The sequence below is a fragment of the Streptomyces hiroshimensis genome (assembly GCF_014650335.1).
Classification (GTDB): Bacteria; Actinomycetota; Actinomycetes; order Streptomycetales; family Streptomycetaceae; genus Streptomyces; species Streptomyces hiroshimensis.
This window is the reverse complement of record NZ_BMUT01000005.1, coordinates 159,021-205,561: the sequence shown is the minus strand read 5'-3', so window position 1 is coordinate 205,561 and position 46,541 is coordinate 159,021. Positions and strand designations below refer to the sequence as shown.

39 protein-coding genes and 5 tRNA genes are annotated in these 46,541 nt (G+C 72.0%); 28 read left to right on the top strand and 16 right to left on the bottom strand.

Going from position 1 to position 46,541, the window contains the following annotated elements; translation table 11 throughout:
* The first annotated feature begins 160 nt into the window (after positions 1-160).
* Together serA and IE241_RS13900 are read left to right on the top strand one after the other, a co-directional pair.
* Positions 161-1,765: a phosphoglycerate dehydrogenase gene (serA, locus tag IE241_RS13905; RefSeq protein WP_190022020.1), complete on the top strand. Its 1,605-nt coding sequence runs from the start codon at positions 161-163 to the stop codon at positions 1,763-1,765.
* A 184-nt stretch (positions 1,766-1,949) separates the two neighbouring features.
* Positions 1,950-2,840, top strand: a complete 891-nt coding sequence (locus IE241_RS13900; protein ID WP_190022019.1) for a GntR family transcriptional regulator — start codon at positions 1,950-1,952, stop codon at positions 2,838-2,840.
* Between the two features lie 99 nt (positions 2,841-2,939).
* On the opposite strand, the gene IE241_RS13895 is transcribed toward IE241_RS13900, so the two are convergent.
* Positions 2,940-4,469 carry an MFS transporter gene (locus tag IE241_RS13895; RefSeq protein ID WP_190022018.1) on the bottom strand — a complete coding sequence of 510 codons (1,530 nt, stop codon included), beginning with the start codon at positions 4,467-4,469 and terminating at the stop codon, positions 2,940-2,942.
* 96 nt (positions 4,470-4,565) lie between these two features.
* Here IE241_RS13895 and IE241_RS13890 point away from each other — a divergent pair, with 96 nt between their 5' ends.
* A complete protein-coding gene (locus IE241_RS13890) occupies positions 4,566-5,189 on the top strand; it encodes a TetR/AcrR family transcriptional regulator (protein ID WP_190022017.1) in 624 nt (207 codons plus the stop codon).
* A 34-nt stretch (positions 5,190-5,223) separates the two neighbouring features.
* Here the strand turns inward: IE241_RS13890 and IE241_RS13885 are convergent, their stop codons facing one another.
* Positions 5,224-5,769, bottom strand: coding sequence for a TetR/AcrR family transcriptional regulator (locus IE241_RS13885; protein WP_268254393.1), 546 nt, complete (start codon positions 5,767-5,769; stop codon positions 5,224-5,226).
* Positions 5,770-5,953: 184 nt separating this feature from the next.
* On the opposite strand from IE241_RS13885, the gene IE241_RS13880 reads away from it, so the two are divergent.
* From IE241_RS13880 to IE241_RS13870, 3 genes are all read left to right on the top strand, one after another.
* A complete protein-coding gene (locus tag IE241_RS13880; RefSeq protein ID WP_190022016.1) occupies positions 5,954-6,829 on the top strand; it encodes an NAD(P)-dependent oxidoreductase in 876 nt (291 codons plus the stop codon).
* A 234-nt stretch (positions 6,830-7,063) separates the two neighbouring features.
* Positions 7,064-8,278 (top strand): cytochrome P450, encoded by a 1,215-nt coding sequence (locus IE241_RS13875; RefSeq protein ID WP_190022015.1) that lies wholly within the window; start codon positions 7,064-7,066, stop codon positions 8,276-8,278.
* A 22-nt stretch (positions 8,279-8,300) separates the two neighbouring features.
* Entirely contained in the window at positions 8,301-8,504 is a 204-nt protein-coding gene (locus IE241_RS13870; protein WP_190022014.1) for a ferredoxin, read from the top strand.
* A 25-nt stretch (positions 8,505-8,529) separates the two neighbouring features.
* Here IE241_RS13870 and IE241_RS13865 read toward each other — a convergent pair whose 3' ends face one another.
* Positions 8,530-9,762 (bottom strand): PucR family transcriptional regulator, encoded by a 1,233-nt coding sequence (locus IE241_RS13865; RefSeq protein WP_190022013.1) that lies wholly within the window; start codon positions 9,760-9,762, stop codon positions 8,530-8,532.
* A 266-nt stretch (positions 9,763-10,028) separates the two neighbouring features.
* Here IE241_RS13865 and IE241_RS13860 point away from each other — a divergent pair, with 266 nt between their 5' ends.
* Complete coding sequence (locus IE241_RS13860) at positions 10,029-10,955, top strand: proline dehydrogenase family protein (RefSeq protein WP_190022200.1); 927 nt, start codon at positions 10,029-10,031, stop codon at positions 10,953-10,955.
* 55 nt (positions 10,956-11,010) lie between these two features.
* Positions 11,011-12,642 (top strand): L-glutamate gamma-semialdehyde dehydrogenase, encoded by a 1,632-nt coding sequence (gene pruA / locus IE241_RS13855; protein ID WP_190022012.1) that lies wholly within the window; start codon positions 11,011-11,013, stop codon positions 12,640-12,642.
* Between the two features lie 99 nt (positions 12,643-12,741).
* Here pruA and IE241_RS13850 read toward each other — a convergent pair whose 3' ends face one another.
* Positions 12,742-13,641 (bottom strand): phosphatidate cytidylyltransferase, encoded by a 900-nt coding sequence (locus IE241_RS13850; RefSeq protein WP_190022011.1) that lies wholly within the window; start codon positions 13,639-13,641, stop codon positions 12,742-12,744.
* A 306-nt stretch (positions 13,642-13,947) separates the two neighbouring features.
* Between IE241_RS13850 and IE241_RS13845 the strand changes: the two genes are divergently transcribed.
* On the top strand, positions 13,948-14,097 hold the full coding sequence (locus IE241_RS13845; protein WP_190022010.1) for a hypothetical protein: 150 nt from the start codon (positions 13,948-13,950) through the stop codon (positions 14,095-14,097).
* An 18-nt stretch (positions 14,098-14,115) separates the two neighbouring features.
* Here IE241_RS13845 and IE241_RS13840 read toward each other — a convergent pair whose 3' ends face one another.
* A complete protein-coding gene (locus IE241_RS13840) occupies positions 14,116-15,744 on the bottom strand; it encodes a purple acid phosphatase family protein (protein ID WP_190022009.1) in 1,629 nt (542 codons plus the stop codon).
* A 130-nt stretch (positions 15,745-15,874) separates the two neighbouring features.
* Here IE241_RS13840 and IE241_RS13835 point away from each other — a divergent pair, with 130 nt between their 5' ends.
* The 4 genes from IE241_RS13835 (at position 15,875) to cimA (ending at position 21,611) form a co-directional block, all read left to right on the top strand.
* Positions 15,875-16,918: a 3-isopropylmalate dehydrogenase gene (locus IE241_RS13835; RefSeq protein WP_190022008.1), complete on the top strand. Its 1,044-nt coding sequence runs from the start codon at positions 15,875-15,877 to the stop codon at positions 16,916-16,918.
* A 194-nt stretch (positions 16,919-17,112) separates the two neighbouring features.
* On the top strand, positions 17,113-18,198 hold the full coding sequence (locus IE241_RS13830) for a branched-chain amino acid aminotransferase (protein ID WP_190022007.1): 1,086 nt from the start codon (positions 17,113-17,115) through the stop codon (positions 18,196-18,198).
* A gap of 184 nt (positions 18,199-18,382) precedes the next feature.
* Positions 18,383-19,720, top strand: a complete 1,338-nt coding sequence (locus IE241_RS13825) for an MFS transporter (RefSeq protein ID WP_190022006.1) — start codon at positions 18,383-18,385, stop codon at positions 19,718-19,720.
* A gap of 283 nt (positions 19,721-20,003) precedes the next feature.
* The gene (gene cimA / locus IE241_RS13820) at positions 20,004-21,611 is read left to right on the top strand and encodes a citramalate synthase (protein ID WP_190022005.1); all 1,608 of its coding nucleotides are present in this window, start codon (positions 20,004-20,006) and stop codon (positions 21,609-21,611) included.
* A 75-nt stretch (positions 21,612-21,686) separates the two neighbouring features.
* Here cimA and IE241_RS13815 read toward each other — a convergent pair whose 3' ends face one another.
* Positions 21,687-22,319 carry a TetR/AcrR family transcriptional regulator gene (locus tag IE241_RS13815; protein ID WP_190022004.1) on the bottom strand — a complete coding sequence of 211 codons (633 nt, stop codon included), beginning with the start codon at positions 22,317-22,319 and terminating at the stop codon, positions 21,687-21,689.
* An 84-nt stretch (positions 22,320-22,403) separates the two neighbouring features.
* Here IE241_RS13815 and IE241_RS13810 point away from each other — a divergent pair, with 84 nt between their 5' ends.
* The gene (locus tag IE241_RS13810; protein WP_190022003.1) at positions 22,404-23,915 is read left to right on the top strand and encodes an FAD-dependent monooxygenase; all 1,512 of its coding nucleotides are present in this window, start codon (positions 22,404-22,406) and stop codon (positions 23,913-23,915) included.
* Positions 23,916-23,925: 10 nt separating this feature from the next.
* On the opposite strand, the gene IE241_RS13805 is transcribed toward IE241_RS13810, so the two are convergent.
* Positions 23,926-24,543, bottom strand: coding sequence for a YceI family protein (locus IE241_RS13805; protein ID WP_190022002.1), 618 nt, complete (start codon positions 24,541-24,543; stop codon positions 23,926-23,928).
* 251 nt (positions 24,544-24,794) lie between these two features.
* On the opposite strand from IE241_RS13805, the gene IE241_RS13800 reads away from it, so the two are divergent.
* From IE241_RS13800 to IE241_RS13790, 3 genes are all read left to right on the top strand, one after another.
* A complete protein-coding gene (locus IE241_RS13800; protein ID WP_229899211.1) occupies positions 24,795-27,200 on the top strand; it encodes a polysaccharide lyase 8 family protein in 2,406 nt (801 codons plus the stop codon).
* Between the two features lie 219 nt (positions 27,201-27,419).
* A complete protein-coding gene (locus tag IE241_RS13795) occupies positions 27,420-29,003 on the top strand; it encodes an acyl-CoA carboxylase subunit beta (RefSeq protein ID WP_168094037.1) in 1,584 nt (527 codons plus the stop codon).
* Positions 29,004-29,014: 11 nt separating this feature from the next.
* On the top strand, positions 29,015-29,212 hold the full coding sequence (locus tag IE241_RS13790; protein ID WP_190022001.1) for an acyl-CoA carboxylase subunit epsilon: 198 nt from the start codon (positions 29,015-29,017) through the stop codon (positions 29,210-29,212).
* A gap of 153 nt (positions 29,213-29,365) precedes the next feature.
* Here the strand turns inward: IE241_RS13790 and IE241_RS13785 are convergent, their stop codons facing one another.
* The 8 genes from IE241_RS13785 to IE241_RS13750 all read right to left on the bottom strand — a co-directional run bounded on the left by IE241_RS13785 (position 29,366) and on the right by IE241_RS13750 (position 39,808).
* Positions 29,366-29,947 carry a GTP-binding protein gene (locus IE241_RS13785; RefSeq protein ID WP_171087808.1) on the bottom strand — a complete coding sequence of 194 codons (582 nt, stop codon included), beginning with the start codon at positions 29,945-29,947 and terminating at the stop codon, positions 29,366-29,368.
* Positions 29,928-30,452, bottom strand: coding sequence for a DUF742 domain-containing protein (locus IE241_RS13780; protein WP_190022000.1), 525 nt, complete (start codon positions 30,450-30,452; stop codon positions 29,928-29,930). Before IE241_RS13780 ends, IE241_RS13785 begins: the two co-directional genes overlap by 20 nt.
* Before the next feature lie 83 nt (positions 30,453-30,535).
* Positions 30,536-30,958 carry a roadblock/LC7 domain-containing protein gene (locus IE241_RS13775; protein WP_049717348.1) on the bottom strand — a complete coding sequence of 141 codons (423 nt, stop codon included), beginning with the start codon at positions 30,956-30,958 and terminating at the stop codon, positions 30,536-30,538.
* 1 nt (position 30,959) lies between these two features.
* Positions 30,960-34,181 carry a sensor histidine kinase gene (locus IE241_RS13770; RefSeq protein WP_190021999.1) on the bottom strand — a complete coding sequence of 1,074 codons (3,222 nt, stop codon included), beginning with the start codon at positions 34,179-34,181 and terminating at the stop codon, positions 30,960-30,962.
* 428 nt (positions 34,182-34,609) lie between these two features.
* Positions 34,610-35,206 carry a GTP-binding protein gene (locus IE241_RS13765; protein ID WP_190021998.1) on the bottom strand — a complete coding sequence of 199 codons (597 nt, stop codon included), beginning with the start codon at positions 35,204-35,206 and terminating at the stop codon, positions 34,610-34,612.
* Positions 35,187-35,594, bottom strand: a complete 408-nt coding sequence (locus IE241_RS13760) for a DUF742 domain-containing protein (protein ID WP_058046432.1) — start codon at positions 35,592-35,594, stop codon at positions 35,187-35,189. The genes IE241_RS13765 and IE241_RS13760 overlap by 20 nt, the downstream gene beginning before the upstream one ends.
* A 104-nt stretch (positions 35,595-35,698) precedes the next feature.
* Positions 35,699-36,112: a roadblock/LC7 domain-containing protein gene (locus IE241_RS13755; RefSeq protein WP_190022198.1), complete on the bottom strand. Its 414-nt coding sequence runs from the start codon at positions 36,110-36,112 to the stop codon at positions 35,699-35,701.
* 9 nt (positions 36,113-36,121) lie between these two features.
* The gene (locus tag IE241_RS13750; protein ID WP_190021997.1) at positions 36,122-39,808 is read right to left on the bottom strand and encodes a sensor histidine kinase; all 3,687 of its coding nucleotides are present in this window, start codon (positions 39,806-39,808) and stop codon (positions 36,122-36,124) included.
* Positions 39,809-40,327: 519 nt separating this feature from the next.
* Here IE241_RS13750 and IE241_RS13745 point away from each other — a divergent pair.
* The 10 genes from IE241_RS13745 (at position 40,328) to IE241_RS34625 (ending at position 45,226) form a co-directional block, all read left to right on the top strand.
* The gene (locus IE241_RS13745; protein ID WP_190021996.1) at positions 40,328-40,543 is read left to right on the top strand and encodes a hypothetical protein; all 216 of its coding nucleotides are present in this window, start codon (positions 40,328-40,330) and stop codon (positions 40,541-40,543) included.
* A gap of 131 nt (positions 40,544-40,674) precedes the next feature.
* The gene (locus IE241_RS13740; protein WP_190021995.1) at positions 40,675-41,457 is read left to right on the top strand and encodes a fumarylacetoacetate hydrolase family protein; all 783 of its coding nucleotides are present in this window, start codon (positions 40,675-40,677) and stop codon (positions 41,455-41,457) included.
* Positions 41,450-42,922: a glutamate--tRNA ligase gene (gene gltX, locus IE241_RS13735; protein ID WP_190021994.1), complete on the top strand. Its 1,473-nt coding sequence runs from the start codon at positions 41,450-41,452 to the stop codon at positions 42,920-42,922. The genes IE241_RS13740 and gltX overlap by 8 nt, the downstream gene beginning before the upstream one ends.
* A 196-nt stretch (positions 42,923-43,118) precedes the next feature.
* Positions 43,119-43,190 (top strand) — tRNA-Gln (locus IE241_RS13730).
* An 83-nt stretch (positions 43,191-43,273) separates the two neighbouring features.
* A tRNA-Glu gene (locus IE241_RS13725) sits at positions 43,274-43,346 on the top strand.
* A 40-nt stretch (positions 43,347-43,386) separates the two neighbouring features.
* Positions 43,387-43,459 (top strand) — tRNA-Glu (locus IE241_RS13720).
* An 18-nt stretch (positions 43,460-43,477) separates the two neighbouring features.
* A tRNA-Gln gene (locus IE241_RS13715) sits at positions 43,478-43,549 on the top strand.
* Positions 43,550-43,590: 41 nt separating this feature from the next.
* A tRNA-Glu gene (locus tag IE241_RS13710) sits at positions 43,591-43,666 on the top strand.
* Between the two features lie 83 nt (positions 43,667-43,749).
* Positions 43,750-44,259 carry an STAS domain-containing protein gene (locus IE241_RS13705; RefSeq protein ID WP_190021993.1) on the top strand — a complete coding sequence of 170 codons (510 nt, stop codon included), beginning with the start codon at positions 43,750-43,752 and terminating at the stop codon, positions 44,257-44,259.
* The gene (locus IE241_RS34625) at positions 44,249-45,226 is read left to right on the top strand and encodes an anti-sigma factor RsbA family regulatory protein (RefSeq protein ID WP_190021992.1); all 978 of its coding nucleotides are present in this window, start codon (positions 44,249-44,251) and stop codon (positions 45,224-45,226) included. The genes IE241_RS13705 and IE241_RS34625 overlap by 11 nt, the downstream gene beginning before the upstream one ends.
* 46 nt (positions 45,227-45,272) lie before the next feature.
* Here IE241_RS34625 and IE241_RS13695 read toward each other — a convergent pair whose 3' ends face one another.
* Positions 45,273-45,932 (bottom strand): MerR family transcriptional regulator, encoded by a 660-nt coding sequence (locus tag IE241_RS13695; protein ID WP_190021991.1) that lies wholly within the window; start codon positions 45,930-45,932, stop codon positions 45,273-45,275.
* Positions 45,933-46,024: 92 nt separating this feature from the next.
* Here IE241_RS13695 and IE241_RS13690 point away from each other — a divergent pair, with 92 nt between their 5' ends.
* Positions 46,025-46,510 (top strand): DUF4188 domain-containing protein, encoded by a 486-nt coding sequence (locus tag IE241_RS13690; protein ID WP_190021990.1) that lies wholly within the window; start codon positions 46,025-46,027, stop codon positions 46,508-46,510.
* The last annotated feature ends 31 nt before the right edge of the window (positions 46,511-46,541 follow it).

The following is a 46,541-nucleotide window of genomic DNA, read 5'->3' as shown; positions in this document are numbered from 1 at the left end:
AGCTCGCGCGAGGGCGCGGCAACCGCCGATACACTGCACACCAACAAGCGCGTACCAGGCTCACAGCGTCGTGCGTCTTCCACGCGGCTGCCTGCCCCCTTCACCGCCTGCGGCCGTCGGGACGGCCGTCCGCCATGGACCAGTGAGGACTGAGGACTCCGTGAGCACTGTTTCGCCCCGCAAACCCGTCGTGCTGATCGCCGAGGAGCTCTCCCCGGCCACCGTCGACGCGCTCGGCCCCGACTTCGAGATCCGGCACTGCAACGGCGCCGACCGCGCGGAGCTGCTGCCCGCCATTGCCGACGTCGACGCCGTGCTCGTACGCAGCGCCACCAAGATCGACGCGGAGGCCATCGCCGCCGCGAAGAAGCTGCGGGTCGTCGCCCGCGCCGGCGTCGGCCTGGACAACGTCGACGTCTCCGCCGCCACCAAGGCCGGCGTGATGGTCGTGAACGCCCCGACCTCCAACATCGTCACCGCCGCCGAGCTCGCCTGCGGCCTGCTCATCGCCACCGCGCGCAACATCCCGCAGGCCAACTCCGCGCTGAAGAACGGCGAGTGGAAGCGCTCCAAGTACACCGGCGTCGAGCTGTCCGAGAAGACCCTCGGCGTCGTCGGCCTCGGCCGGATCGGAGTGCTCGTCGCCCAGCGGATGTCCGCCTTCGGGATGAAGGTCGTCGCCTACGACCCGTACGTCCAGCCCGCCCGCGCCGCCCAGATGGGCGTCAAGCTGGTGACGCTCGACGAGCTCCTGGAGGTCGCGGACTTCATCACCGTGCACCTGCCCAAGACGCCGGAGACGCTCGGGCTCATCGGCGACGAGGCCCTGCGCAAGGTCAAGCCCAGCGTCCGGATCGTCAACGCCGCGCGCGGCGGCATCGTGGACGAGGCGGCGCTCGCCGCGGCCCTGAAGGAGGGCCGCGTCGCGGGCGCGGGCCTCGACGTCTACGCCTCGGAGCCGTGCACCGACTCCCCCCTCTTCGAGTTCGACAACGTGGTGGCCACCCCGCACCTCGGCGCCTCCACCGGCGAGGCCCAGGAGAAGGCCGGCATCGCCGTCGCCCGCTCCGTGCGGCTCGCCCTCGCCGGCGAGCTCGTGCCGGACGCGGTCAACGTCCAGGGCGGCGTCATCGCCGAGGACGTCAAGCCCGCCCTGCCGCTGGCCGAGAAGCTCGGCCGGATCTTCACGGCGCTGGCCGGCGAGGTCGCGGTCCGCCTCGACGTCGAGGTCTACGGCGAGCTCACCCAGTACGACGTCAAGGTCCTGGAGCTGTCCGCCCTCAAGGGCGTCTTCGAGGACGTCGTCGACGAGACGGTCTCCTACGTCAACGCCCCGCTGTTCGCGCAGGAGCGCGGCGTCGAGGTGCGGCTGACCACCAGCTCCGAGTCGGCCGAGCACCGCAACGTGGTCACCGTGCGCGGCACGCTCGCCGGTGGCGACGAGGTCTCCATCTCCGGCACCCTGGCCGGCCCGAAGAACCTGCAGAAGATCGTCGCCGTGGGGGACCACGACGTGGACCTCGCCCTCGCCGACCACATGGCCTTCTTCCGCTACGCCGACCGCCCCGGCGTCGTCGGCACGCTGGGCCGCATCCTCGGCGAGGCCGGCATCAACATCGCGGGCATGCAGGTCTCCCGCGCCACGGAGGGCGGCGAGGCGCTCGTCGCCCTCACGGTCGACGAGTCGGTTTCCCCGGCGGTGCTGTCGGAGATCGCCGAGGAGATCGGCGCGGCGTCGGCCCGCGCGGTGAACCTGACGGACTGACGTACGGCAAGCACCCTCGACGGGTCCGTCCGCCTCTCGGGGCGGCCGGGCCCGTCGTCCTTGCGGGGCGGGGGAGTCCGGCTTACAGGACAGGACAGGGCAGTCCGGCCCGGGGCCGCGGCGCGCCCACCGCCGGTGGGACGCGCCTTCCGCAGCGCCCCGCGGCTCTCCTAGCCTTCCCGTCATGGGTGTACTGGAACAGCCCGCCGCCCCGGCGTCCGCACCGTACCGCCGCATCGCCGCCGAACTCCGCGCCCGCATCGCCTCCGGCGAGATCCGCGCGGGGGAGAAGGTGCCCTCCGTACGGCGGATCGCCCAGGAGTGGGGCGTCGCGACGGCGACCGCCGCCAAGGTCCTGACGGTCCTGCGCGAGGAGGGCATGGTGCGGGCGGTGCCCGGCGTCGGCACCGTCGTGGCCGCCCCGTGCGGCGGGGCCGGGCCGGGGGACGGGGCCTGCGCGGGGCCCGGCGGGCGGCCGACCCGCGCGGCGGGCGCGCTGAGGGCGCTCACCCGCGAGCGCATCGTGCGGACGGCCGTCGCACGGGCCGACGCCCACGGCGCCGCGGCCCTGTCCATGCGCGCCCTCGCCGCCGAACTCGGCGTCCCCACCATGGCGTTGTACCGGCACGTGCCCGGCAAGGACGACCTCGTCGCCCTGATGGCGGACGCCGCCTTCGGCGAGCGCGGCCTCTCCGGCAGCACCCCCGGCGACTGGCGCGGCCGTCTGCACGCGGCCGCCCTGCACCAGTGGGCCGTCTACCGCCGCCATCCGTGGCTGGCCAGGGCGATGGTGACCGTCCCCCGCCCACAGCTCCCCGTGTACGTCACCGGCCTCATGGAGTGGGCGATGGCCCCGGCCCTCGGGACCGGCCTGGAGGCCGGTGCGGCGTTACGCATCGGGCTCACGGTCGCGGGGTACGTGCGCGGCGTGGCCGTGACCCTGGAGGACGGGGCGGCCGCCCGGCGGGCACGGGGCGGCGGCGACGCCGACGTCGACGCGCTGTTCGAGTTCGGCCTGGCCAGGCTGCTGGACGGGCTGGGCGTGTACGTCGAACAGCGGCGCGAGGGTTCATGACGGTTCATGACGGTTCATAGGGGCCCGCGCCGGGCGGGCTCACCTCCCGCCGCGAGGACGAGGCACCACGACGGCGAGGCACCGCCCCGCGCCCCCCCGTCAGGCGCCCCGCACCCGCCGCAGCGTGGCCACCGTGACCGCAGCGGACAGCAGCAGTACGGCCGTTCCGCCGGCGGCGGCCACGTTCATGCCGTGGGTGAAGGCCTCGTGCGAGGCGGCGAGAACCGTTTCGCCGGCCCGCCCCGGCAGCCGGGCGGCGACCGCCGCCGCCCCGCCGAGAGTCTCGCGGGCCGCGTCCAGCGCCCCGTGCGGCAGGTCCGCGGGCAGGTCGCCGGTCATGTCGCGGCGGTAGACGGCCACGCCCACGCTGCCGAAGAGCGCCATGCCCAGCGCCCCGCCCAGCTCCTGGCCGGTCTCCAGCAGGGAGGCCGCGCTGCCCGCCTTCTCCGGCGGGGCGCTGCCGAGCGCCATGTCGGAGACCAGGGCCATGACCACGACGATGCCGGAGGCGATGACCGCCGCGCCGGCCAGCGTCAGGGCCAGGGAGTCCGTGCCGGCGCCCGCCAGCAGCCCGTAGCCCGCGGCGGCGAGGACGAAGCCGGCCGCCATGACGTAGGCCTTGGGGGCCCGCTGCCCGGCGACGGTGGCGAGCGGGGCGACGCAGCCGACCGCCACGGAGGGGACGGCGCCCCACAGCGCCGCCTCCAGCGGGCCCTTGCCGAGCACGGACTGCAGGTACTGCGTGGTGAAGTAGGCGGAGCCCATCATGCCGAACGTGGCCAGCGTGTTGATCCCGACGCCCGCCCCGAAGACACGGTGACGGAACAGCTCCCGGCTGATCAGCGCGTCGTCCCGGCCGCGCTGGCGCCGCACGAACGCGGCGCCGATCAGGAGGCCGGCGGCCACGCACGCCGCAGGCACCGGGGCGAGGCCCTCCGCAGCGATTTCCTTGACTCCGTAGATCACCGGGATGACGGCGCCGATCGACAGCGGCACGCTCGGCAGGTCGAACCGGCCCGGGCGCGGGTCCTTGGACTCCGGCACGAGCAGCGGCGCGAGCACCAGCAGCAGCACCATCGCGGGGACGTTGACGAGGAACGCCGAGCCCCACCAGAAGTGCTCCAGCAGCAGCCCGCCGAGCACCGAACCGAGCGCGATGCCGCCCGCCATGGCGCCCGACCAGATGCCGATCGCCTTACTGCGCTGCCGGTCGTCGTGGAACATGTTGCGCACCAGCGCCATGGTCGAGGGCATCAGGGTGGCCCCGCCCAGCCCGAGCACGGCGCGCGCGGCTATCAGCATCTCCGCGCTCTGCGCGTACGCGGCGAAGACCGACGCGACACCGAAGGCGCCCGCCCCGGCCAGCAGCAGCCTGCGGCGGCCGATGCGGTCCCCGAGGGCCCCCATGGTGATCAGCAGTCCGGCGAGGGCGAAGGCGTAGCTGTCGAAGATCCACAGCTGCTGGGTGCCGGTCGGCTCCAGGTCCCGGCCGATGGCCGGCATGGCGAAGAAGAGGACGGAGACGTCCATCGAGACCAGGAGCAGGGGCAGCAGGAGGACGGTGAAGGCCGTCCATTCCTTGCGGCCCGCGAGGGTGCGGGCGGGCGGGGTCGCCAGTGGGGTCGTCATGGACGGCGACTATACGCACGTCTTAAACGCTTGTCTATGACGCTTGTATAGGACGGTCGTCTAGGACGGATGTATGGCTGCGGTTACGCTGCTGACATGGGACATCGCGAAGATCTGCTCGAGGGCGCCAAGCGCTGCCTGCTCGACAAGGGCTGGACGCGCACCACGGCGCGCGACATCGTGGCCGCCTCGGGGGCCAACCTCGCCTCCATCGGCTACCACTACGGTTCGAAGGAAGCGCTGATGATGGAGGCGTTCATCCAGCTGACCGTGGAATGGGCCGACGGGGCGGCACCCGTCATCGCCTCCGCTGTGGATCCGGACGCTCCGCGCGAGGACCGCCTCGCCGCCACGCTGGACCGGGTGACCGCGGGCTTCGCGAACGACCGCGCGTTCTGGTCGGCGCAGCTGGAGATCATCGGCCAGCTGGTGAAGAACCCCGAGCTCAGGGAGAAGTTCGCCGCGGTGCAGCCCGGCGGGCGCGAGGGCATGGTGGCGCTCTTCGAGGGCGTCCACGACAGCGCGGTCGGCCCGGAGGCGACCCGTACGGTGGGCGCCTTCTATCACGCCCTGTTCATAGGGCTGTTGACGCAGTGGCTCATCGATCCCGCGGCGGCGCCCACCGGCAAGGAGATCGTCGAGGGTGCCCGGCGGGCGCTCGCGGGCACGGTGCTGGACGCGCCGGGCGCGCCCGGCGCGCCGGAGGGGGCGGGCGGCTGACGGGGGACGCCGCTGAGCCCGCCCCGCGCCGGGCTCAGCGGTAGGAGTCGATCAGGCGCGCCAGATGGCGCCCCGCGATGAGCAGGGGCTCCTCGCTGCGGGCGATCTGAGCCGTCAGCTCGGCGCCCTCCAGCGTGTTGATCACCGTGTGCGCGAGCTCGCGGGCGTCCTGCGCGGCGAATCCGGCGGCGAGGAGCCGGTCGTGCACCAGGCCCCGCCAGCGCTCGAACGCCTCGGCGGCCGCCAGCCGGATGCCGGGGGCGTTCGCGGCGGTGCCCAGGGACGTGGCCGTGACCGGGCAGCCGTCCAGCCAGTCGGAGGCGCGCAGCTCCGCGGCGACGAGCCCGGCGGCGGCGAGCACCGCCTCGGCCGGGTCCGGCCGGCTCTCCAGCGCCGTGCGCAGCATGCCGGCGAACTCCCGGTCGCCGTGCCGGATCGCCTCGGTGGCCAGCTCCTGCTTGCCGCCGGGGAAGAAGTGGTAGACCGACCCGAGCGTCGCGTTCGCCTCCCGGGAGATCTGTTTGATGCCCGTGCCTTCGTAGCCCTGACGCTGCATCAGCCGGGATGCCGCGCGGACGATCCGCTCGCGCGTGCCGAGGCCGGCGTCCGGCCCCGCGGCGGGTTCGTCGTGGTCCTGCTCCGGGGAGTCGTGCTCCGGGGTCGTCTTCACCCTGCCGAGAATATAGGTAGAGCGTTCGTTCTAGATGCGTGTTACGTTGATCCCGTTGCTGGATAGAGCGTTCGTTCTAGAGGGGTGTGGATTCATGGTTTCCGCGGACAAGCGAGCAGTGACCGTCATCGGCCTCGGCCCGATGGGTCAGGCGATGGCGGGGGCGTACCTGGACGCCGGCTACGAGGTGACGGTCTGGAACCGCACCGCCGCCAAGGCCGACGCCCTGGTCGCACGGGGCGCGCACCGTGCGGCCGGCGCCGAGGAGGCCCTGGCCGCGAACGAGCTGGTGATCCTCAGCCTGACCGACTATGACGCGATGTACGCGATCCTGGAGCCCGCCGCGGCCGCCCTGCCCGGCCGGGTCCTGGTGAACCTCAGCTCGGACACCCCGGAGCGGGCCCGCGAGGCCGCCGCGTGGGCCGCCGGGCGCGGGGCCGAGCACCTCACGGGCGGGGTGCAGGTGCCGCCCTCGGGCATCGGCAAGCCGGAGTCGTCCACCTTCTACAGCGGCCCCAAGGAGGTCTTCCAGGCCCACGAGGCCGCCCTGAAGGTGCTCACCGGAGCGGACTACCGCGGCACGGACCCCGGTAGCGCCGCGCTGTTCTACCAGATCCAGATGGACATGTTCTGGACCGCGATGCTCAGCTACCTGCACGCCACCGCGATCACCGCCGCGAACGGCATCACCGCGCAGGAGTTCCTGCCGTACGCGCAGTCCACGATGGCCTCGATCCCGGGCTTCCTCGCCTTCTACGCCCCGCGCATCGACGCCGGTCACCACGAGGGTGACGTCGACAAGCTCGCCATGGGGGTGGCCAGCGTCGACCACGTCGTCCACACCACCGAGGGCTCGGGGGTCGACGCCGCCCTGCCGGCCGCGGTCCGGGAGGTCTTCCGGCGCGGCGTGGAGCGCGGGTACGGGGGCGACAGCTTCACCCGTCTGCTGGAGGTCTTCAAGGCGAGCTGAGCCGCGGCGGGGTGCGCTGCGCGGGGCGGGCCGGACGGAGGTGGGGGCCGGGTCGGACGGGGGTGGGTCGAACGTGCTGAAGACGGCAAAGGCGTGGTCACGGGCCGAATGCGGGAGCTTGTCGGGCGTTGTGCGCGATATGGCCGGATTGCTCGTAGCCCGAACCCCGGAAGAGGCTTGGACTGGATGAACCGGATGTAGAGGACAACAGTCCGAACGCCTGGAAGGAAGCACATGACCGACACCGGGACCCAGTCCACCACCTCATCGGCTCCCTCCTTCCCCAGCGACCGCACCTGCCCCTATCAGCCACCCGCGGGCCACCAGGACCTGGCCGCCCGCGGCCCGCTGACGCGCGTCACCCTGTACGACGGGCGCGGGGTGTGGCTGGTGACGGGCCACACCGAGGCCCGCGCCCTGCTCACGGACCCCCGCGTCTCGTCCAACCGTCAGAATCCGGCCTTTCCCGTGCTCGCCCCGCGGGCCGAGAACCAGGCGTCGGTGGTGATCCCGCTCCTCGGCGTGGACGACCCCGAACACGCCCGGCAGCGCCGCATGCTGATCCCCCGCTTCAGCCTCAAACGGGCCGCCGCCATGCGGCCCCGCATCCAGGCCCTCGTCGACGGCCTCATCGACACCATGCTCGCCAAGGGCGACAGCGCGGAACTCGTCTCCGCGTACGCCCTGCCCGTGCCGTCCATGGTGATCTGCACCCTGCTCGGCATCCCCTACGACGACCACGACTTCTTCGAGGCCTGCTCCCGGCGGATGCTGGCGGCGCCGACCGCCGCGGAGTCCACCGCCGCGCGCGACGACCTGCGCGACTACCTCCACCGGCTCGTGGACCGCAAGGAGGCCGAGCCCGGCGACGGCCTGCTCGACGAGCTCATCGCCGACCGCCTCGCCGACGGCCAGGTCGACCGCGACGAACTGGTCATGATGGCGCTGCTGTTGCTCGTCGCCGGCCACGAGACCACGTCCAACATGATCGCGCTCGGCGTGTACACCCTCCTCGAACACCCTGACGAGCTCGCCGCCCTGCGCGCCGACCCCGCCCTGATGCCCGGCGCCGTGGAGGAGCTGCTGCGCTTCCTGTCCATCGCCGACGGCCTGATACGGGTCGCGACGGAGGACATCGAGATCGGCGGGCGGACCGTGCGCACCGGCGACGGCATCATGATCGGCACCTCCGTCGTCAACCGCGACGCCGCCGCCTACGCCGATCCCGAGGCCCTGGACGTCCGCCGCTCGGCCCGCCACCACGTCGCGTTCGGCTACGGCGTCCACCAGTGCCTGGGGCAGAACCTGGCCCGCGCCGAGATGGAGATCGCCCTGTCCACGCTCTTCACCCGTATCCCGGGCCTGCGCCTCGCCGTTGCTCCGGGCGAGGTGCCCGTCAAGCCCGGCGACACCCTGCAAGGACTCTTCGCTCTCCCGGTCGCCTGGTGAGCCCGTCGAAACGGAATCCGCCATGAGTGCTCTTCGCGTCTCCATCGACTCCGACGTCTGCATCGGCGCGGGCCAGTGCGCCCTGACCGCACCGAGCGTCTTCGACCAGGACGACGACGGCTTCGGCCTCGTCCGCCCCGGCCGCGAGGACGGCGGGGGCGATGCGCTCGTCAAGGAGGCGGCGCGGGCCTGTCCCGTCCAGGCCATCACCGTGGAGGAGGACTAGCGGGCCCGGGGCCCGCCGGGGGTGGCTACAGGCGGGAGGCCTTCAGCGCCATATGGAGCAGCAGCCGCCCCTCGCCCTCGTCCAGATCCAGGCCGGTGAGCTGCTCCACGCGCGCCAGGCGGTAGTAGAGCGTCTGGCGGTGGATGCCCAGGGCCGCGGCCGTGCGGCCCGCCTGGCCCGCGCAGTCGAGGAACACCTCGGCCGTGCGGGCCAGTTCCGCGTGGGCGGGGGCCAGCAGGGGGCGGACCGAGGTGTCCGCGGCGGCCCCGGCCGGCAAGGAGGCCAGCACGCGGTACGGGCCGATGTCGCCCCACTCCGCCACCGGCCCCAGGCGCGGCTCCGCGGCCGCGGCCCGCGCCGCCGCCAGCGCCTCGCGCCAGGCCTCCGGCAGCTCCGCGAGGCCACGGCGCGGGGCGCCGAGCCCGGCCGTGCCGCGCCGTGCGGCGCCCGCCCCCGCGCGCGGGGAGCGCAGCAGCCGCTCGGCGGCCGTACGGGCCGGGGCGATCGTCGTCGTGGTGCGCAGCCGCACCAGGGCGGCCAGCGCCGCCGAACCGTCGGGCAGGGGATCGGGCACGGTGCACAGGGCGGCCACCCCGGACTGCCCCGCCAGCGCCGACCCCACGCCGTCGGGCGCGGACGGCTCGCCCTCGCCGTGCTCGCCCTCGCCCAGCGCCCACGGCGCCACCGCGACCAGCCCCAGCGGCCCGTCCGCCGCCTGGCCCATCGCCTCCCGCAGCGCCGCCGCCGCGGCGTCGCGCCCCGCGGGCCGCCCCGCGAGCACCTCCCGCAGCAGCTCGCCCAGCTCCGCGCCGGCCCGCGCCTCGGCGGCCAGCAGTTCACCGATCCGGGCCGCCGTCTCCATGGCCTGCGCCAGCCGCGGATCCGCGTACGGGACGCTCAGATCCAGGCCCGCCAGCTGCTCGTCGTCCAGCAGCCACACATAGCCGTGCACCACGCCCCGGTGGCGCACCGGCAGGCAGATGCGGCCCTTGAAGACCCCCGCCGCCGGGTCCGGCGGGATCCGCAGCGGGGCCTGGGCCCGCGCGATGCCGAACGCCTCGAACCACGCCCGGACGGCCGCCGTGGACCGCCGCTGCAGGATCGAGCGGGTGCGCACCGGGTCCATCATCACGTCGAGGTCGTCCTCGCCGCCGTGGGCGCCGAAGGCGATCAGTACGAAGTCGCGGTCCTCGAGCGTCGCGGGGGCGCCGAGCGCCGCCGATATCTCGTCGACGAGGTGCTGATAGTCGCCGCGCATGGCTTCGCCACGCTCCTTCCCCCGCTTCGTGCGGCCCGTCCGGCCCACCGCCGGCCGGGTCTTTTGGACGCCGGGCGGGTCTTTTCGGCCCGGAATCGCCCCAAGTTTCTATGTGTAGGTCACCATTGTCATACATGTGTCTGAGATCCGGGCCACGGATGCGTGACAGCTGTCGATGGTCCAGGATCGGGGTGATCTCTAGTTTTCACGATGAGTTCCATATGTCGTCTCCCCAGGCGGAGACGACCGTCATCGTGGAGGTGCCCGTGCTGGGTCCCGTGATCCTCGCTGCGTCGCGCAGCGACAAGATGCGCCGTTTCGTGTCGGCTGCCCCGGGCACCAAGCAGGTCGTCGACCGCTTCATCGCGGGCGAGACCGTCGACCAGGTCATCCCGATCGTCAAGGACGCCGCGGCCAAGGGCCTCGAGGTCACCCTGGACGTCGTCGGCGAGGACATCACCACCGTCGAGCAGTCCCACGCCGCCCGCGACGCCTATCTGCAGCTGATCGGCCGCCTGGAGGAGCTCGGCCTGGGCACCCGGGCCGAGATGTCGGTCAAGCTCTCCATGTTCGGCCAGGCCCTGGAGGGCGGCCACGAGCTCGCCCTCGCCAACGTCCGCCCCGTCGTCGAGGCCGCCGCGGCCATCGGCACCACGGTTACGCTGGACGCGGAGGACCACACAACCCTCGACTCGATGTTCGCCATCCACGAGGAGCTGCGGAAGGACTTCCCGCAGACCGGCTGCGTCATCCAGGCGTACCTCTTCCGCACCGAGGACGACGCCCGCCGCCTGGCCGCCGCCGGCAGCCGTGTGCGTATCGTGAAGGGGGCGTACAAGGAGCCCGCCTCCGTCGCGTACCAGGACAAGACGGAGATCGACAAGGCGTTCGTCCGGATCATCAAGATCCTCATGGCGGGCGAGGGCTACCCGATGATCGGGTCGCACGACCCGCGTCTGATCGCCATCACCCAGGAGCTGGCCCGGCAGGCCGGCCGCAAGCCCGACGAGTACGAGTTCCAGATGCTGTACGGAATCCGCAGTGAGGAGCACGTCCGCCTGGCCGCCGAGGGCCACCGGATGCGCGTGTACACGGCGTACGGCACCGACTGGTACGGCTACTTCATGCGCCGGCTCGCCGAGAAGCCCGCGAACCTGCTGTTCTTCGCCCGGTCCATCCTCACCAAGGGCTGACCCCCGGCTGACCCCCGACATCCCCCCGCAGAGCCCCGAAGGAGAAACGGAACCCATGGACGCTGTCACCCAGGTCCCCGCACCGGTCAACGAGCCGGTCCACGGCTACGCCCCCGGCAGCCCCGAGCGCGCCCGCCTCGAGGCGAAGCTCAAGGAGCTGGCGGCCAACCCGGTCGACCTGCCGATGACCATCGGCGGCGAGAAGCGCATGGGCGGCGGCGAGCCGTTCAAGGTCGTCCAGCCGCACAACCACGCCGCCGTCCTCGGCACCTTCAACAACGCCACGCAGGCCGACGCGCAGGACGCGATCGACGCCGCGCTCGCCGCCGCCCCGGCCTGGCGCGCGATGTCCTTCGACGACCGCGCCGCGATCATCCTGCGCGCCGCCGAGCTGCTGTCCGGCCCCTGGCGCGAGACGCTGGCCGCCTCCACCATGCTGGGCCAGTCCAAGACCGCCCAGCAGGCCGAGATCGACACCCCCTGCGAGCTCGTCGACTTCTGGCGCTTCAACGTGCACTTCGCGCGCCAGATCCTCGCCGAGCAGCCGGTCGCCAACTCCGCCGGCGTGTGGAACCGCAGCGACCACCGGCCGCTGGAGGGCTTCGTCTACGCGATCACGCCCTTCAACTTCACCGCCATCGCCGGCAACCTGCCGACCGCCCCGGCCCTCATGGGCAACGTCGTCGTCTGGAAGCCGTCCCCGACGCAGACCCACTCCGCCGTGCTGCTGATGCAGCTCCTGGAGGAGGCGGGCCTGCCCAAGGGCGTCATCAACCTGGTGACCGGCGACGGCATCGCCGTCTCCGAGGTGGCCCTGAACCACCCCGAGCTGGCCGGCATCCACTTCACCGGCTCGACCAAGACCTTCCAGCACCTGTGGAAGACGGTCGGCAACAACATCGAGAACTACAAGTCCTACCCGCGCCTGGTCGGCGAGACCGGCGGCAAGGACTTCGTCGTCGCCCACCCGAGCGCCGACCGCGCGGTCCTGAAGACCGCCCTGACCCGCGGCTCCTTCGAGTTCCAGGGCCAGAAGTGCTCGGCCTCCTCCCGCGCCTACGTCCCCCGCTCCATCTGGGAGGACGGCTTCAAGGAGGAGTTCGCGGCCGAGGTCGACGGCATCACCATGGGTGACGTCACCGACCTGTCGCACTTCATCGGCGCCGTCATCGACGACCGTGCCTTCGCCAAGAACAAGGCCGCGATCGACCGCGCCAAGGCCGACCCGTCCTGCACGATCGTCGCCGGCGGCACCTACGACGACTCGGTCGGCTACTTCGTGCGCCCGACCGTCATCGAGTGCACCGACCCGGAGAACGAGGTCTTCACGACCGAGTACTTCGGCCCGATCCTCGCCGTCCACGTCTACGAGGACGCCGACTTCGACGCGATGCTCGCCCAGATGGAGTCCGTCTCGGCGTACGCGCTGACCGGCGCCGTCATCGCCAACGACCGCGCCGCGGCCGCCGACGCCATGGCCAAGCTGCGCTTCGCCGCCGGCAACTTCTACATCAACGACAAGTCGACCGGTGCCGTGGTCGGCCAGCAGCCGTTCGGCGGCGGCCGTGCCTCCGGTACGAACGACAAGGCCGGCGCCGCGTCCAACCTGACGCGGTGGATCTCGACCCGCTCCATCAAGGAGACCCTGGTCGCGCCGACCGACTACCGCTACCCGCACATGGGCTGACCCGTCCCGTAGCTGAACTCCGCCCCCGTCCGGCCTTCCAGCCGGGCGGGGCGGAGTGCGTTTGCGGCAGCCGCCCGGCGCCGGAGGGAGAGCCTGTCGTCACAGGGTCACCGCCATTGCCGCCGGCAGCGCGAGGAGAAGGGGGCCGATGCGGTCGAGGAGGCCGCCGAAGCCCGGCAGCCACGTGCCGGCGTCCTTGCCGCCCGCCTCGCGGACGCCCGCCTCGCGCCTGAGCGTGGATGCGAGCAGGTCGCCGGCGACGCTGCCGGCCAGGACCGCGGCCCACAGCGTGACGGTGAAGGCGCCCGCGGCCTCCAGGCCCGCGGCCACCGCCATGCCCGCACCGAGGACGCCGCCCCATGTCCTGGTGGGGGTGTGGGGCGACAGAGGACGGGCGAGGGTGCCGCCGAGGGGGCGCAGGAGCATGCCTCCGCACCACGCACCCGCGCCGCCGAAGGCGACCGCCACACCGACCGCGACCGCCGTGCCGTCCAGTACCACAAGTCCGGTCAGCGCGACGGGAATCCACAGCAGCCCGAAGACCGTACGGGCCGCGCGCTCGCCGCCCCGTGCGGTGTCGCCCGACAGCACCGCGGGCAGCACACCGGCGACGGTGAGGAAGGCGAAGGCCGGCAGGTCGAGCGCGTCCGCGAGGTGCCGGCGCGTCAGTAGGGCAAGCAGCGGCAGGAGGACCACCGCGGTGCGCAGCACCGCCCGCTCGCCCCGCCCCAGGCGGGCCGTCCGGGCGTACTCGCCGACCGTGATCAGCCCCAGCAGCCAGACCAGCGCCGTCGCCCCCAGCTCGTGCAGGAACATCGCCCCGAGGAAGAGGAGGGCTGCCCCGGTCGCGGTCAGCCAGCGGCGCCGCAGCTCCCTGCGCATCGCCACGCGCGCGGGGAGGCAGGCCGCCGCCAGGCCGCCCGCGCCGAGCACCCCGGCGACCACGGGTAGGACGCGGGGCAGGACGTCGCTCGTGTACAGCGTGTGCAGGCCGTTCATGGGCCCCACTTTCGCCGCACGGGGCGAGCCCGCGGTCGGCGGGGTACCCGGTGGCCCGGCCCGCGCGCCGTCTCAGATAGTAGGAAGCCCGAGTAATTGTGCAGACAGCGCGGTACAGCTGTCCTAGCGTGGAAGAAGCCGAACGCGCGCTCCATCGAGCGTCAAGCGGTTGCGGCCCCGTGCGCGAGCAGGCGACCCCTGCGGCACCGCGGCCCCCGCCCTTCCCCCGGCGCTCTTTCCACCGCTTACGGGGCCCCCGCAGCCGGTGCCCCTTCCCGCAGACGCAGCAGAGGAGACGTGACTCCCATGGCCGACACCGCCGTCCGCAGGACCAGGATCCGCCGCATCGCCCGTACGGCCGACCGCACCGACCGCCAGATCGACCGGATGAACGCCGCCGCCGCACTCCAGCGGGCGCTGGACCGCCGGGACAACGGCGGCGTCACCGGTCACTGAGCGACCGGTGGGCCCGCCTCAGCCCCGCTGCGCGGGGCGGACGACGTCGAAGTGGTCGATGCGCGCGCCGTTCTCCGCCAGTGCGGTCACCCGCAGCCGCGGGCGCCCGCCCCGTGCGGCAGGCTCGGCCTCGACCGCGAGGAACGAGAAGCCGGTGTAGCGCACGCGCGACCACTCCACCGTCTCCGGGTGCTTCACCCGCCCCTTCTCCCAGAAGTAGCTCTCCACGCTCTCCAGGTCCTTGACGTGGCCCTCGTAGCTGTCCGGCGCCGGGAAGTCGTAGAGCGACTTCCCGGCCCCGCCTGCGGTCACGTAGACGATGCCGTCGCGCGTGGAGTCCGCGGTGCCGCCGATGGGGACCTCCCGCCCCACGCGCGTGCCGCGGAGCGCGTCGGTGCGCTCGTAGATGTGGTTGTGGCCGTTGATGACGAGGTCGACCTTGTGCTTCTCGAAGAGCGGCAGCCACTCCTCCCGCACCGCGCCGTCCGAGGCGTGTGCCTTCGTCGTGGAGAACGCGCAGTGGTGGAAGAAGACGACCACGAAGTCGAGGCCGCGCGTGCGGCGCAGCTCGCCCAGCCGCCGGTCGAGCCAGGCGGTCTGCCGGCCGCTGCTGTAGCCGGTGTTGGCGGTGATCTCGTGGGAGATGTCGTTGGCGTCCAGGGCGACGACGCCCACGTTGCCGTAGACGAAGGAGTAGACGCCCGGGGCGTGCGCGGGGTCGAAGCCGTTGCGCGGCAGGGACCAGCGGGCGAGCTGGCCGCCGTAGCCGTCGGGGGAGTACCAGGCCTCCATGTCGTGGTTGCCGGTGGTCACCATCCAGGGCACCGACGCCGCCACCGACTCCGTCTGGGCGAGGAACTGGTCCCACACGCGCGCGTCGTAGACGTCGGTCGGCTTGCCCGCGCCGCTGTCGTCGGCGTAGCAGATGTCGCCCGCGTGCAGGTGGAAGGCCGGGTTCTGGCCGAGGATCAGCTGGTCGTTGGCGAGGGCCTGGTAGCTGACGCCCTGGTCGCCGAAGGCGGTGAAGGTGAACCTCTCCGCCTTGCCGCCCTTCTCCGGCCGCTCCGGTGCCGTGCGGAAGGTGCCGATGCCGGAGAAGTGGCGGGGGTCGGCGGGGTCGTGGCCGTCGTGTCCGACGCCGTAGTAGTACGTCCTGCCGGGCCGGAGGTTGTCCAGCGCCGCGTGCAGGTACACCTGGTCGACGGCGGGGAGCTTCTTCGACAGCGGCGGGGTGTGCAGGGTGCGCACCTCGGCCTCCAGCCTGACGCCGAGGTCCCACGGCGCGAGGCCCACCCGGACGTACGGCCGTCTCACCGCGAACGGCACCTGCCAGGAGATCCGCATCTGCGTCCGCGGGTCGGCGCCGAACGCCAGGTGCCTGCCGAAGGGTGCGACGTGCCTGCCGTCGACCCGCGCGGTGGCGGGGGAGTCCAGCAGGGCCGGGGAGGGGGACGGGTCGGCGTACGCCCGCACGGCGCCGCCCAGGACGCCCGTGCCCGCCGCGGCCCCGGCCGTCGCCGCGCCGGCGCGCAGCATGCCGCGCCGGGTGAGGGGCCGGGAGAGCCGGGTCCGCAGGTACGCGTGCTGCTCGGCCATCGTCATGCGGTCCGCGAGGTGCTCGGGGATGCCTACGCGTGGTGTGTCCATGACGGTCAACGTGCCAGGAAGCGGCAACTTCGTTGCGGACTTTGGGTGAACGTGACCTGACTGGAGCGCAATCTGTCCGCATTGTGGACGACGTGTGTCATCCAGCGGGACGGGGGAGTACGGTCCCGGTATGTCTCGCAGCATTCGCCTCGCAGTGATCCCCGGTGACGGAATCGGCCGGGAAGTCGTGGCCCAGGGCCTCAAGGTGCTCTCGGCGGTCCTCCCCTCGGATGTGAAGCTGGAGACCGAGGAGTACGACCTCGGTGCCCGGCGCTATCACGCGACCGGCGAGATCCTGCCCGACGCCGAGCTCGAGTCCCTCAAGGGTCACGACGCGATCCTGCTCGGGGCGATCGGCGACCCCTCCGTGCCCGCCGGCGTCCTGGAGCGCGGTCTGCTGCTCAAGCTGCGGTTCGCCTTCGACCACTACGTCAACCTGCGGCCCTCGAAGCTCTTCCCCCACACGGCGACCCCGCTCGCCGGCCGCCCCGACATCGACTTCGTCGTCGTACGGGAGGGCACCGAGGGCCCGTACACCGGCAACGGCGGCTCCCTGCGCACCGGCACCCCCGCCGAGGTCGCCACCGAGGTCAGCGTCAACACCGCCCTGGGCGTGGAGCGCGTGGTGCGCGACGCCTACGAGCGGGCCCAGGCCCGCCCCCGCAAGAAGCTGACCCTCGTCCACAAGAACAACGTCCTCGTCTACGCCGGACAGCTGTGGAAGAGCGTCTTCGACCGGGTCGGCCGGGAGTACCCCGAGGTCACCACCGACTACCTGCATGTGGACGCGGCGACCATCTTTCTGGTCACCCGGCCCGAGCAGTTCGACGTGATCGTCACCGACAACCTCTTCGGTGACATCCTCACCGACCTCGCCGCGGCCGTGACCGGCGGCATCGGCCTCGCCGCCTCCGGCAACATCAACCCCGACGGCGCGTTCCCGTCCATGTTCGAGCCCGTCCACGGCTCCGCGCCCGACATCGCGGGCACCGGCAAGGCCGACCCCACGGCCACGGTGCTCTCCGTCGCCCTGCTGCTGCGTCACCTCGGCTACGAGGCCGAGGCCGCCCGCATCGAGGCGGCGGTCGCCGACGACCTCGCCGAGCGTGACGGCGCCGCCCCGCGCTCGACGGACGAGACCGGAGACGCCCTCGCCCGGCGCGTAGCCGGCTAGCACCCGGCCGCTGTCTCAGCGCGCGGCGGGGTGCGACCATCGACCCGGGCCGCGCGCACGTTTTCCGTCCACGGCCCCACGAGCGATAATCGAACGTGGGGCCGCGGCATGAGGGGAAGCTCGGATGCCCTGACACCGTCAGGGACGGGGCGAGCTCGCGGTCCGCCACACACAAAGGTGAAGGACACGCACTCATGACGACGCCCACGATCGAGCTCAAGCCCTCTTCGCACCCGCTGTCGGACGCGGAGCGGGAGCAGATCCTGGCCAACCCCGGCTTCGGCCGCCACTTCACCGACCACATGGTGACGATCAAGTGGACGGAAGGCCGTGGCTGGCACGACGGCCAGCTCGTTCCGTACGCGCCGCTGTCGATCGACCCGGCGAACATGACGCTGCACTACGCGCAGACGATCTTCGAGGGCGCCAAGGCGTACCGCCAGCCCGACGGCTCCGTGGCCATCTTCCGGCCGGAGGAGAACGCCCGCCGCCTGCAGGCCTCCGCCCGCCGCCTGGCCATGCCGGAACTGCCCGTCGAGACCTTCATCGAGGCGTGCGACGCCCTGGTGAAGCAGGACAACGCCTGGGTGCCCGGCTCCGGCGAGGCCTCGCTGTACCTGCGCCCGTTCATGTTCGCGACCGAGGTGGGCCTGGGCGTCCGCCCGGCCAACGAGTACATGTTCGTGGTCATCGCCTCGCCCGCCGGCGCCTACTTCCCCGGCGGCGTGAAGCCCGTCTCGGTGTGGCTGAGCGAGGAGTACGTGCGCGCGTGCCCCGGCGGCACCGGTGCCGCCAAGGCCGGCGGCAACTACGCGGCCTCCCTCGTCGCCCAGGCCCAGGCCATGGAGCACGGCTGCGACCAGGTCGTCTGGCTGGACGCCATCGAGCGCCGCTGGATCGAGGAAATGGGCGGCATGAACCTGTACTTCGTGTACGGGGACAAGATCGTCACCCCCGAGCTCACCGGCTCGCTCCTCCCCGGCATCACCCGCGCCTCGCTGATGACGATCGCCGCCGACCTCGGCTACGAGGTCGCCGAGGGCCGCATCTCCGTGGACGACTGGAAGAACGGCTGCGCCGACGGCACCCTCACCGAGGTCTTCGCCTGCGGCACCGCCGCCGTCATCACCCCGGTCGGCACCGTGAAGTCCGCCCGTGACGGCTGGACGGTCGCCGACGGGCAGCCGGGCGAGGTCACGATGAAGCTCCGCAAGGCGCTCCTCGACATCCAGACCGGCGCCGCCGAGGACACCCACGGCTGGATGCACCCGCTGGGCTGAGGCCCGCGCCGCTGTCCATACGCCCGCCCGTGCGGCTGTCCGTGCGGCTGTCCATACGGCCGTCCGTACGTGTGCACGTGATGCTTGCGTGCGTTGCGCCGTGAACGCAACGCACGCAAGTACGCATGATCGTTGTCACCCGGACCCTTGTCCGGCCCCGTGCGTTCCGCCACCGTGATCGACCATGGGACAGCACTGGAAGAAGATCTGGGTCGGCTCGGCCGGCAACATGGTCGAGTGGTTCGACTGGTTCGTCTACGCGTCGTTCGCGACGTACTTCGCGGGCGCCTTCTTCCCCGCGGGCAACGACACCGCGAAGCTGATGAACACCGCCGGCATCTTCGCCGTCGGCTTCTTCATGCGCCCCGTGGGCGGCTGGCTGCTCGGCCGGGTCGGTGACCGCAAGGGCCGCAAGGCGGCGCTCACGCTGACCGTCAGCCTGATGTCCGCCTCCGCCGTGCTCATCGCGGTCGCCCCGACCTACGCGGTCGCGGGCTACGGCGGCGTCGCCGTCCTCCTCGTCGCCCGGCTGCTGCAGGGCCTGTCGGTGGGAGGGGAGTACGCGGCCAGCGCCACGTACCTGACGGAGGCCTCCGCGCCCGGCCGCCGCGGCTTCGCCTCCAGCTTCCAGTACGTCTCCATGACGGCGGGGCAGATCCTCGGCCTGGGGCTGCAGATCGTCCTGCAGCACACGCTCTCCAGCGGCGAGCTGCACAGCTGGGGCTGGCGCATCCCCTTCGTCGTGGGCGCGCTCGGGGCGGCCGTCATCTTCTACCTCCGGCGCAACATGCTGGAGACGGAGGCGTACACGGAGGCCACGGAGGAGGGCACGGGAGAGAGCGCCGAGGCCGTCGCCGAGCGCGGCACCATCCGGGCCCTCATGCGGCACAAGCGCGAGGCGTTCCTCGTCATCGCCCTCACCATGGGCGGCACCGTCGCGTACTACACGTACACCACCTACCTGACGAAGTACCTCTCCAACAGCGCGGGCCTGCCCAAGCAGACCGCGACCCTGGTCAGTTTCTGCGCGCTGATCGTCTTCGCCTGCCTGCAGCCCCTCGCGGGCGCCCTCTCCGACCGCATCGGCCGCCGCCCCCTGCTGATCACCTTCGCGGTGGGCTCCACCTTCCTCACCGTGCCGATCATGACCATGCTCAAGCACGCGGGCTCGTTCTGGCCGGCCCTCGGCCTGTCCCTGCTCGCCCTGGTCGTCGTCACCGGCTACACCTCGATCAACGCGTGCGTGAAGGCCGAGCTGTTCCCGACGGGCATCCGGTCGCTGGGCGTCGCCCTGCCGTACGCCATCGCCAACGCGCTCTTCGGCGGGACGGCCGAGTACGTGGCCCTGTGGTTCAAGAAGGGCGGCATCGAGTCGGGCTTCTACTGGTACGTGGCGGGCTGCGCCGCGGTGTCGCTGGTCGTCTACCTGACGATGCGGGAGACGCGCGACATCGACCTCAAGCGGGTGGGGGCCGGTGCACCCCAGGGCGAGCCGGAGGCGGGCAAGGTGCCCGCATCCTGAGACCCGTCCGCACTGCGGGCCCGGCGTGTGCCAGGATGCACCTATGCTCCCGTTCGCCATGATTATTGGCAGCAGGCGCGCCGGTCCGCAGTGACCGCCCCGTACCACCCCGTACGGAGCGGACACCGTCGTCCCAGACCCGCGCGCAGACCTCTCGCACCCGCGAGAGGTTTTTGTGTTTTCCGGACCACCCCACGCCGGAGGACGCAGGGCGAGGGTGAGCATGGGGACGGTGGAACGGGTAATTCCGGTAGACCGACATCCTCACAGGAGTCAGAGCAGCATGACGGACGCAACCGACGGCCCCGACGATCGCTTTCACGTCTTCGACACCACCCTGCGCGACGGCGCGCAGCGCGAGGGCATCAACCTCACCGTCGCGGACAAGCTGACCATCGCCCGGCACCTGGACGACTTCGGCGTCGGCTTCATCGAGGGCGGCTGGCCGGGCGCCAACCCCCGGGACACCGAGTTCTTCCAGCGCGCCCAGGAGGAGATCGACTTCCGCCACGCGCAGCTCGTCGCCTTCGGCGCGACGCGCAAGGCGGGCGTGCGCGCCGAGGACGACCGGCAGGTCGCCGCGCTGCTCGACTCCGGCGCCCCGGTGATCACCCTGGTCGCCAAGTCCCACGACCGCCACGTCGAACTCGCCCTGCGCACCACGCTCGACGAGAACCTCGCCATGGTGCGGGACACCGTCTCGTACCTGCGCGGGCACGGCCGCCGCGTCTTCATCGACTGCGAGCACTTCTTCGACGGGTACCGGGCCAACCCGGACTACGCCCTCCAAGTCGTCCGCGCCGCGTACGAGGCGGGCGCCGACGTCGTCGTGCTGTGCGACACCAACGGCGGAATGCTCCCCGCGCAGGTCGGCGAGACCGTACGGGAGGTCATCGAGGCGACCGGGGCGCGCCTCGGCATCCACGCGCAGGACGACACCGGTTGCGCGGTCGCCAACACCCTCGCCGCCGTGGACGCCGGCGCCACGCACGTGCAGTGCACCGCCAACGGCTACGGCGAGCGCGTCGGCAACGCCAACCTCTTCCCCGTCGTCGCCGCCCTGGAGATCAAGTACGGCCGCCGGGTGCTGCCGCAGGGGGCGCTGGCCGAGATGACGCGCATCTCGCACGCCATCGCCGAGGTCGTCAACCTCACGCCGTCCACGCACCAGCCCTACGTGGGCGTCTCGGCGTTCGCGCACAAGGCCGGCCTGCACGCCTCCGCGATCAAGGTCGACCCGGACCTGTACCAGCACATCGACCCCGAGCGGGTCGGCAACACCATGCGCATGCTGGTCTCCGACATGGCCGGCCGCGCCTCCATCGAACTCAAGGGCAAGGAGCTCGGGGTCGACCTCGGCGGCGACCGGGAGCTGATCGGCCGCGTCGTGGAGCGGGTCAAGGAGCGCGAACTGGCGGGCTACACCTACGAGGCGGCCGACGCCTCGTTCGAGCTGCTGCTGCGCGAGGAGGCCGAGGGGCGCGCCCGGCGCTACTACCGCGTGGAGTCCTGGCGGGCCATCGCCGAGGACCGGCCGGACGGCATCCACGCCAACGAGGCCACCGTGAAGCTGTGGGCCAAGGGCGAGCGCATCGTCGCGACGGCCGAGGGCAACGGCCCCGTCGACGCCCTGGACCGGGCGCTGCGCGTCGCCCTGGAGCGCATCTATCCGCAGCTGGCCGCGCTCAAGCTGACCGACTACAAGGTGCGCATCCTGGAGGGCGGCCGCGGCACGGGGTCGATCACCCGCGTCCTGGTCTCCACGAGCGACGAGCGCGGCGAGTGGTCGACGGTCGGCGTCGCCGAGAACGTCATCGCCGCCTCGTGGCAGGCGCTCGACGACGCCTATGCGTACGGGCTGCGGCGGGCGGGCGTCGAGCCGCTGGAGTGAGCCGCGCCGCGCGCCCCGGAGCGCAGCCGGGGGCGCGCGGCAGACGTCACGGGTGTCACAGCCCTTGAACGGGCGTCACAGCCCTTGAATCGCCAGCCCGGCGCCGAGCAGGTCGTACGCCCGCTCGGCGTCGGCGTGGGCCGCGGCCAGGACGGCGCCGGTGATGCTCCCGGCCGAAAGGCGCACCCAGTTGTCCCGCGCGAGGACGTGGTGGACGGCGATGATCTGCGTCGCCACCAGCCGCGCCGTCACCTCGTCCGCCCCCGCCTCTTCCAGGGCCTCGGCCAACGCGCGTTCGTCCTCGGCGGCATAGCGCACGAGGCGGGCCTGCAGGCTCGGCGTCGAGTAGAGCATGTCCCGGAAGGCCAGCACGGCGGGCACGTCGCACAGGCCCGTGATGGGGTCACGGGCGTCGAGCCGGGCGTGGAAGTGGGCGCGCAGGGCGGCCAGCGGGGACTCGCCCGGCGCCCGGTCGCGTACGACGCGTGCTGCCTCCCCCTGGTGGTCGGCGATGCGGTGGAGGGCCAGGTCCTCCTTGGCGGGGAAGTAGCGGAACAGCGTCGGCTTCGACACCTCCGCGGCCGCCGCCACCTCGGCCACCGACACCTGGTCGAAGCCGCGCTCCAGGAAGAGCGCGATCGCGGTCTCGGACAGCGTCTGCCGCGTGCGCTGCTTCTTGCGCTCCCGCAGCCCGGTCTCCTCGGTCACGCTGCCACTCTAGCAGAGATGTCGTTACTCAGAATCTTTTGTTACTCGGTTGCGTTTTCTGCCCGGGCGGTCTTTCATGAGGGCATGACGACGACCACCGCCGCCGATGCGACGACCACTGCCACCGACGTCCTGATCGTGGGCGCCGGGCCCACCGGGCTCACTCTCGCCTGCACCCTCGCCCGTGCCGGAGCGTCCGTACGGATCATCGACAAGTCCCGGGAGTTCCACCGCGCCTCGCGCGGCAAGGGCCTCAACCAGCGCAGCCGCGAGCTCTTCGACGACCTGGGCGTGGGCGCCGAGGCCGCCGCCTCGGGCACCGAGCACATCACCCTGCGCAAGTACCGCGACGGCGTCGCGATCGCCGACACCGTCACCTTCGCGGACCGCACCCCGACGCCCGACACCCCGTACGCCAGCGGGCTGCTCATCCCCCAGTGGCGCACCGAGGAGATCCTGCGCCACAAGCTGGCGGAGTACGGCGTGGCGCCCGAGAGGGGCTGCGAACTGGCCGGTTTCACCCAGGACACGGACGGCGTCGTCGCGACCCTCACCGACGGGCGGCGCATCGAGGCCGCCTACCTCGTGGGGTGCGACGGCGGCCACAGCCCCGTGCGCAAGGCGCTGGGCGTGGGCTTCGAAGGCGCGACCCACGCCGAGGAGTCCATGGTGATCGGCGACGTCCGCGTCGACGGACTCGACCCCGCCTACTGGCACCAGTGGTTCGACGAGGACGCGGCGCTCATGCTCTGCCCGTTCCGCGGCAGCACCCACTGGCAGCTGCAGGGCACCCCCGAGCGCGGCGCCGACGGGCGGCCGGCCGCACCGACGCTGGAGTCGTTCCAGCGGCTCGCCGACCGCTGCACGCGGGACGGCGGCATCCGGCTGTCCGACCCCACCTGGTTCTCCGCCTACCGCATCAACGTCCGGATGGCCGACCGCTTCCGCGTCGGCCGGGTCTTCCTCGCCGGGGACGCCGCACACGTCCACTCCATCGCGGGCGGCCTGGGCATGAACACCGGCATCCAGGACGCCTTCAACCTCGGCTGGAAGCTCGCGTACGTGGTGCTCGGCCACGCCGCGCCGGGCCTGCTGGACACGTACGAGGAGGAGCGGCTGCCCGTCGCCGCCTGGACGCTCGACCTCACCGACGAGCGGCTGCGCGCGGTGGTCGAGGGCGTGAAGGAGGCCGGGGTCGGCACGGAGGCGGTGATCACGGACGACGTCACCACGCTGGGCGTCGGCTACGGCTGGAGCGCGCTCGCATGGGGCGGGGAGAAGGCCGGCGGGCGGGCACCCGACGCGCTCTGCCGGAACGGCCGGCTCTTCGACGTCTTCGCCGGGCCGCACTTCACCCTGCTCGGCTTCGGCCGGGGGAGCGAGGCGGCTCTTGCTGAGGCGGGGGAGAAGTGCGCGGGCCTGCTGCGCACGCACCTCGTCACGGAACAGGACGACCCCGACGGGCACGCCCGCCGGGCGTACGGCGTGGAGGGGGACGGGCTCGTACTCGTACGGCCCGACAACCACATCGCGCTGAGCGCGGGTGCGGACCGAGGCGCGGAGGTCGTCGACCGTCTGCTGCGCCTCGGCCGGTGACACCGCACGGTCAGGCCTGGGGGGCGGCCTTGACCGCGGAGATGTCGAAGGTCAGCTTCACCTTGTCGCTGACCATGACCCCGCCGGTCTCCAGGGCGGCGTTCCAGGTCAGGCCCCAGTCGGAGCGCAGGATCTCGGCGCCGCCCTCGAAGCCGACGCGCTCGTTGCCGTAGACGTCGGTGGCCGAGCCGTTGAACTCCAGGTCGATGGAGAGCGGGCGGGTGACGTCCTTGATGGTCAGGTCGCCGGTGATGCGGTAGCGGTCCCCGCCGAGCTGCTCGGCGGCGGTGGAGCGGAAGCTCATCACGGGGAAGCGCTCGGCGTCGAAGAAGTCGTCGCCGCGCAGGTGGGCGTCGCGGTCCTTCATGCCGGTGTCGACGCTCGCGATGCGCACGTCGATGGAGGCGGTGGAGCGGGAGGGGTCGGTGCCGTCGAGGCCGAGGGTGCCCTCGTGCTCGGTGAAGGCGCCCTTGACGTTGGTGACCATCGCGTGGCGGACGGTGAAGCCGATGCTGCTGTGGGCGGGGTCGATGGTGTAGTCGCCGGTCAGTGCGGCCAGCGCGGGGTCGACGGCGCGCGGGGCGGGGACGGCGGGGGTTGCGCTCTGCTTGCGGCTGAAGAGGCCCATGGTGTGCTCCTTGGTCGAGGATCCGGTCGGCCGGGGACCCGGCGCGGGGTGATCTCGTTGAAAGTTCAACTTGATTCGGCATCACCGTAGCGCGGGTTGGTTAAACATTCAACATCTATGGAGGGTGATTTTCCGGCCGACACCACCGCCGGGGCATTGCCGCGCCTTCCCGCCCCGTGCCACGGTGTGCCTCCGGCACCGTCCCGCACCGTCCGCACCGCCCCGCTCCACGCGCCCCGGGAGGACCCGCCGTGCTGTCCGGTTCCGCCGCACCCCTGCCGTCCGCCTGGTCCCGCAGAGGATTCCTCGCCGCGTCCGTCGCCGGCACCCTCCTCGGCCTCACCACCGGGACGGCCCGCGCCGACGACGAGGCCGCCTTCGCCGCCCTCCGCGCCCGCTGGCGCGGCCTCATGCTCGGCACCGGCTTCGACCCCGCCGCCGAGCCCTACGCCACCGCGCTGCGCCGCACCGGGGACCTCGCCCGCACCTACCGCACCGGCATGGCCCCCGGCCCCGCCTCGCTGTGGCCCGACGCCCCCTTCGACCCGCCCTCCGGCATCACCCGCAGCTACGCCCGCCTGCACACCATGGCCCAGGCCTACGCCCAGCCCGGCACAGGGCTGACCGGCGACCCCGCCCTGGCCGCCGACACCCTCGCCGGGCTCGACCACGTCCACGCCCGCGTCTACCACCCCGCCACCACGCGCTACGGCAACTGGTGGGAGTGGCAGATCGGCAGCCCCAGGCTCCTCCTCGACAGCCTCACCCTCCTGCACGACGAGGCCGGCGCCGCACGGCGCACCGCCTTCCTCGCCGCCGTCGACCACTTCGTCCCCGACGCGATGCTCGGCGACTACACCGGCACCAGCACCGGCGCCAACCGCGTCGACCTGTGCCGCGTCGTCGCCCTTCGCGGCATCCTCGGTGCCTCCGCCGCCAAGACCGCCCTCGCCCGCGACGCCCTCTCGCCCGTCTTCCCCTACGTGACCCGCGGCGACGGCCTCTACGCCGACGGCTCCTTCGTCCAGCACACCCACGTCGCCTACTCCGGCACGTACGGCCAGGTGCTGCTCGACGGACTCGGCCGGCTCCTCGCCCTGCTCCGCGGCTCCCCCTGGGAGATCACCGACCCGGCCCGGCAGACCGCCTACGACAGCGTCGAGAAGGCGTACGCACCCCTGATCCACGACGGGCTCGTCATGGACGCCGTCTCCGGCCGCGCCGTCAGCCGCGGCCTGCAGAGCGCCGACCCCGGCCGCGTGCAGCAGAGCGACCACCAGCGCGGCCACGCCCTCATCGCCGCCGTCGCTCTCCTGGCCGGCAGCGCGAGCCCGGCCGAACGCACCCGCTGGCACGCGATGATCAAGGGCTGGGCCGCCCGCGACACCACCCTCCCGCTGCTCACCGACCCCGCGCTCGCCGTCGCCGACCTCGCCCGGCTCGCCGCCGCCTGCGCGAGCCCCGTACCGCCCGCACCCGCCCCCGTGGGGCACCGCCTCTTCCCCGCCATGGACCGCGCCGTGCACCGCCGCCCCGGCTGGACGGCCGGCCTCGCCATGGCCTCCGAGCGCATCGCCCACTACGAGAACGGCAACGGCGAGCACCCGCGCGGCTGGCACACCGGCGCCGGAATGCTCTCCTGGTGGCGCGCGGGCGACGGCGCCCCGTACACGGACGCCTTCTGGCCCACCGCCGATCCCTACCGGATGCCCGGCACCACGGCCTCCGCCAAGCGGCTCGCCGACAACGAGGGCGGCGCATGGGGCGAGCCCCGGCCCGCCGTGCGCTGGGTCGGAGGAGTGACGGACGGCGAGTTCGCCGTCGTCGGCCAGCACCTCAAGGGGCTCTCCTCCACCCTGGAGGCCCGCAAGGCCTGGATCTTCGCCGCGGACGCCGTCGTGTGCCTGGGCGCGGGCATCACCGCGCGCGACGGCACCCCGGTCGGGACGACCGTCGAGCACCGCGACCTCGGGGCGCACGGGGCCCCCGCCCTCCTCGTCGACGGCGTCCCCCAGCCCGTCACCGACGGCTGGAGCGCCCGCTACGAAGCCGCCCGCTGGATCCACCTCGAAGGCCACGGCGGCTACGTCTTCCCCGCCCGCCTCCCCGGCGGCGCCCCGCTCCACGCCCTGCGCGAGGCCCGCACCGGCGCCTGGCGCGACATCAACGCAGGCGGCGCACCCGACCCCCTCACCCGCCGCTACGTCACCCTCTGGCACGCCCACGGCACCGACCCCGCCGACGCCGCGTACGCCTATCTGCTCATGCCCGGCGCCGGCCCCCGCGCCGTGGCCGCGCGCGCCGAGGACGAGGCCTGGCTCGCCCTCCTCGCCAACACCGCCGCCTGCCAGGCCGCGCACCTGCCCGCCCTCGGCCTCACCGCCGCCGCCTTCTGGGCCCCCGGCGCCGCCGGCGCCCTCGCCGTCACGGCCCCCGCCGCCGTGCTCGTCCGCGACCGCGGCCGGAGCGCTACCCTCCATATGGCCGAACCGTCCCGGACCGGAACACCTTTCGAGATCACGTGGGACCGCCCCGTGCGCCGGGTGACGGCGCACGACGCCACGGTGCGGGTCCTGTCGACAGGTGACAGCCTGCGACTGCGGGTCGCCCCCGGCACCGCCTGCGCCCCCCACCGCTGCACCGTGACCTTGGAATGACCCGGCGTGACGCCGTCCGGGGCCCCCGCCTCGTCAAGTTCGCCAGCCTACGGGGCAGAGGCAAGAGTTTTGTGGAACCTCTACAGCAGCACCCCCCTATCGGGGGGACCCCCGCTCCCGGCGGCTGCGAGCCTCTGTGACGCCTGCCCACCAAAAGGCGCGTGACGTTGTATGGAAACGACATGAGTCCCGGGCGTCCTCGCCACGTACCGTCTATGCATGAGCAATCTCGAAGGTGCGCCCGTAGAGGCGAGTGACGTCCGTGGGCGCGTCGCCGAGCTGCACGCCATTCGCGAGCAGGTTCGGCGTGGTCCGAGCGAGCGGGCGACCCAGGCCCAGAAGGCCAAGGGGAAGCTGACGGCCCGGGAGCGTATCGACCTCCTGCTGGACGAAGGGTCCTTCTCGGAGGTGGAGCCGCTGCGCCGGCACCGCGCCTCGGGGTTCGGACTGGAGAGCAAGAAGCCCTACACCGACGGTGTGATCACCGGCTGGGGCACGGTGCACGGCCGGACCGTGTTCGTCTACGCGCACGACTTCCGGATCTTCGGCGGCGCGCTGGGCGAGGCCCACGCCACCAAGATCCACAAGATCATGGACATGGCCATCGCCGCCGGCGCGCCCCTGGTGTCGCTGAACGACGGTGCCGGTGCCCGTATCCAGGAGGGCGTCTCCGCCCTGGCCGGCTACGGCGGCATCTTCCAGCGCAACACCAAGGCCTCCGGCGTCATCCCGCAGATCTCCGTGATGCTCGGCCCCTGCGCGGGCGGCGCGGCCTACTCGCCGGCCCTGACCGACTTCGTGTTCATGGTCCGCGAGACCTCCCAGATGTTCATCACCGGCCCCGACGTCGTCCGCGCCGTCACCGGTGAGGAGATCACCCAGAACGGCCTCGGCGGTGCGGACGTGCACGCCGAGACCTCGGGCGTCGCGCACTTCGCGTACGACGACGAGGAGACGTGCCTGGAGGAGGTGCGCTACCTCCTCTCGCTGCTGCCGCAGAACAACCGGGAGAACCCGCCGCGCGTCGCGAGCGAGGACCCCGCCGACCGGCTGGGCGAGGCCCTGCTGGACCTCGTGCCCGCCGACGGCAACCGCCCGTACGACATGCGCAAGGTCATCGAGGAGATCGTCGACGAGGGCGAGTACCTGGAGGTCCACGAGCGCTGGGCCACCAACATCATCTGCTCCCTCGCCCGGCTGGACGGCCAGGTCGTCGGCATCGTCGCCAACCAGCCCCAGTCGCTGGCCGGCGTCCTCGACATCGAGGCCAGCGAGAAGGCCGCGCGCTTCATCCAGATGTGCGACGCCTTCAATATTCCGATCATCACTCTTCTGGACGTCCCCGGCTTCCTCCCCGGCGTCGACCAGGAGCACGGTGGAATCATCCGCCACGGCGCCAAGCTGCTGTACGCCTACTGCAACGCCACGGTGCCGCGCATCTCGGTCATCCTGCGCAAGGCCTACGGCGGCGCGTACATCGTCATGGACTCGCAGTCCATCGGCGCGGACCTGACCTACGCCTGGCCGACCAACGAGATCGCGGTGATGGGCGCGGAGGGCGCCGCCAACGTGATCTTCCGCAAGCAGATCGCGGAGGCCGACGACCCCGAGGCGATGCGGGCGCGCATGGTCAAGGAGTACAAGGCCGAGCTGATGCACCCGTACTACGCCGCCGAGCGCGGACTGATCGACGACGTGATCGACCCCGTCGAGACCCGGCAGGTGCTGATCCGCTCGCTGGCCATGCTGGCCACGAAGCACGCCGACCTGCCCTCCCGCAAGCACGGCAACCCGCCCCAGTAAGGGAGACACGCATGAACGACACGCTGGTACGCGTGGAGAAGGGCACGGCCGACGCCGAGGAGCTCGCGGCCGTCACCGCCGTCCTCCTCGCCCGCGCCGCCGCCGCCGACACCCACGCGGCCCCGCCCCGCCCGCGCCGCACCACGGCCGTCTGGCGCCGCCTGGAGCGCACGCCGGGCTTCAGGGCGCCGCACAGCTGGCAGGGCTGAGACGAAAGACACCGAGAGGGCCCGGGGCGATGCCCCGGGCCCTCTCGGCATGCCGGCGCCGGTCGGGCTCGGGCGCCGGCCACGCAGAAGGCCCCCGCACACTCCGTGAGGAGCGCGCCGCGGGGGCCTTTTTGCGTCGGTGCGACCGACGCCTCACCGAAGGCGCGCCATCAGGGCGTGCTCGACCAGGGTGATCAGGGCGCTCTTCGCCTCGTTGCGGTGGCGGGCGTCCGTAATGATGATCGGCGCGTCGGGGCCGATCTGCAGCGCCTCGCGGACCTCGTCCGGCGTGTAGGGCTGGTGTCCGTCGAAGCCGTTGAGGGCGATGACGAAGGGCAGGCCGCTGTTCTCGAAGTAGTCGACCGCGGGGAAGCAGTCGGCGAGGCGGCGGGTGTCGACGAGGACGACGGCGCCGATGGCGCCGCGGACCAGGTCGTCCCACATGAACCAGAAGCGGTCCTGGCCGGGGGTACCGAACAGGTACAGGATCAGGTCCTGGTCCAGGGTGATACGGCCGAAGTCCATGGCCACGGTCGTCGTGGTCTTGTCCGGCGCGTGGGTGAGGTCGTCGATGCCCGCCGAGGCGGACGTCATGACGGCTTCGGTCCGCAGCGGGTTGATCTCCGAGACCGCGCCGACGAACGTGGTCTTGCCCACGCCGAAACCGCCCGCCACCACGATCTTCGCGGAGGTGGTGGAGCGGGCTGCCTCGCCGCTAGAGGTTCCGAAGTCCACTGAGCACCCTTTCGAGCAGTGTCACGTCAGGCTGGCCGCCGGCGGACTCGTCGCCGCCGGGCTGATGGATGGCGACGAGTCCGGCCTCCGCCAAGTCGGCGACGAGGATTCGGGCGACGCCGAGGGGGATGGTGAGTAGTGCCGAGATCTCGGCGACCGACTTGATCTCGCGGCACAGGTGGCAGATGCGCTGGTGTTCCGGCAACTGCCCTTGGAGCTGGGCCGGCTGGGCCGTGGTGTGCACCAGCGCCTCGATGGCGAGCTGGTAGCGCGGCCGGGTCCGGCCGCCGGTCATGGCGTAGGGGCGGACCAGCGGATTGTTCCGCTTGCCGCCGGAAGGGGACGAGGACGCCCTGCGGTGCTGAGGCGCCTGTGATACTTGCGGTGGCCGTGCCGGCTCCGCCTGCGCACGCTGGCTTGGTGCGGAGGGGAAATTGAAGCGGTTCAGCGGAGGCTGAGCCTGCTGATCATTGCCGTACGGGTAACCGCCGGGGGGCGTTGCCACGTCTCCTCCTCAACGTGCCTGTCTGCTGCTGGTCGCGCCACCGCACCCTATGGCGCGGTGGCGCGAAACGCACTGCCTCTTTGCTAGTTGAGAAGGCTCCCCTGCAGTTCGGCGCGGAGGTCCGGGGTGAGGACGTTGCCCGCGCGGTCGACGAGGAGGGCCATCTCGTAGCCGACGAGGCCGATGTCGCACTCGGGGTGCGCCAGCACGGCCAGCGAGGAGCCGTCGGAGATGGACATGATGAAGAGGAAGCCTCGTTCCATCTCCACCACGGTCTGGTTGACGGCGCCGCCTTCGAAGATGCGGGAGGCTCCGGCGGTCAGCGAGGTCAGGCCGGAGGCGACGGCCGCCAGCTGGTCGGCGCGGTCCCTCGGGAACCCTTCGGACATCGCCAGAAGGAGTCCGTCGGCGGAGACCACGACGGTGTGGGACACCCCTGGGGTGTTCTCCACGAAACTGGTGATCAACCAGTTCAGGTTCTGCGCCGCCTGGCTCATCGGGCTCACACTAACGCTCCTGATCGTAGGTGCCGCCGGGGCCGAAGCCCTGGTCGTGTTGCTCATACTGCTCATGTGTGGTGGCCGAACCGCTGTCCGTCCCCACGGTGCGCCCCTGCTGGACACCACGGCGCAGGTTGCTGAGCCTGCCGCGTATGTCCTCCGGGGCACGGGAAATCTGAGAACCGCCCTGCGGCGTCTGCGCCGCCTTGCCCTCGATGAGATTGGCCTTGGGCACTCGGCGGGGCAGTCCGGAGGGGGTCACTCCGCCGGCCTTCGGGTCCCGGAGCTGCTCGGCACGGTGCCAGCGCTCGTCGTTCTCCGATCGCCAGTCGGCGTTGTCACCCTCGTGAGGCTGCTGTGAGACGTCCTGCTGGGGCTGCTCCGGTTCGCCGGCCCCCGCGGCCTCTTCGACAGACTCGGACTGCTGCCACTGCGTCGCGCGGCGCGGCAGACCGGACCCGGTCAGCGAGTGGGAGCCGCTCGTAGAGGGGCCCGGACGGTCGAACTCTACGCGCTCGGGCTGCGCCGTGTCAGCGGGCGGCAGTGATTCCGAATCCGCTCCGTAACCCTGCGGGCCGCCGTCCTGGTACGTACCAGGCTGCTGCCACACGTCGTTCCGGGTCGGCACCTCGGGCTCGGCGTACGCCTGCTGCTGCGGGTAGCCGGCCTCGGCGTAGCCCTGCTCGGCGTAGCCGGAGTCGGGGTAGCCGTGCTGCGGCTGCTGCTGCTCGTAGGACTGCTCATAGGACTGCTCGTACGGCTGCTCGTACGGCTGCTCGGGCAGCGCCGGGAACTCTGCGGTCCGGTGCGGGCCCTGCTCGTCGTACCGCTGCTCGTCGTAGGCCGGCTGCTGCTGGTCGTACGACGGCTGCTGCTCGTGCTGCGGCTGCTGGGGCACCTCGTCGCGGAACAGCGGGCGGTTGTCGGCCGCCGCCTCCAGCGCCGCACGCCGCTCCTCACGGAGCCGGGAACGGTTCACCGGGTCCAGCGAGGCGCTCGGAGCGCCCTCCTGCCGCTGCTCGTAGCGGGAGTCGTCGAAGCCCAGCTCCGCCGCGGTGCGCATGCGGCCGCCCACGGCGCCGGCCTGGGGCGCCGCCTGGGGCACGGCCTGCTGCTGGTCCGGGACCATCTGGGAGACGGTGAAGTCGTCGCCGGACAGCTCGTCCTCGCCACCGCCACCGTGCGTGATCCGGTCCGGCAGCATGACCAGCGAGGTCGTGCCGGCCTGCTCGCCCGAGGGGCGCAGCTGGACCCGGATGCCGTGGCGCGTCGCCAGGCGGCCGACCACGAACAGGCCCATGCGCTGGGAGATCGCGGCGTCCACGGTCGGCGGGTTGGCCAGCTTGTGGTTGATGTCCGCGAAGTCCTCGGCGGTCAGGCCGATGCCCTTGTCGTGGATCTCGACCATGAGCCGGCCGTCGGGCAGCCGCGTCGCGGTCACCCGGACCTTGGTGTGCGGGGAGGAGAACGTGGTGGCGTTCTCCAGCAGCTCGGCGAGCAGGTGCACGAGGTCGGTCACGGCGAGGCCGTGGATGTCGGCGTCCGGGACGCCCGAGAGCTCGATGCGCTCGTAGGCCTCCACCTCGGAGGAGGCGGCGCGCAGCACGTCCACCAGCGGGACCGGCTGGTCCCAGCTGCGGCCGGGCTCCTCGCCGGCGAGGACCAGGAGGTTCTCGCCGTTGCGGCGCATACGGGTGGCCAGGTGGTCCAGGCGGAAGAGGTTCTCCAGCTGGTCCGGGTCCGCCTCGTGCTCCTCGAGCTCGGTGATCAGGGTCAGCTGACCCTCGATGAGGCTCTGGTTGCGGCGCGAGAGGTTGGTGAAGATCGCGTTGACGTTGCCACGGAGCAGGGCCTGCTCGGCGGCGAGCCGGACGGCCTCGCGGTGGACCTGGTCGAAGGCGCGGGCGACCTCGCCGATCTCGTCCCGGGTGGTGATCGGGATCGGCTGGACCCGGGTGTCGACCCGGCCCGGGTCGGTCCGCGACAGCTGGTCGACCAGGGCCGGCAGGCGCTGCTCGGCCACGTCGAAGGCGGCGCGCCGCAGGTGGCGCATGTTGCGGCTCATGGAGCGGGCCATCATGCCGGCCACGAAGAACGCGAGCAGCAGGGCCACGATCATGATCGAGGAGTTGACGATCGCGTCGCGCTGGGCGTCGGAGGAGATCTTCTCGGCCTCGTCCACCGCCTTGTCGGTGAGGTAGACCTCGACCGAGCGGTAGGCGTCGAACTTCGCGGTGGCGGCGTCCTGCCAGCCGGCCACCGTGATGCCGGCCTTCTCCAGCTGGTCCGGCGTCTTGCCGGCCATGATCGCTTGGGCGACCTTGTCCTGCTCCGAGGCCTTCGCCTTGGTGGCGATGGCGTCGTTCAGGCGGCTGATGTCGTCCTCGGTGCCGCTCGCGTCGTACTCGGCGCGGGCGATGTACTCGAGGAAGTAGTAGGAGGAGAAGGACGTCCGCTGGAGCTGCTGCTCCTTGGGGTCCTTGCTCGGCTTGACGAGCAGGTGGGTGCCGATGGAGCGCTGCAGCGACTCGGCGGCCTTCGCCAGGGAGACGGCGTAGACCATGCGGCCGTAGGAGACGACGTTGTCGGTGCCGAGGCCCGAGCCCAGCTCGTTGGCGAAGGCCATGAGGGGACGCTGGATGGCGCCGTAGCCGTCCTCGGTCTGGACCCCGGTCATCTCCGGCTTGTAGGCGTTCTTGCGCAGCGAGGGCAGCTTGCCTTCCGCCTCGCGGAAGAGCTTCATGCGGCGGCGCAGGGCCGGGGTGTCCGGCATGTCCTTGACGGTCTTGTCGAACTCCGCGCGGGCGGCGTCCGTGGCATCCCGGGTCTTCTTGATGACCGGGTCGTCGGGGTGGTTCTGCAGGAGCGGCTGGGCCGTCAGGTCGCGCTCGTCGATCACCGCGTGGGCGTAGGTGGCCGCGGAGCGCACCACTCGCGCGGTGTTCGCGGCGTCCTTCGCCTCTTCCCAGGTGTCGACGGATCCCTTGACGTCGAGGCCGCCGAAGACGAGGGCCACGATCACGGGGATCATCAGGATCGCGTTCAGCCGGACGGGCACCCGCCAGTTGCGGGGTGAGAACCGGCCGCCCGTGCCCCCGGTGGGAGCCGGGGTTTCGGGCACGCTGGAAGCAGGGGAAGGCGAAGGCGGCACCGCTGCGCGTGACGGCGGGGTGAAGTTGCCTCGCCCGTCCTGCGTCTGCTGTGCGGCGCCCGTCTTTCTGCGCGTCACTCGACCAACAACCTCTCGGCGTCGGCACCCGGGTTGTGTGCCGTTTTTCGGCTGAGCCGTTACTGCTCAGTTCCTGGAATTCCAGCACGTCGGGGGTGCGCATTCCAAACAGCGGGGGCTCCCGCCAGGCCACTCGATTTACCCGACATAAAACGGGCATTAAGAGCGAGCGGCGCCAAATGGCGGGCGAAATGTGCGCACAGTGAAGTCGACCGAACGCGGTGGGTTGCCGCGTCCGGTCGATTCTCTGTCGAAACGTTATGAACTCTGCGTCGGGTCGTGTCCAATGCCACAGCCCCTCCGTAACGTTTCACGCGACGATCCGGTCGTTGCGGAAGTTGTCGGCGAAGAGCTGACAAAGGCCTGCGAAGAACCGGCGGGGAACTGGCGAAGAACTGGCGGAGAACCGGCGAAAATCTGACGAAGAGTTACTTCAGCCGGGCCATCAGAGCGTGCTCGACCAGGGTGATCAAGGTGCTCTTCGTCTCGCCGCGGTGCCGGGCGTCGGTCGTGACGATCGGCGTGTCCGGCCCGATCTGCAGCGCCTCGCGGACCTCTTCGGGGGCGTAGGGCTGGTGTCCGTCGAAGCCGTTGAGGGCGATGACGAAGGGCAGGCCGCTGTTCTCGAAGTAGTCGACCGCGGGGAAGCAGTCGGCGAGGCGGCGGGTGTCGACGAGGACGACGGCGCCGATGGCGCCGCGGACCAGGTCGTCCCACATGAACCAGAAGCGGTCCTGGCCCGGCGTACCGAAGAGATACAGGATGAGGTCGTCATCCAGGGTGATACGGCCGAAATCCATCGCCACGGTCGTCGTGGTCTTGTCCTGAACGTGGCTCAGATCATCGATCCCCGCCGAGGCGGAGGTCATGACGGCTTCGGTGCGCAGCGGACTGATTTCCGAGACCGCGCCGACGAACGTGGTCTTGCCCACGCCGAAGCCGCCCGCCACCACGATCTTCGCGGAGGTGGTGGAGCGGCCCGTACCGCCGCCGCCCACGCCCCCGCTAGAGCTTCCGAAGTCCACTGAGAACCCTTTCGAGCAGTGTCACATCCGGCGTCCCGCCGGATTCGCCGCTGCCGCCCGGCTGGTGGATCGCCACCATGCCGGCCTCCGCCAGGTCCGCGACGAGAATGCGCGCCACGCCGAGCGGCATGTTCAGCAGCGCCGAGACCTCGGCGACCGACTTCACCTCGCGGCACAGGTGGCAGATCCGCTGGTGCTCGGGGAGCAGGCTCCCGAGCACGGCCGGGTCGGCCGTGGAGCTGACCAGCGCCTCGATGGCGAGCTGGTAGCGCGGCCGGGTACGGCCGCCCGTCATGGCGTAGGGGCGGATCAGCGGCTCTTCGCCTTCACTCCCGTACGGCGCGTGATGAGAGGCACCGTACGGGCCGGGCGAGGCGGGCGGGGTCATGAATCCTCCGGACAGGACAGCAGGACTGGCAATAATGCCGTCGAGCGCGGGCCGGTGGGGGGTTTTCGGCCGTACGGTCGGACGGGATCTGCGGGAAACATCGGTCAGTTCAGCAGGCTGCCCTGGAGCTCGGCGCGGAGGTCCGGGGTGAGGACGTTGCCCGCGCGGTCGACGAGGAGGGCCATCTCGTAGCCGACGAGGCCGATGTCGCACTCGGGGTGCGCCAGCACGGCCAGCGAGGAGCCGTCGGAGACGGACATGATGAAGAGGAAGCCCCGCTCCATCTCCACCACGGTCTGGTTGACCGGACCGCCTTCGAAGATGCGGGAGGCACCGGCGGTCAGCGAGGTCAGGCCGGAGGCGACGGCCGCCAGCTGGTCGGCGCGGTCCCTCGGGAACCCTTCGGACATCGCCAGAAGGAGTCCGTCGGCGGAGACCACGACGGTGTGGGACACCCCTGGGGTGTTCTCCACGAAACTGGTGATCAACCAGTTCAGGTTCTGCGCCGCCTGGCTCATCGGACTCAACTAACGCTCCTGCTGGTAAGTGGTGGGGTCAACCGTGTGGTTGCCCGTGGTCGAGGTGGTGCCGGCCTGACGCCCCTGCTGGATGCCCCGGCGGAGGTTGGTCAGACGGCCGCGCACGTCGTCGGGTGCACGCGAGACCTGCGGACCGACCTGCTGGATCGGCTGCGTCGCCTGCGCGGCGCCCTCGACCAGGTTCGCCTTGGGGACACGGCGCGGCAGCCCGGAAGCGGTCTTGCCGCCCGCGGAGGGCTCGCGGACCTGCTCGGCCCGGCGCCAGGTCTCGTCGTTGGGGGACTGGCGCCAGTTGTCGGCCGGAGCCTGCTGGGCCTGGGGCGCCTGCGGCGCCTGCCGGGTCTGCGGGGCCGGGCGGGCCTGCGACGGCCGGACCGGCCGGGGCGGCCGACCGGCCTGCGGAGCCTGCGGGGCCTGGGGGACCGCACCGAGCGGGCCGCGCTCCGGGTCCTGGAGGGACTGCCGCGGCTGACGCTTCGGCAGGTCCTGCCCGGAGGCCGGGTCCGGGGTCTGCTCCGGCGCGGCGGCCTGGCCCTCGCCGGCGGCACCGCGGAACCAGTTGGACTCCAGCTCCTCGAACAGCGGCGAGCTGTGGCCGGACTCGCGCAGCGCCGGACGGGCGAACTGACCGGTGGTGCTGGTCAGCGGGTCGTCGTCGAGCTCCGGGCGGTCGTACTGGCCGGAGGTGCTGCTCGGGTTGTCGCCCTGCACGGGGCGGGCGTACTGACCCGACGTGCTGTTCGGCGCCTCGCCGAGGGCGGGGCGGTCGTACTGGCCGGAGGTGCTGCTCGGGTTGTCGCCCTGCACGGGGCGGGCGAACTGGCCGGACGTGCTGTTCGGCGCGTCACCGTGCTGCGGCTGCGCGAACCGGCCCGTGGTGCCCTGGGGCTCCGGAGCCGACCCGATCGCCGGGAACTCGGCGGTGTCGCCCGGCCCGGCGGGCAGAGCGGGACGCGACGCGGGGAACTGCCCGGTGCTCTCGACGTCCTCGTGACCGCGCGGGGTGTCCTGCGCGGAGCGCGTGGAGCCGCTGCCGGACACCGGCCAGTCGTCCACGGGGGCGGCGGGCGCCTTCGGGGCCTTGGGCGCGGCAGGGGCCTGCTCGCTGCCCCAGCTCGGGGCCTGACGGGCCGGAAGCTCGCCGGCGCCGTTGCCACGGGGCTGGCCGCTCTGGCCGGCCTGGCCCTGCTGGCCGGACTTGCCGGGCTGCTGCTGCCGGCCGCGGCCACCGCCCTTGCCCGCCTGGGGCGGGGGCGGCACGGCGGCGGGGCCGCCGTTGCCACGGGTCGGCAGCGCGGGGCGGCCGCCGGAGCCCTGGGCGGGCGCACGGTCCGCACCACCGCGCGGCGTGGTGTCGAAGAGGCTGCCCGCGGCGGGGTTGGCACCGCCGCCGGGCGCGGGGGCGGGTCGCGTCGGCAGACCGCCGTCGGGCGCACCCTGGCGCGGGGGCAGCGCGGGGCGCTGCTGGCCGGCGGCGGGCGGCACCTGACGGCGCGGCGCGGAGCCCGCGGCGCCGGGGTTGCCACCGGGGATGCCGGGCGCACCGCCCGCGGCCGGGGGCACGGCGCCGGGCATCGGCTTCTTGCCGCCCTGGGCGACGTCCACCGGCAGCATGACGAGCGCGGTCGTACCGCCCGAGTCGGACGGACGGAGCTGGATGCGGATGCCGTGTCGCAGGGACAGGCGGCCGACCACGAACAGACCCATGCGGCGCGAGACCGAGACGTCCACGGTCGGCGGGCTGGCGAGCCGCTCGTTGATGGCCGCCAGGTCCTCCTGGGAGAGGCCGATGCCGGTGTCGTGGATCTCGACCAGGACGCGGCCGTCGGGCAGCGCGTGACCGGTGACCTTGACCTTGGTCTGCGGCGAGGAGAACGAGGTCGCGTTCTCGAGCAGCTCGGCGAGGAGGTGCACGAGGTCGTTGACGACGCGGCCGGCGACCTCCGTCGGCGGCACGCCGCTCAGCTCGATGCGCTCGTACTGCTCCACCTCGGAGGCGGCGGCACGGAGCACGTCGACGAGCGGCACGGGGCGGGTCCACCGGCGGCCCGGCTCCTCGCCCGCGAGGACGAGGAGGTTTTCGCCGTTACGGCGCATGCGGGTCGCGAGGTGGTCGAGCTTGAACAGCGAGGACAGCTGGTCGGGGTCGGCCTCGCGGCTCTCGAGCTCGGAGATGAGCGAGAGCTGACGCTGGATGAGGCCCTGGCTCCGGCGCGAGAGGTTGGTGAACATCGCGTTGACGTTGCCCCGCAGAAGGGCCTGCTCGGCGGCGAGGCGGACGGCCTCGCGGTGCACGTCGTCGAAGGCCGCGGCCACCTTGCCGATCTCGTCGCGGCTGTGCACGCCGACGGACTCCACGGACGTGTCGACGTCCTGCGGGTCGGTCTCGGACAGCTGCTTGACGAGCTCGGGCAGACGGTCCTGGGCGACCCTCTGTGCGGTGTCCTGCAGACGGCGCAGCGAGCGCACCATGGAGCGGGCCACGACGAAGGAGCCGACGAGCGAGATACCCAGAACGAGGATGATCAGAACACCGTTGAGGATGGCGTCCTGCTGGGCGTCCTCACGCAGCTCGAGCGCCTTCTGCTCCATCTGGGAGAGCAGGGTCTGCTCGATCTTGGACATCTCGCCGAGCTTGACCGAGGCCTGGTCGTACCAGTCCTTGTACGACTTCGGCTCGCCCTTGACGCCCTCGCTCTTGGTGAAGACGCGGTCGGTGTAGGTCTTGGCCTGGGTGATGTCCGCGTTGCCGCCGTTGATCGACTGCAGCAGCTGCTGGGAGTCGCCGCCGCGGATGGCGGTGAAGCGGCGGATGGCCTCGTTCTCGGCGTCGTACGCCTCGCGGCCGTACTGCTGGTCGTTGCCCGAGAGGTAGGCGCCCTTGGGGTTGGCGAGCGCGGCGCTGATCACGGCGCGCTGGATCGAGGCGTACTCCTTGGCCGCGGAGAACGTCGCCAGCGCACGCGTGCTGGTGATCATCTCGGCGTTGCTGGTCGCCTGGGCCATGTCCTGGGACAGCGAGAGCAGCGAGTTGATCAGGCCGTCGTAGTTGTTGACGGTCCGGGCGATGTACTCGGGCTCGTTCTTGTACGCGTTGCCCCGGACTTCCTGGATCTTCTTCAGCTGGCGGCTGATGTCGACCAGGGTGGTCTGCACGCCGACCATCGTCGGGTCGGTCGGCTTCACGCCCTGGGTGGCCCCGGTGAAGGCGCTGATCGCCTGGTTGGTCTTCTCCCGCGACGCCGTGACGCCGTCGTCGTCGGTCAGACCCCGGGCCAGCGGGCCGGCGGACTTGTCGCGCTCCTCCTGGAGCGCGTTGGCCAGCAGGGTCGCGCGACCGGTCATCTCCGTGAGGAGCTTCATGTGGTCGAGCTGCTCGACGTTGTTGAGCGCGTCGTTGATGCGCAGGCCACCCAGCGTCGTCGCGGCGACGACGGGCAGGGCCAGCAGGGATACGAGGCGGGTGCTGATGCGCCAGTTGCGCAGGGCTATTCGTGAGCCGGGCCCATTGGGCAGCTTGGCCTTGTTCGCCTTGGCCTTCGCCTTTGACGTGGCCTGCTGCGGGTCGGCGGAACCGTCGCCCGCCGGTCCTCCGGCGGGCGTGCCGCGGTCGTTCGCACCGCGCGGCTCCGGCTCCGCCGCAGCGCTGCCATCCCTCTTGAAACGTCCCTGCACTAGCGTCGCAACCTCTGGACCAGGCGCCCCGCCGGTCGAAGGCGGGACGGTGTCGAGTCGTGGGGGGACCGCGGTTGCCCCCTGGCGGTCCGTGGAATTCCAGCACAGTGCCAGATCTCCAACAAGGCCGGTGCACCCCACCCGCACCGGCATCACGCTCAGTGCCGGAAATCGTCACGGGGCGTAGAGGACCAGGGCCTTTATAAAGGGCATAGACGGGCAAGTCGACCGGTCGGTATGGAGGGTCGCCGGGTGTCCCAGATTCCATGATCAGGAGCGGAACGTCAGGTTCAGCCCTGCAATGTCCGTTTCGTGAGAGCCGGGAGGCCGTCCGCTATGCGGCATTTTTCGGTGCTCTCGTGAGCAAACTCACAAGCAACTCAGGACTTCTCCCACGGACGCGTGGGGATAGGCGTGCCTAGCCTGTTCCTTTACCCAAGGCCGCGAGAACACCCCCGGGACATCCCCGGAACACCCCCGGCGCACCCAGCGCGCCACGACACCGCGAGGCAGCAAGAGATGACCAGCACGACGAAGCTGACGTCCCGGAAGGCGACCCCGAAGGCGAACCGGAAGACCGCCAACCCGCTCCGCACGACGCTCGTCCACCTCGACGACAGCGCCTCCCTGCGGATCGCCGAGGCCGTCGCCCACGCCACCGAGCTCCCGCCGGTCACCGCGAACCCGCGCCGCACCGTGCTGATGACGGCACCGGTGCTCGTCCCCCAGGACTGACCCGCCGCGAGGATCCGCCCGGCCGGTCCCCGCCGGCCGCGCGGATCCGTCGCGCACGGGCGGCCGGCGGCCCCCGCGATAGCCTGGGGTGTCAGACTCCGGCCGGATCAGATAAGGGGCAAAAGCTTCCCGTGCGCATCGCCAGGTTCTCCATCGACGGCAACGTCGGATACGGCGTCGTGGAGGGGGACGCCGTCACAGAAGGCGGCCCCGTCCTCGACATCATCAAGGGCATCCCCTACGGCGACTTCGAGCGCTCCGGGACGAAGGTCCCGCTGGACAAGGTCCGCCTGCTCTCGCCCGTCCTGCCCAGCAAGGTCGTGGCCATCGGCCGCAACTACGCCGAGCACGCCGCGGAGCTGGGCAACGAGGTCGGCGACCTCCCCGTGGCCTTCCTCAAGCCCTCCACCTCGGTGATCGGCCCCGGCGGCGCCATCGAGTACCCCTCCTTCTCCAGCGAGCTGCACCACGAGGCCGAGCTGGCCGTGGTCATCGGCCGCATGTGCCGCGAGGTCCCCCGCGAGCGCGTCAAGGACGTCATCCTCGGTTACACCTGCGCCAACGACGTCACCGCGCGTGACGCCCAGCAGCGCGAGAAGCAGTGGGCCCGCGCCAAGGGCTTCGACACCTCCTGCCCGCTCGGCCCCTGGATCGAGACCGAGCTCGACCCGAGCGACCTCGGGATCATGTGCACGGTCAACGGCGAACAGCGCCAGCTGGGCCGCACGGGCGACATGGTGCGCTCCATCGAGGACCTGATCGTCCACATCACCGAGGCGATGACGCTGCTCCCCGGCGACGTCGTCCTCACGGGCACCCCGGCCGGAGTCGGCCAGCTCAACGTCGGCGACGAGGTCGCCGTCACCATCGAAGGCATCGGCACTCTCACCAACAAGGTGATCAAGCGTGGCTAACGCGAACGTCCGCGTACGTTTCTGTCCCTCGCCGACCGGCAACCCCCACGTGGGTCTGGTCCGCACCGCCCTCTTCAACTGGGCGTTCGCCCGCCACCACGGCGGCACCCTGGTCTTCCGCATCGAGGACACCGACGCTGCGCGCGACTCGGAGGAGTCGTACCAGCAGCTCCTCGACTCGATGCGCTGGCTGGGCTTCGACTGGGACGAGGGCCCCGAGATCGGCGGCCCCCACGCGCCGTACCGCCAGTCGCAGCGCATGGACATCTACAAGGACGTCGCGCAGAAGCTCCTGGACGGCGGCTACGCCTACCGCTGCTACTGCACCGCCGAGGAGCTCGACGAGCGCCGCGAGGCCGCCCGCGCCGCCGGCCGCCCCTCCGGCTACGACGGCAAGTGCCGCGTCGTCACGCCCGAGCAGCAGGCGGCGTACGAGGCCGAGGGCCGCGCCTCCATCGTCCGCTTCCGGATGCCCGACGAGGCCATCACCTTCACGGACATCGTCCGCGGCGAGCTGACCTTCACCCCGGAGAACGTGCCGGACTACGGCATCGTCCGGGCCAACGGCGCGCCCCTGTACACGCTCGTCAACCCCGTCGACGACGCCCTGATGGAGATCACCCACGTCCTGCGCGGCGAGGACCTGCTCTCCTCCACGCCGCGGCAGATCGCCCTGTACAAGGCGCTGATCGAGCTGGGCGTCGCCAAGGCCGTCCCCGAGTTCGGCCACCTGCCGTACGTGATGGGCGAGGGCAACAAGAAGCTCTCCAAGCGCGACCCGCAGGCCTCCCTGAACCTCTACCGGGAGCGCGGCTTCCTCCCGGCGGGCCTGCTGAACTACCTGTCGCTGCTCGGCTGGTCCCTCTCCGCCGACCAGGACATCTTCTCGATGGACGAGATGGTCGCGGCGTTCGACATCAAGGACGTCAACGCCAACCCGGCCCGCTTCGACCTCAAGAAGGCCGAGGCGATCAACGCCGACCACATCCGCCGGCTGGACGTGAAGGCGTTCGCCGAGGCCTGTGAGCCCTGGCTCACGGCCCCGCACGCCCCGTGGGCGCCCGAGGCCTTCGACCGGGCCGCGTGGGAGGCCATCGCCCCGCACGCCCAGACCCGCCTGACGGTCCTCTCCGACATCACCGCCAACGTCGACTTCCTCTTCCTGGAGGAGCCGGCCGAGGACGAGGCCTCCTGGGCCAAGGCGATGAAGGAGGGCTCGGACGCCCTGCTGCGCACGGCCCGTGCCAAGCTCGCGGACGCCGAGTGGAACGCCGACGCCATCAAGGCCGCCGTCGTCGCGGCGGGCGAGGAGCACGGCCTGAAGCTCGGCAAGGCCCAGGCTCCGGTCCGGGTCGCGGTCACCGGCCGTACGGTCGGCCTGCCGCTGTTCGAGTCCCTGGAGATCCTCGGACGCGAGCGCACGCTCGCCCGCGTCGACGCCGCGCTGGCGAAGCTCACCGCCTGACGCACGGCCCCCACGGGGCCCGGCAGCCTCTCCCGTGAGGCGGCCGGGCCCCGTGCTGTTTACGCAGGGGCGTCTATCGATTTTGGCGCCCCGTCCTCCTTCGGGTAATGTTCTTCCTGCGCCGCCCGAGAGGGCCGAGAGGCCGGAGCGGAGGGCGCAAGCCGGACAAGCCCCCCTGAGGGGGGTGGAGTTACGGTGGGGTATGGTGTAATTGGCAGCACGAGGGTTTCTGGTTCCCTTAGTCTAGGTTCGAGTCCTGGTACCCCAGCAAGAGAAATTCTTCGCCGAAATTCTCTCGCAAAACTACTGATAAAGTAGGAAGCGCGCGAAAGCGCAAAAAGCGAAGTGCAAGCCCCCGTTGTGTAGCGGCCTAGCACGCCGCCCTCTCAAGGCGGTAGCGCCGGTTCGAATCCGGTCGGGGGTACAGATTTCCGCTCGGGGGGACCTGGGGGGAGATCGCTAGGGCCCCCGTTGTGTAGCGGCCTAGCACGCCGCCCTCTCAAGGCGGTAGCGCCGGTTCGAATCCGGTCGGGGGTACTGGTTATAAAACCACCATGGGCTATGGTGTAATTGGCAGCACGAGTGATTCTGGTTCATTTAGTCTAGGTTCGAGTCCTGGTAGCCCAGCGCAGATTGCTTTTTCGGTCTGCCGAGCAAAACAAAAGCAAGCCCCCGTTGTGTAGCGGCCTAGCACGCCGCCCTCTCAAGGCGGTAGCGCCGGTTCGAATCCGGTCGGGGGTACCACAGAGAGAATGCCTCCCGCATAGGCGGGGGGCATTTTTTCATGCGGCCTTCCGTGCGCCCCGGCCCGGCCCGATAATCCCCTCATGGCCCATCCCCGCGGCGGCCGCTGCCGGCTCCGCCGCGCCACGAAGCCCTGCCCGCCGCGGAGTTCGGGCACCGGCGGGGCGCCCGAGTTGCGACAGCCCCACATCCGTCGCCGCGAGCCCGCCGCGCTGGACGCCCTCGCAGCGGCCCATTCCAGGAGCGTCGAAGTGGATCCTCTCGTCCGCACGGCCGAACTGACCGTCGTCCCCACCGTCAGCCCGCCGGGCCTGCGGATCGTAGGAGTAGTCGACGCCGACTCGCACCGCCACCTCAGGGACGCCCTGCAGTCGGTGGCCTCCGTCCGCGGCGGCCTGTGCCTGGAGATGTCCCGGGTGGAGTTCCTCGACCTCGCGGGGTTACGGCTGCTCATGACCTTCGCCAGGGCCCGCGCCGCCCGCCACTGCACCGTGGAGCTGGCCGGAGTGCCGCCCCACCTGCTGCAGGTCATCACCCTCATCGGCTGGGACACCACCCCCGGCCTGCGGCTGGGGGCCGCGCATGGCTGCTGACCGCACCGGTCCGTCCGGCTTCGTCCACCACGCCTGCCTGTACGGATCCGACGCGGACTTCCTGGCGATGGCGGTGCCGTTCGCGAAGGACGGATTCGCCGCCGGGGAACCCGTCCTCGCCGCCACGACGCCCGCCAACATCGAGCTGCTCCGGGCGGCCCTGGGGGAGGGCGCCCACCACCTCGACACCGCCGAGACCGCCTACTTCGGCCGCCGCCCCGTCGAGCGGGTGTCCGCCTTCCTGCGCTACCACGGGCGCCGCGCCCGCCCCGGGCGGCGGACGCGGATCATCGCCGAGCCGGTGTGGGGCGGCCGGTCCGCCCGCCAGACCGCCGAGTGGAAGCGCATGGAGTCCGGGCTCAACGTGCTCCTCGCGGACCTGCCCGTGTGGATGATCTGCCCGTACGACACCCGCGTCGTCCCGGGGGACGTGGTGGAGGCCGCCGTGGCCACCCACCCCGCCCGGCTGGACGGCGAGCGGCAGACGCCCTGCGCGGCCTACACCGAGCCTGCGGCCTATGCCGCGGCCGTGGCGGGCCCCGCCCCGTGCGCGCCTTCCGTGGCGCGCAGCACAGGCCCCACGGCCGACGCCCCGGAGCTGCGCCGCCTCGGCCGTGAGCGGGCCGCCGGCGCGGGTCTGAGCGGCGAGCGTCTCGCCCTGGCCGAGCTGGCCGTGCACGAGGCGGCCGCCTACCTCCTGGCCCCGGAGGGCGCCCGCGTCACGCTGCGGGCCTGGGAGGAGCCGGGCGCCGTGGTCTACGAGCTGCGGCGCACGGGGCCGGACGGCGCCGCCGTGTCGCCGTTCGCGGGCTACCGCCCTCCCGCACCGTCCGGCGCGGCGCAGGGGCCCGAGGACGGCCTGTGGCTCGCCCGCAGCCTCGCCGACGTCGTGGAGGTACGCGCACAGGGCCCGGAGACCGTCCTCACGCTGCGCATGGCGGGGCCGGGGGACGCGGAGCGGCTGTGAGCGGGCTGGGGCCGGGGCGTGGGCGTGGGGCCGAGGGCCCCGTGCCTCAGGCGGGCTTCTCGCCGCCCGTGAAGCGCCGGGCCGACTCCTCGGCGTGCGCCAGGCGGCGCAGGCTCAGCAGCACCGGCTCGTAGAGGACGGTCAGCGCGACGGCCGCCTCGATCTGGGCGGCCGGTGTGGGCTCCTCCTCGATCAGGTCCAGGTCCGAGACCGCCAGCTGGGCCGCCAGCCGCCCGTACGGCAGCAGCTGGGCCACGCCGCACGGGTACCCGAGGCGCCTCAGCGAGGCGACCGCCGCGACCAGCGTGCGGTACGCGGGGGAGAGCTCCCCGAGCTCCTGGTCGTGCCGCCAGTCGAGGTGCTCCAGCAGTGCGTTCACGGTGCGGGCCGCGGCTTCGGCCGCCGGGTCGTCGTCCGTGGCGGCCTCCCGGCCGTGCGCCAGCGCCCAGGTGGCCGCGCCGAGTCTCCAGTGGTGGTCCAGGGAGGTGTCCTCGGCGGCGGCGATCACCTCCCGCGCGGTGGCCACGGGCACCTTTCCCAGCTGGATCAGGGCCCGCACCAGGCGCAGCCGGCGCACGTGCTCGTCCCCGTACTCGGCCTGGGTGGCGGAGATCCTGCGGCCGGGCTGGAGCAGCCCTTCGCGCAAGTAGTACTTGATCGTCGCGGTGGACACCCCGCTGCGTTCACTCAGTTCCGCCAGTCGCATGTCCTCTTGCGCCCTTCTTTGGAGAGTGGCACTATCCAAGCATGGATAGTGGTCCTATCCAATGCGCCGTCATCACGACTGGGGGAGCTCTCATGGGTGCACAACCGATTCCGGGACGGGTCACCGCCGCGGCCGAGGGGGACGTGGTCGTCTTCCTGATCGGCATGCGGATCAACAAGTGGCGAGCGGTGCGCCACTGGCTGCCCGTCCTCAGCGCCATGCCGCGCATGCTCAAGGAGCTCTCCCGCGACCCGGACAGCGGGCTGCTGGGCTACCGGTCGCTGGCCGGCAGCCCGGGGAACCTCACCGTCGTCCAGTACTGGGAATCGCGCGAAAAGCTGCTCGCCTACGCCGCGGACCAGAGCAAGGAGCACCGCCCCGCGTGGACGGCGTTCAACCGCCGCGCGCGGGGCAGTGAGGGGAGCGTCGGCATCTGGCACGAGACGTACGTGGTGCCCGCCGGTTCGTACGAGTCGATCTACTCCGGCATGCCGGCCCACGGGCTCGGTGCGGCCTACGGCACGGAGCCGGTGGCGCGCCGCGGGGAGCGCGCGGCGCAGCGGCTCGCGAGCGCCTAGGGAACAGCACGAAGCGGCGCACGGGGCGGGG

Coding starts and splice junctions, on each gene's coding strand:
- IE241_RS13900 (WP_190022019.1), top strand. CDS start 1,950: ATGGGTGTACTGGAACAGCCCGCCGCCCCGGCGTCCGCACCGTACCGC.
- IE241_RS13895 (WP_190022018.1), bottom strand. CDS start 4,469: ATGACGACCCCACTGGCGACCCCGCCCGCCCGCACCCTCGCGGGCCGC.
- IE241_RS13890 (WP_190022017.1), top strand. CDS start 4,566: ATGGGACATCGCGAAGATCTGCTCGAGGGCGCCAAGCGCTGCCTGCTC.
- IE241_RS13880 (WP_190022016.1), top strand. CDS start 5,954: ATGGTTTCCGCGGACAAGCGAGCAGTGACCGTCATCGGCCTCGGCCCG.
- IE241_RS13875 (WP_190022015.1), top strand. CDS start 7,064: ATGACCGACACCGGGACCCAGTCCACCACCTCATCGGCTCCCTCCTTC.
- IE241_RS13870 (WP_190022014.1), top strand. CDS start 8,301: ATGAGTGCTCTTCGCGTCTCCATCGACTCCGACGTCTGCATCGGCGCG.
- IE241_RS13865 (WP_190022013.1), bottom strand. CDS start 9,762: ATGCGCGGCGACTATCAGCACCTCGTCGACGAGATATCGGCGGCGCTC.
- pruA (WP_190022012.1), top strand. CDS start 11,011: ATGGACGCTGTCACCCAGGTCCCCGCACCGGTCAACGAGCCGGTCCAC.
- IE241_RS13850 (WP_190022011.1), bottom strand. CDS start 13,641: ATGAACGGCCTGCACACGCTGTACACGAGCGACGTCCTGCCCCGCGTC.
- IE241_RS13845 (WP_190022010.1), top strand. CDS start 13,948: ATGGCCGACACCGCCGTCCGCAGGACCAGGATCCGCCGCATCGCCCGT.
- IE241_RS13840 (WP_190022009.1), bottom strand. CDS start 15,744: ATGGACACACCACGCGTAGGCATCCCCGAGCACCTCGCGGACCGCATG.
- IE241_RS13835 (WP_190022008.1), top strand. CDS start 15,875: ATGTCTCGCAGCATTCGCCTCGCAGTGATCCCCGGTGACGGAATCGGC.
- IE241_RS13830 (WP_190022007.1), top strand. CDS start 17,113: ATGACGACGCCCACGATCGAGCTCAAGCCCTCTTCGCACCCGCTGTCG.
- IE241_RS13825 (WP_190022006.1), top strand. CDS start 18,383: ATGGGACAGCACTGGAAGAAGATCTGGGTCGGCTCGGCCGGCAACATG.
- cimA (WP_190022005.1), top strand. CDS start 20,004: ATGACGGACGCAACCGACGGCCCCGACGATCGCTTTCACGTCTTCGAC.
- IE241_RS13810 (WP_190022003.1), top strand. CDS start 22,404: ATGACGACGACCACCGCCGCCGATGCGACGACCACTGCCACCGACGTC.
- IE241_RS13805 (WP_190022002.1), bottom strand. CDS start 24,543: ATGGGCCTCTTCAGCCGCAAGCAGAGCGCAACCCCCGCCGTCCCCGCC.
- IE241_RS13795 (WP_168094037.1), top strand. CDS start 27,420: ATGAGCAATCTCGAAGGTGCGCCCGTAGAGGCGAGTGACGTCCGTGGG.
- IE241_RS13790 (WP_190022001.1), top strand. CDS start 29,015: ATGAACGACACGCTGGTACGCGTGGAGAAGGGCACGGCCGACGCCGAG.
- IE241_RS13760 (WP_058046432.1), bottom strand. CDS start 35,594: ATGACCCCGCCCGCCTCGCCCGGCCCGTACGGTGCCTCTCATCACGCG.
- IE241_RS13755 (WP_190022198.1), bottom strand. CDS start 36,112: ATGAGCCAGGCGGCGCAGAACCTGAACTGGTTGATCACCAGTTTCGTG.
- IE241_RS13745 (WP_190021996.1), top strand. CDS start 40,328: ATGACCAGCACGACGAAGCTGACGTCCCGGAAGGCGACCCCGAAGGCG.
- IE241_RS13705 (WP_190021993.1), top strand. CDS start 43,750: ATGGCCCATCCCCGCGGCGGCCGCTGCCGGCTCCGCCGCGCCACGAAG.
- IE241_RS34625 (WP_190021992.1), top strand. CDS start 44,249: ATGGCTGCTGACCGCACCGGTCCGTCCGGCTTCGTCCACCACGCCTGC.
- IE241_RS13695 (WP_190021991.1), bottom strand. CDS start 45,932: ATGCGACTGGCGGAACTGAGTGAACGCAGCGGGGTGTCCACCGCGACG.
- IE241_RS13690 (WP_190021990.1), top strand. CDS start 46,025: ATGGGTGCACAACCGATTCCGGGACGGGTCACCGCCGCGGCCGAGGGG.